The sequence below is a fragment of the Micromonospora sp. HM5-17 genome, assembly GCF_003762835.1.
In the GTDB taxonomy this organism is placed as follows: Bacteria; Actinomycetota; Actinomycetes; order Mycobacteriales; family Micromonosporaceae; genus Plantactinospora.
In genome coordinates, this window is the sequence record NZ_RJWA01000007.1 from 114,895 (window position 1) to 172,565 (window position 57,671).

45 protein-coding genes (2 of these 45 only partly in view) are annotated in these 57,671 nt (G+C 72.6%); 16 read left to right on the top strand and 29 right to left on the bottom strand.

Going from position 1 to position 57,671, the window contains the following annotated elements; genetic code table 11:
• The 3 genes from EF879_RS27745 to EF879_RS20245 all read right to left on the bottom strand — a co-directional run.
• Positions 1–537, bottom strand: partial view of a serine/threonine-protein kinase gene (locus tag EF879_RS27745; protein WP_233604615.1) — the 5' portion only. The gene continues 1,563 nt to the left of window position 1, outside the view; the window shows 537 of its 2,100 coding nt (coding positions 1–537); its start codon is at positions 535–537; the stop codon falls past the left edge of the window.
• Between the two features lie 195 nt (positions 538–732).
• Positions 733–1,515 (bottom strand): hypothetical protein, encoded by a 783-nt coding sequence (locus EF879_RS20240; protein ID WP_148086490.1) that lies wholly within the window; start codon positions 1,513–1,515, stop codon positions 733–735.
• Positions 1,516–1,684: 169 nt separating this feature from the next.
• On the bottom strand, positions 1,685–2,611 hold the full coding sequence (locus EF879_RS20245) for an acetamidase/formamidase family protein (protein WP_123560958.1): 927 nt from the start codon (positions 2,609–2,611) through the stop codon (positions 1,685–1,687).
• A 156-nt stretch (positions 2,612–2,767) separates the two neighbouring features.
• Here EF879_RS20245 and EF879_RS20250 point away from each other — a divergent pair, with 156 nt between their 5' ends.
• Complete coding sequence (locus EF879_RS20250; RefSeq protein WP_123560960.1) at positions 2,768–3,712, top strand: FAD-dependent oxidoreductase; 945 nt, start codon at positions 2,768–2,770, stop codon at positions 3,710–3,712.
• Positions 3,713–3,795: 83 nt separating this feature from the next.
• On the opposite strand, the gene EF879_RS20255 is transcribed toward EF879_RS20250, so the two are convergent.
• Positions 3,796–5,814, bottom strand: a complete 2,019-nt coding sequence (locus EF879_RS20255; protein WP_148086491.1) for a bifunctional diguanylate cyclase/phosphodiesterase — start codon at positions 5,812–5,814, stop codon at positions 3,796–3,798.
• Positions 5,815–6,110: 296 nt separating this feature from the next.
• Entirely contained in the window at positions 6,111–6,542 is a 432-nt protein-coding gene (locus tag EF879_RS20260; RefSeq protein WP_123560964.1) for a hypothetical protein, read from the bottom strand.
• Between the two features lie 920 nt (positions 6,543–7,462).
• On the opposite strand from EF879_RS20260, the gene EF879_RS20265 reads away from it, so the two are divergent.
• Entirely contained in the window at positions 7,463–8,362 is a 900-nt protein-coding gene (locus EF879_RS20265) for a DMT family transporter (RefSeq protein ID WP_123560966.1), read from the top strand.
• 227 nt (positions 8,363–8,589) lie between these two features.
• On the opposite strand, the gene EF879_RS20270 is transcribed toward EF879_RS20265, so the two are convergent.
• Positions 8,590–10,623, bottom strand: coding sequence for an anthranilate synthase family protein (locus EF879_RS20270; protein ID WP_123560968.1), 2,034 nt, complete (start codon positions 10,621–10,623; stop codon positions 8,590–8,592).
• Between the two features lie 403 nt (positions 10,624–11,026).
• On the opposite strand from EF879_RS20270, the gene EF879_RS20275 reads away from it, so the two are divergent.
• From EF879_RS20275 to EF879_RS20285, 3 genes are all read left to right on the top strand, one after another.
• Positions 11,027–12,442, top strand: coding sequence for an FGGY family carbohydrate kinase (locus tag EF879_RS20275; RefSeq protein ID WP_123560970.1), 1,416 nt, complete (start codon positions 11,027–11,029; stop codon positions 12,440–12,442).
• A 217-nt stretch (positions 12,443–12,659) separates the two neighbouring features.
• The gene (locus EF879_RS20280) at positions 12,660–15,098 is read left to right on the top strand and encodes a nitrate- and nitrite sensing domain-containing protein (RefSeq protein WP_233604616.1); all 2,439 of its coding nucleotides are present in this window, start codon (positions 12,660–12,662) and stop codon (positions 15,096–15,098) included.
• A gap of 3 nt (positions 15,099–15,101) precedes the next feature.
• A complete protein-coding gene (locus EF879_RS20285; protein ID WP_123560973.1) occupies positions 15,102–15,524 on the top strand; it encodes a roadblock/LC7 domain-containing protein in 423 nt (140 codons plus the stop codon).
• Between the two features lie 131 nt (positions 15,525–15,655).
• Here the strand turns inward: EF879_RS20285 and EF879_RS20290 are convergent, their stop codons facing one another.
• The gene (locus EF879_RS20290) at positions 15,656–15,940 is read right to left on the bottom strand and encodes a hypothetical protein (protein ID WP_123560975.1); all 285 of its coding nucleotides are present in this window, start codon (positions 15,938–15,940) and stop codon (positions 15,656–15,658) included.
• A 158-nt stretch (positions 15,941–16,098) separates the two neighbouring features.
• Positions 16,099–17,667 carry a GH1 family beta-glucosidase gene (locus EF879_RS20295; protein ID WP_233604617.1) on the bottom strand — a complete coding sequence of 523 codons (1,569 nt, stop codon included), beginning with the start codon at positions 17,665–17,667 and terminating at the stop codon, positions 16,099–16,101.
• Positions 17,668–18,721: 1,054 nt separating this feature from the next.
• On the opposite strand from EF879_RS20295, the gene EF879_RS20300 reads away from it, so the two are divergent.
• On the top strand, positions 18,722–21,634 hold the full coding sequence (locus tag EF879_RS20300) for a glycoside hydrolase family 48 protein (protein ID WP_123560977.1): 2,913 nt from the start codon (positions 18,722–18,724) through the stop codon (positions 21,632–21,634).
• Between the two features lie 366 nt (positions 21,635–22,000).
• Complete coding sequence (locus EF879_RS20305; RefSeq protein WP_123561290.1) at positions 22,001–22,882, top strand: phosphatase PAP2 family protein; 882 nt, start codon at positions 22,001–22,003, stop codon at positions 22,880–22,882.
• Positions 22,883–23,401: 519 nt separating this feature from the next.
• Here EF879_RS20305 and EF879_RS20310 read toward each other — a convergent pair.
• The 6 genes from EF879_RS20310 to EF879_RS20335 all read right to left on the bottom strand — a co-directional run bounded on the left by EF879_RS20310 (position 23,402) and on the right by EF879_RS20335 (position 33,141).
• Complete coding sequence (locus tag EF879_RS20310; protein ID WP_123561292.1) at positions 23,402–25,828, bottom strand: transglutaminase domain-containing protein; 2,427 nt, start codon at positions 25,826–25,828, stop codon at positions 23,402–23,404.
• A 41-nt stretch (positions 25,829–25,869) separates the two neighbouring features.
• A complete protein-coding gene (locus tag EF879_RS20315) occupies positions 25,870–27,021 on the bottom strand; it encodes a DUF58 domain-containing protein (RefSeq protein WP_123560979.1) in 1,152 nt (383 codons plus the stop codon).
• A 13-nt stretch (positions 27,022–27,034) separates the two neighbouring features.
• Positions 27,035–28,030 carry a MoxR family ATPase gene (locus EF879_RS20320; protein ID WP_123560981.1) on the bottom strand — a complete coding sequence of 332 codons (996 nt, stop codon included), beginning with the start codon at positions 28,028–28,030 and terminating at the stop codon, positions 27,035–27,037.
• Between the two features lie 30 nt (positions 28,031–28,060).
• Complete coding sequence (locus EF879_RS20325) at positions 28,061–30,745, bottom strand: fibronectin type III domain-containing protein (RefSeq protein ID WP_233604618.1); 2,685 nt, start codon at positions 30,743–30,745, stop codon at positions 28,061–28,063.
• Between the two features lie 218 nt (positions 30,746–30,963).
• Entirely contained in the window at positions 30,964–32,430 is a 1,467-nt protein-coding gene (locus EF879_RS28260) for a tetratricopeptide repeat protein (protein ID WP_233604619.1), read from the bottom strand.
• Between the two features lie 132 nt (positions 32,431–32,562).
• Positions 32,563–33,141 carry a hypothetical protein gene (locus EF879_RS20335; protein ID WP_123560984.1) on the bottom strand — a complete coding sequence of 193 codons (579 nt, stop codon included), beginning with the start codon at positions 33,139–33,141 and terminating at the stop codon, positions 32,563–32,565.
• 319 nt (positions 33,142–33,460) lie between these two features.
• Here EF879_RS20335 and EF879_RS28650 point away from each other — a divergent pair, with 319 nt between their 5' ends.
• Positions 33,461–36,178, top strand: coding sequence for a hypothetical protein (locus tag EF879_RS28650; RefSeq protein WP_158624214.1), 2,718 nt, complete (start codon positions 33,461–33,463; stop codon positions 36,176–36,178).
• Positions 36,179–36,897: 719 nt separating this feature from the next.
• Here EF879_RS28650 and EF879_RS20350 read toward each other — a convergent pair.
• The 8 genes from EF879_RS20350 to EF879_RS20385 form a co-directional block, all read right to left on the bottom strand.
• Positions 36,898–37,482 carry a hypothetical protein gene (locus EF879_RS20350; protein ID WP_233604620.1) on the bottom strand — a complete coding sequence of 195 codons (585 nt, stop codon included), beginning with the start codon at positions 37,480–37,482 and terminating at the stop codon, positions 36,898–36,900.
• A 66-nt stretch (positions 37,483–37,548) separates the two neighbouring features.
• The gene (locus EF879_RS20360; protein WP_148086493.1) at positions 37,549–37,848 is read right to left on the bottom strand and encodes a hypothetical protein; all 300 of its coding nucleotides are present in this window, start codon (positions 37,846–37,848) and stop codon (positions 37,549–37,551) included.
• Between the two features lie 29 nt (positions 37,849–37,877).
• A complete protein-coding gene (locus EF879_RS20365; RefSeq protein ID WP_123560993.1) occupies positions 37,878–38,306 on the bottom strand; it encodes a hypothetical protein in 429 nt (142 codons plus the stop codon).
• On the bottom strand, positions 38,290–38,943 hold the full coding sequence (locus EF879_RS27025; protein ID WP_148086494.1) for a hypothetical protein: 654 nt from the start codon (positions 38,941–38,943) through the stop codon (positions 38,290–38,292). Before EF879_RS27025 ends, EF879_RS20365 begins: the two co-directional genes overlap by 17 nt.
• A complete protein-coding gene (locus EF879_RS20370; RefSeq protein WP_148086495.1) occupies positions 38,940–39,200 on the bottom strand; it encodes a hypothetical protein in 261 nt (86 codons plus the stop codon). The genes EF879_RS27025 and EF879_RS20370 overlap by 4 nt, the downstream gene beginning before the upstream one ends.
• Before the next feature lie 515 nt (positions 39,201–39,715).
• Complete coding sequence (locus tag EF879_RS20375) at positions 39,716–39,934, bottom strand: winged helix-turn-helix domain-containing protein (protein ID WP_123560997.1); 219 nt, start codon at positions 39,932–39,934, stop codon at positions 39,716–39,718.
• 344 nt (positions 39,935–40,278) lie between these two features.
• A complete protein-coding gene (locus EF879_RS20380; protein ID WP_370375537.1) occupies positions 40,279–40,566 on the bottom strand; it encodes a GntR family transcriptional regulator in 288 nt (95 codons plus the stop codon).
• 247 nt (positions 40,567–40,813) lie between these two features.
• Complete coding sequence (locus tag EF879_RS20385; protein ID WP_123560999.1) at positions 40,814–40,990, bottom strand: AlpA family transcriptional regulator; 177 nt, start codon at positions 40,988–40,990, stop codon at positions 40,814–40,816.
• 785 nt (positions 40,991–41,775) lie between these two features.
• Between EF879_RS20385 and EF879_RS28280 the strand changes: the two genes are divergently transcribed.
• Genes EF879_RS28280 through EF879_RS20400 form a run of 3 tightly spaced genes read left to right on the top strand, consistent with a single transcriptional unit; the run spans position 41,776 to position 44,443 of the window.
• The gene (locus EF879_RS28280) at positions 41,776–42,009 is read left to right on the top strand and encodes a DivIVA domain-containing protein (RefSeq protein WP_255420930.1); all 234 of its coding nucleotides are present in this window, start codon (positions 41,776–41,778) and stop codon (positions 42,007–42,009) included.
• Positions 42,006–42,278, top strand: a complete 273-nt coding sequence (locus EF879_RS20395) for a hypothetical protein (protein ID WP_199736534.1) — start codon at positions 42,006–42,008, stop codon at positions 42,276–42,278. The genes EF879_RS28280 and EF879_RS20395 overlap by 4 nt, the downstream gene beginning before the upstream one ends.
• Positions 42,275–44,443, top strand: a complete 2,169-nt coding sequence (locus tag EF879_RS20400; RefSeq protein ID WP_123561003.1) for a hypothetical protein — start codon at positions 42,275–42,277, stop codon at positions 44,441–44,443. Before EF879_RS20395 ends, EF879_RS20400 begins: the two co-directional genes overlap by 4 nt.
• 338 nt (positions 44,444–44,781) lie before the next feature.
• Here the strand turns inward: EF879_RS20400 and EF879_RS20405 are convergent, their stop codons facing one another.
• From EF879_RS20405 to EF879_RS20415, 3 genes are read right to left on the bottom strand one after another with little or no spacing between them, the layout of a single operon-like run.
• On the bottom strand, positions 44,782–44,985 hold the full coding sequence (locus tag EF879_RS20405) for a hypothetical protein (protein ID WP_123561005.1): 204 nt from the start codon (positions 44,983–44,985) through the stop codon (positions 44,782–44,784).
• Positions 44,966–46,006 (bottom strand): hypothetical protein, encoded by a 1,041-nt coding sequence (locus tag EF879_RS20410; protein WP_123561007.1) that lies wholly within the window; start codon positions 46,004–46,006, stop codon positions 44,966–44,968. The genes EF879_RS20405 and EF879_RS20410 overlap by 20 nt, the downstream gene beginning before the upstream one ends.
• The gene (locus EF879_RS20415) at positions 46,003–46,305 is read right to left on the bottom strand and encodes a hypothetical protein (protein ID WP_123561009.1); all 303 of its coding nucleotides are present in this window, start codon (positions 46,303–46,305) and stop codon (positions 46,003–46,005) included. The genes EF879_RS20410 and EF879_RS20415 overlap by 4 nt, the downstream gene beginning before the upstream one ends.
• 326 nt (positions 46,306–46,631) lie before the next feature.
• On the opposite strand from EF879_RS20415, the gene EF879_RS20420 reads away from it, so the two are divergent.
• Entirely contained in the window at positions 46,632–49,517 is a 2,886-nt protein-coding gene (locus EF879_RS20420; protein WP_233604621.1) for a BTAD domain-containing putative transcriptional regulator, read from the top strand.
• Between the two features lie 41 nt (positions 49,518–49,558).
• Positions 49,559–50,209 carry a hypothetical protein gene (locus EF879_RS20425; RefSeq protein WP_199736536.1) on the top strand — a complete coding sequence of 217 codons (651 nt, stop codon included), beginning with the start codon at positions 49,559–49,561 and terminating at the stop codon, positions 50,207–50,209.
• A gap of 93 nt (positions 50,210–50,302) precedes the next feature.
• Here EF879_RS20425 and EF879_RS20430 read toward each other — a convergent pair whose 3' ends face one another.
• From EF879_RS20430 to EF879_RS20445, 4 genes are all read right to left on the bottom strand, one after another.
• A complete protein-coding gene (locus EF879_RS20430; RefSeq protein WP_233604622.1) occupies positions 50,303–50,977 on the bottom strand; it encodes a flavodoxin family protein in 675 nt (224 codons plus the stop codon).
• 65 nt (positions 50,978–51,042) lie between these two features.
• On the bottom strand, positions 51,043–51,975 hold the full coding sequence (locus EF879_RS20435; RefSeq protein ID WP_123561015.1) for a sigma-70 family RNA polymerase sigma factor: 933 nt from the start codon (positions 51,973–51,975) through the stop codon (positions 51,043–51,045).
• Positions 51,976–52,322: 347 nt separating this feature from the next.
• Positions 52,323–54,173 carry a sulfatase gene (locus EF879_RS20440; protein ID WP_123561017.1) on the bottom strand — a complete coding sequence of 617 codons (1,851 nt, stop codon included), beginning with the start codon at positions 54,171–54,173 and terminating at the stop codon, positions 52,323–52,325.
• Positions 54,170–55,069: a CDP-alcohol phosphatidyltransferase family protein gene (locus tag EF879_RS20445; protein WP_123561019.1), complete on the bottom strand. Its 900-nt coding sequence runs from the start codon at positions 55,067–55,069 to the stop codon at positions 54,170–54,172. The genes EF879_RS20440 and EF879_RS20445 overlap by 4 nt, the downstream gene beginning before the upstream one ends.
• A 149-nt stretch (positions 55,070–55,218) precedes the next feature.
• Here EF879_RS20445 and EF879_RS20450 point away from each other — a divergent pair, with 149 nt between their 5' ends.
• The 3 genes in view from EF879_RS20450 to EF879_RS20460 are tightly spaced (at most 11 nt apart) and all read left to right on the top strand, a layout consistent with a single transcriptional unit that may run on beyond the window.
• Positions 55,219–56,199 (top strand): zinc-binding alcohol dehydrogenase, encoded by a 981-nt coding sequence (locus EF879_RS20450; RefSeq protein ID WP_123561021.1) that lies wholly within the window; start codon positions 55,219–55,221, stop codon positions 56,197–56,199.
• Positions 56,200–56,202: 3 nt separating this feature from the next.
• Entirely contained in the window at positions 56,203–56,601 is a 399-nt protein-coding gene (locus EF879_RS20455) for a 6-carboxytetrahydropterin synthase (RefSeq protein ID WP_123561023.1), read from the top strand.
• 11 nt (positions 56,602–56,612) lie between these two features.
• Positions 56,613–57,671: the 5' portion of a glycosyltransferase family 4 protein gene (locus EF879_RS20460; protein WP_123561025.1), read on the top strand. The gene runs 27 nt beyond the window's last position; 1,059 of the gene's 1,086 nt are visible here — the first part of the coding sequence; its start codon is at positions 56,613–56,615; its stop codon lies off the right edge, out of view.

Sequence of the window (57,671 nt, forward strand, 5' to 3'; positions counted from 1 at the left end):
CTGGGGCGAGCCGAGCACGACGCCGTCCCGGGTGAGGGCGCCGTCCCCGCCGTCCACGGTGGCGAGTCCGAAGTCGGTGAGGACCACCCGGCCGTCGTCGGCGATCAGAACGTTGTGCGGCTTCACGTCGCGGTGCAGCACCCCGGAGGCGTGCGCGGCGCGCAGCGCGGCGAGGATCGCGAGGCCGACCTCGGCGGTCCGGCGCGGGGTCAGCGGACCGTCGGTGTCGAGCACCTGCTGCATCGAGCGGGACGGGACGTACTCCATGACGATCCACGGGGAGTCGGCGGAGTACAGCACGTCGTAGACGCGGACCACGTTGGGGTGGTTCAGCCGGGCGGCCGTCCGCGCCTCCCGTAGGGTCCGGGCGCGTAACTCGGCCCGCTCCTCCGGGGTCATCCACCCCGGCGGGATCACCTGCTTCATCGCGACCGGGCGGTGCAGCATCTCGTCGCGGGCGAGCCAGACCCGGCCCATCCCCCCGCTGCCGATGGTGTGCAGCAGCAGGTAGCGATCCGCGATCCGTACCTCCGGCACCGGCGGTTTCCCCTCTGTTACCCGCCGTAACACGATAGCGAGTGGACCATGCCTGACGCATCCTTCGGAAGGCGTCGGTACAGCTCCGCCCACTGATCGCCACCGCACCGCCGGGGTGCAAGGAAGGGCCCCCTACTATCGCTTTCTGTCGTACAAGGGGCCCTTCCTAACACGTACGGCGAGCCGCAGGGTCTGCTAGCGGTGCCGTACCAGCAGGACGCCGGCCGCGAAGATCGCCGCCGGCACCCCGACCAGCGCCACGAACAGTGCCGGCACCCTGAAGAGTGGGTGCTCCAGTTGCTGGGGGGAGAACGCCCAGTCGCCGAGGGCGGCGTCGGCCAGGACGACCAGCGCCGCGACCGGTACGAAGAGGACGGCGAGCCGTCGGCGTAGCGGTGCCGCAAGGGTGGCGACCGTGACCACCAGGGTCAGTACGGCCACCACGACTCCGGCGGCGTAGAGCGCGACCACCAGCTCCGACGAGGCGGAGAGGCCGAACGAGCCGTCGCCGCGCTGCGCGTTCAGGCTGGGGGCGTGAACGTACAGGGTCGGCTCGCCGAGCTTATTGAGCAGAAAGATGCCGTCGATCAGGACGAGAGCCGCAACGACGGGGAGCAGGCGCCATACCCGGAGCACTGCCACCGCCCGGCGGGACGGTGCCGGGACCGTCAACGCGGCGGCGGCGATGAGGGTGGGGGCCACCCGCCACAGGGAGCCGATCGCCATGACCGGGTCGGCGCCGAAGCGCGACACGAGCAGCACCACCTCGGCGACCGCCGCGGTCCAGGCGAGTACGGCGGCCGACCGGCGCAGCCCGACCAGTATGGCGGCGCAGACCACGGCCCAGCCTGCGAAGCGGAGCCGGTCGCCGAGGTCGCTCGGCCCGGCGTGCCAGATCGAGATCTCCGCGCCAGCGGCCGTGATGATCGTGTGACCGGCGAAGGTGAGGAGGACGAGGGCGGCCAGCAGACCGCTCACCGCGGCAGTGTCGGCCCAGGCCGGCTCGGTGAACCCCCGCATCGTCACGGCGAGCCGGGCCCGTAGGCCGGCGCCAACCAGGTTGACGGCCTCACCCGCGCAGAGTCGGCCGCGCAGACGCGGGTACGCAGATCCGGGTACGCAGATCCGAGCGCGCAGACTCGGGCGCTCAGGCCACGGCGCCGTCGCGGAGCACGGCGTGCGCGCCGACGATCTGGTTGACGATCTGCGTCACCCGGACGTCGACCGCGACGCTGGCCAGGGCCACCGCATCGGGGCGGCTGACCCCGTACAGCCGCTGGAGCAGCGTCAGCATCGACGACAGCGCGGCGTAGGTCGCGTCGTCCAGCGTCGCCCCGACGCCCATGGTCAGCCAGGCGTCGGCGGTCCGGGCGACCGGACCGGTGACCGGAAAGTCGTCACGGACGGTGAAGGTCAGGGTCACCTCGTCCATCGGGCACTCGATGGCGGTGCCGCCGATCTCTCCGTCCCCCTGCGCGGCGTGGCCGTCGCCGACCGAGAAGAGGCCGCCGTCGACCGGGATCGGCAGCAGCAGGGTGCTGCCGGCGGTCAGCTCCTTGCAGTCCAGGTTGCCGCCACAGGGCCGGGGCGGGACCGTGGAGTGCCGTCCGGGCTCGGCCGGCGGCATCCCGAGCACCCCCATGAAGGGACGCAGCGCGACGGTGTGGCCGTGCTGGTTGCGGCCGGTCATCGTCGCGACGTCGAGTTCCCAGGCGTGCACCACGCCCTCCTGCTCGACGCCGTACCGCTCGTTGAACCCGCTCGGCCACCCGCCGGCCACGGTGGTGCCCCAGGCGCCCGGGATGACCGCGTCGATGCGTACCTCGAGGGTCTGGCCGGCGCGGGCCCCGCGGACCGCGACCGGACCGACGAGGGCGTGGCCGTGGTCCGGCCGGTACTGCGGAACCCGGGGCCGATCCCGGTTGCGCCCGCCCGGGTACGGGCCAGCCGACCACCAGCAGTCCAGGGTGCGGTAGGTGACGGTGTCACCGGGGTCGATGGTGAGCACCGGCGCGAAGTCGGGGGAGAAGTGACCGTGCAGGGTGTCGTCGCCCGGGATGAGGGAGTGTCGCATCTGCGCAGGCTAGTTGCTGTGCACCGCCTGGGGTAGCGGCGCGACGGCCCCGGGTCACCGGCCAACCGGCCGGCCCGCGTCGTCCCGGGGATGCGTGAGGTCCACGACCCGGAGACCGAACTGGATCGTCGGGCCCGGAGACCGCACCCTGGAGGCATGGACGACGTGCTCGTGGTCGGCGCCGGCGTGGTCGGGCTGACCTGCGCGGTGCGGCTCGCCGAGGCCGGGGCCCGGGTACGGGTGATCACGGCGGACGAGCCGGCGGAGACGGTGTCCCGGATCGCCGCCGCGGTCTGGTATCCGACCCGGACCGACCCCGATCCCCGGGTGCTCGACTGGGCGGGGCAGACCTTCGACGAACTCGCCGCGCAGGCAGCGCGGGGGGTGCCCGGCGTGGTGATGCGGCCGACCCGGATGCTGCTGCGCGCGGAGGTTTCCGACCATCCGTGGTGGTCGGCCGCCGTACCGGACTTCCAGATCGTCCCGCCCGCACCCGGCTACGCCGGCGAGTGGCGGTTCACGGTGCCGAGCGTGGAGATGGCGCCGTACCTGGAGTGGCTGCGGGAACGGCTCGCCGGGCTCGGCGTCCCGGTACGCCGGCAGCGCATCCGAACCCTGCGCGAGGTGGCCGGGCTCGCGCCGGTCGTGGTGAACGCGACCGGGCTGGCGGCGGGGCGGCTCGCCGACGACCCCGCCGTGTATCCGGTGCGGGGACGGATCGTCGTGGTCGCCAATCCGGGCCTTTCCACCTCGCTGCGCGACGAGGGACATCCGGCCGGCCCGACGTACGTCCACCCGCGCAGCCGGGACGTGGTGCTCGGCGGCACCTTCGAGCCGTACGAGACGGACACGGCACCGGACGAGGAGGTGGCCCGGGCCATCGTGGCCCGATGCGTCGCGCTCGTCCCGGAACTGGCCGGGGCGCCGGTGCTCGGCCAGCTCACCGGGCTGCGGCCGGCGCGGCACGGTGGCCCCCGGGTGGCCCTGGACCCGTCCGGCCCGGACGGGATCCGCCTGATCCACAACTACGGGCACGGTGGTGCCGGGGTGACCCTGGCCTGGGGCTGCGCGGCCGAGGTGGTGGCGCTGGCCAGCCGCTGACGGTGTCGGACGACGGCCGCCTGTCGGGGGTTCCGACGACGGCCGTTGGTCGAGGGTTCGGACGACGGTGGTGTGCCGGCGGTTCAGGAGACGGTCGCGGAGACGCCGTCCGGGCTGCCGACCCGCTCCATCAGCGTCCGCAGCGGCTCCGGCCGCCCCAGGTGGTAGCCCTGCCCCCGGTCGACGCCGAGCCGGCGCAGCACCGGCACCAGTTCGGGCCGGTCGATGTGCTCGGCCACGGTCCGCATCCCGAGCCCGTGTGCGGCCCGGACCACGGCGTCGATCAGGATCGGATCCGAGCCGCCGTGGTCGGCGTGCCGGACGAACTCGCCGGCGATCTTCACGGTGCTGAACGGCAGGTGCTTCAGATAGACGAACGAGCCGTACCCGGCGCCGAAATCGTCGAGACTGAACCGGCATCCGGCCGAGGTCAGCGTCGAGGCGAGCCGGCGGGCCGCGTCCAGGTTCTCGATCGCCGTCGTCTCGGTGATCTCCAAACCGAGCTGGGTGGCGGGTACGCCGGCGGCGGTCAGGGTGCCGACCACCCAGTCCCCGAAGCTCGGATCCTCCAGCGAGCGGCTGGAGATGTTGACGTCGAAGCGCAGGTCCATCCCGGCAGCCCGGGCCGAGGCGAGGGCGCGGGTGGCGGTCTCCACGACCCACCGGTCCAGCTCGTAGATCATGTCGCCGCGTTCGAGTGCGGGCAGGAACTCGCCGGGACCGATCTGGCGGCGCTGGTCGTCCCGGACCCGCAGCAGCAGTTCGTAGCTGCGGATCCGCTCGTCGGTGAGGTCGATGATCGGCTGGGCGTCGAGTTGGAGCTGCCCGGTCTCCAGGGCTCGGCGGACCCGCGACACCACGTGCACGCGTTCGGCGGCGAGCCGCTGCTGTTCCGGGGCGAAGAGGCGGGCGCGGTTGCGGCCCTCGCCCTTGGCCTGGTAGAGCGCCAGGTCGGCGTGGGCGAGCAGCAGCGTGTCGTCGTCGGTACTGTCGAGCGGGGCCGCCCCGATGCTCAGCGTCACCCGCAGCGGCTCGTCGTGTACGGCGAGCGGGGTGCGGGCCACCAGGTCGCAGAGCCCGGCGCCGACGGCGAGCGCCTGATCCGCGTCACAGGACGGAAGCAGGACGGCGAACTCGTCTCCGCCCAGCCGGCCCAGCACCGCCTCGGCGGGAAGGTGCTCGGTCAGCAGCCGGGCCAGCAGGCGGAGCACCTCGTCGCCGACGGTGTGCCCGCGTAGGTCGTTGATGTCCTTGAAGTTGTCGATGTCGAGCAGCAGCAGCGCGGCCGTCGTCCCGCCGGCGGCGGTCAGTTCACTCATCCGGGCGGTGAGGGCCCGTCGGTTCGGCAATCCGGTGAGCGGATCGTGCGTCGCCAGGTACGCCAACTCGTCCTGGGCCTGGCGGATCTCGGTGATGTCGTGCGCCGTCCCCAGCATCCGCAGTGGCTGGCCGGACTCGTCGGTGAAGACCTCGCCGTAGCATTGCAGCACCCGCATCTGCCGGCCGTCGGCCCGGTACATCCGGTGCACGTAGGTGAACGACGAGCCGTCCCGGATCGCCTGGTCGAGGGCGGCCTCGACCAGACCGAGGTCGTCGGGGTGGATCATCTCCCGGTAGGTCGGGTAGTCCAGGTCGGTCTCCGGAGCCAGCCCGATCATGGCCTTGAGGGTGGGGGACCAGACCACCTGGTCGGTCGGGAGATGCCACTCCCAGGTGCCGACCCGGGCCAGTTGCTCGATGCGGTTGAGCCGCCAGGCGTAGTCGTCCGCGCGGTGCTGTGCGGCCCGCTCGTCGGTGACGTCGGTGAACTCGTACAGCAGCGGCACGGGATCGCCGTCCTCGGCCGGGACTCCGGGTGCGCGCCGACAGGTCACCCGGAAATGCCGGGTGCTGCCGTCGGCCGCCGGACACCGCAGCTCGACCGGAGGCCCGTCCGGGACCGCGGTCGCGAACGGCAGTACGTCGAGACTGTCGCCGATGAGCTGCTCCAGCCGCCGTGCGGCGTCGTTGCGCCAGAAGACCACGCCCTGCTCGGAGGTGATCAGCAGCGGTGTGGAGACGGCGTCGAGCAGCGCGGCGGGCGCACTCGGCTGTGCGGGCACTGAGCCTCCCGTGGAGATCGGCCGGATCCAGGCGGGGACACCGGGCGCGCACGACCGGCCGTGAGGCCACCGAGTGTACGGAGACGAATCGCCGTCGCCAACCACTGATCCGGACCCCGGAGCAGCGAGGTTGGCGTCGACCAGCGGCGCGGAGCCGGGACCGGGAATCGACGGCGGTCGTCAGGGCTGGCCGGGTGGGGCCCGCGGACGATCGCCATCGCGCAGCGGCGGAACTCCTCGGCCGGATACCGCTGGCGGCCTCGGGGCTGGCCGGCCCGGGTCTCGTCGACCAGCCGTCAGACTGTCGGCGGCAACGCGCTCACCTGGACCAGATAGGACATTGACTCGGCCGGTTCCTCCCGGTAGGAGACGCGCTGGATCTGCCGGTCGTCCACGTAGAGGGTGACGTCGGCGAGCACCCCGAGGTGCGCCAGCCCGATGGCGGCCGCCCGCTTCTTGTCCTGGAGCACCGCGCCGATCCCGCCGATCAGCGCCGCCACGTCGGCCGTACGTCCTCCGGGTGGGCACCGTAGGACGATGTCGAGGGCGACGGGTCCGGTCAGCGCCATCCACCCGCTGCGTTGCGCGGCGTCACAGGCGGCCCGGAGCAGGGCCCGGACGCGGCTCGCCTGACGGTGTCCGGCCGCGAAGAGGGACAGTGCCTCGGTCCTGACCGGGGGCGGGCCGCTGACCTCGAACGACAGCGTGAGCACCCGGGTGTCCTGCACGACGGCACCTCCTTCGACATCGATCCTGCCGAACGGATCGCGGGGGCGAAGCGGTTCACCCGATCGGGGCGGGACCCGCTGATCGGGCGCGGCGGCCCGGGGCGTCCCGGCGCGGGCCGGGTGCCCGACAGAGCCGGCGTCGTTCGGCGTGGTGCGCGTCCGGGGCGGGTCGGCGTCGACGGCGACCGTCGCGGGCCGGAGGTAACGACCACGGTAGCGGAGGCGCGGGCGAGCCGGAATACCACAGTGGAGACCTCGCCGCCGTCCGGTAGCCCGCGCCCGGCCACCAGCCCCGGGCGGAGAGCGAGACGAACCGAGAGCGAGGAAGAGGCGATCGGAGAGGCAGGACGAGACGACCTGAGGGGGAGGGAGGGGCGATCTCGAGAGGGAGAGCGAGGCGACCCGAGCGGGATGGTGAGGCGACCGGGGCGGAGAGCGGGGCGACCCGAGCGGGATGGTGAGGCGACCGGGGCGGAGAGCGGGGCGATCGGAGAGGAAGAAGGAGGAGAGCGGAGCGACCGGTGAGGAAAAGGATGCGTTCTCCGAGAACGACGAGGCGGGCGGGGCGGAGGGCGAGCTGCCCCGGGCGGAGAGCGCGGTGATCCGGGCAAACCGCCCGGACGGTGTCTCGGGGCGCAGGGAGCGGCCTCTTCTTCCTCACCGGTCGCTCCGCTCTCCTCGACGGCGCCTCAGGGCGCAGGGAGCGGTCCCGAGGCGTCGCAGCCGACGAGGACCTTGGGAGGGACGTACCGGGGCCGGAGTGACCGGGTGTCGACGGGCTCGCCGGCGTCGGCGGGATCCGGGAGCGGACGGCCGACCGGCCGGCCCTCGCGGAACCATCCGTGCCCGCCGGTCCGGCCACGTAGCGTGACCGTTGTGGGTAGGGGACCGGCGGCGGCCCGGGGCGGCGGGAGCTGAGCGTGGTCGTGGCGGCGATACTGCTGGCGCTCGCCGCCGCCGGCTGTTGCGCGCTCGGGGCGGCGTTGCAGCAGCGGGCCGCCCGGATGGAGCCGCCGCACGCGACGTTCGACCCCCGGCTGTTCGTCCGGCTGCTGCGTCGACGGCGGTGGCTGCTCGCCAAGGTTCCCGATCTCGTCGGCACCGGCCTCCAGGCCCTCGCCCTCCGGTTCGGGCCGATCACCCTGGTCCAGCCCCTGATGATCACCGGCATGTTCCTGGCGATCCCCCTGGAAGCCGCGCTGGACCATCGCCGGCCCCATCCCCGGGACGTCGCCGCGGTCACCTGCTGCGTACTCGGGCTGGCGGCCTTCCTCGTCGCCGCGCGACCCCAGGCGGGCGTACCGGAGCCCTCGGTGATGGGCTGGCTCGGGGTGGGACTGGTCGGGGGCGCCCTGTTCGGGCTCTGCCTCGCCCTCGCCTGCAGGGCCACCGACGACGCCCTCCGGGGCACCCTGCTCGGGATCGCCAGCGGGCTGCTGTACGCCGGCACGGCGTCGCTGCTCAAGACGTTCGCCGGGCGGGCCTTCGCCGACCCGATCGCCGCGCTCGCCGACTGGCACCTCTACGCCCTCGCCGTCACCGGGATCTCGGCGGTGGCGCTCAACCAGAACGCCTTCCAGAACGGCCCGCTCGCCGCGCCGCTGACCGCGATCACCCTGGTGGACCCGGTCGCCAGCATCGTGGTCGGGGTGACCGCCTTCCACGAGAGGCTCGCCTTCGGCGGCCTGCGGCTGTTGGTCGAGGTCCCCGCCGTGCTGGCGATGGTGTTCGGGATCTGGCTGGCCGGCACCCGGCCCACCGGGCGCGAGGGCTTCGAGGGCGGCGCCGCGACCAGCGGGACCGAGGCCACCGGCCGGTGACCCCGGGGTACCCGGTGGGCGCGGACGACGCCGGGCCGCGGGTCTCCCCGCCGGGACCGGCGGCACCTTGGGCGCGAGCGGACCGGCGGCACCTTGACGTGACCGGAGCTAGCGACGCCTCGGGCGCGGCCGGCGGCCGGGGCCGGTCACCGGACCGGTGGCCCGGACGAGGGCTTTCGACCCGCCCGGACCACCGGCGCCCGACCGACTACCCGGAACGCCGCGGACTATGCCTCCGCGACCCGGTCCGGCACCGCCGCGTACGCCGTCCCGGGCGCCCCGGGCGCGGCCGGAGCGGGGAGCAGCCAGCCAAGGAGGTCGGCCAGGACGGCGAGGCCGTCCCGGCTCAGCACCGACTCGGGGTGGAACTGGACGCCCGCGTACGTCGTCCCGCGCAGCGCGTGCACCGCGCCGTCGGCGGCCTCCCGGGCCAGCCGTACCGGCCCGTACGGGCCGGTGACCTCCGCGGCCTCGGCCACCGCCGTGTAGCTGGAGTAGAACCCGACCCGTCGGACCGTCCCGAACAGGTCGATGTCGCGGTGCAGTCCCTGGTACGGCATGACCCGGCGGCGCAGCGTCAGCCCGAGCCGACCGGCCAGGACCTGGTGCCCGAGACAGACCCCGAGCGTCGGGTGGCCGGCCCGGAGCAGCCGTTCGACCGTGGCGTCCAGTGCGGCCATCTTCGGGTCGGTCAGGTCGCTCGGGTCGCCGGGGCCCGGGCCCACCACGGTCACGTCGGCGGCGGTCGGATCCAGGCCGGCCCCCAGCTCGGTCCAGGCGTGGACGTCGACGGACGCCCCGAGCGCCCGTAGTTGGTGGGCGAGCATGCCGGTGAAGGTGTCCTCGGCGTCGATGACGAGGACCCGGCGACCGGCGAGCCAGGGCAGCACCGTGGCCTCCGGCCTCCGCTGTTCGAGCCAGAACGGCGCCAGAATGTCGTTGCGCGCCGCCAGCGCCGCGCGTACCGCCGGATCCTCGGCGAGCCGGACCTCCGCCGCCACCGTGGTCTCGGCGGGTTCGCGGCGCGTCTCGGTGGCTGCCCGGCCCGGTACGGCGGGTTCGCGGCGTATCCCGGTCGCTGCCCGGCCCGGCGCGGCCGGACCCAGCCCCAACGCGGCCAGCACCCCGGCGGCCTTGGCGTGGGTCTCGGCGACCTCGCCGGCCGGGGTGGAGTGCCGTACCAGGGTCGCCCCGACCGACACCCGCAGTGCGCCGGCCGGGGAGAGCTCCGCGGTCCGGATCAGGATCGGCGCGTCCAGGGTCTGCCGGCCGGTGTCGTCGACGCCCAGCAGCGCGAGTACGCCCGCGTAGTAGCCCCGACCGCGCCGCTCGTGCCGGGCGATCACCCGGCAGGCGTTCTCCATCGGGCTGCCGGTGACGGTGGGGGCGAACATGGTCCGGCGCAGAACCTCCCGGACGTCCAGCGAACCCCGCCCGGCGAGCAGGTACTCGGTGTGCACGAGGTGCGCCATCTCTTTCAGGTACGGCCCGAGCACCTGGCCGCCGTGCTCGGCGACGGTCGCCATCATCTTCAGTTCCTCGTCGAGCACCATGTAGAGTTCGTCGATCTCCTTCGGGTCCGCGAGGAACTCCAGCAGCGCCGCCCGATCCGCCGCCGCGCCCGGGTGTCGGAAGGTCCCGCTGATCGGGTTCATCATGACCAGGCCGTCCTCGACGCTCACGTGGCGCTCCGGCGACGCGCCGACCAGGGTCCGGTCGCCGGTGTGCACCAGGAACGTCCAGTAGGCCCCCCGCTCGTCGGTCAGCAGCCGGCGTAGCGCGGCCGTCGCGGCCGGCAGGGGCGGACCGGCCAGCGTGCCCCGGTACGAGCGGTGGATCACGAAGTTGGCTCCCTCGCCCCGGCCGATCTCGTCGCGGAGCACCCGGTCGACGGTCGCGGCGTACTCGGCGTCGGAGATGTCGAACCCGCCGTCGCGGACCGGCACCGTGGTGTCGGGCAGCGCGGCCAGCGCCTCCGCCAGCGGGACCCGCTCGTGCCCGGCGAGCACGAGGCAGGCCAGCGGGGCACCGTCGTCGGCACAGGCGAACCCGCGCTCGGCGATCTGCCGGTACGGCACCAGGGCCAGCGTGCGGGGGCCGGCCGGGCCGGGCTCCAGGGGGATGTCGGCGAGCCGGTCGACGGTGCGCAGGGTGCCGGTGAAGACCTCGAGGCCGGCGGCGCCCTCCCGCCGTATCAGGGCGAACGGTCCCGGGTCGGCGCCGGTGGCGACCGTGTCGAGCAGGTGTCGGAGCAGTGTCATCGGGTCGTTCCCCTCGCTCGGGGCCGTCCGGCGGGGCCGGAAGCGGGGAGGAACGCCGGCGGCCGCCGCGTGGGCGGCCGCGTGGAAGACTACGCGCGGAGGTCGGCCGCCACAGTGGCGGCCCACCAGGACTGACGTCGCGCGAGCACGGGCCGAGTCTAGGTCAACCACCGCCCCGGAGCCGCCCGCTCCCACCAGATGGGCGGCCCGTGGCCCCGTGAGCCGGCAGGACCAGGGCGACGGGCGCCCGGCGCCGCCGGACGTCCCACCGCCCGCGTCACGAGCGCCCGGCGACCGCCGGCCCGCGTCGCGACCGCCCGGTCGGCCGGCGGTGTCGCCCCGCCGGCTCAGGCCTGCGCGACCGCGACATCAGCGGCACCCGGAGCGGGTACGGTTTCCGTCGATGAGGATTCTCGCTCTCGACCTGGGTACGTCGTCGGTACGCGGCCTGGTGCTGGATGCCGGCGCCCGGCCGCTGCCGGACGCGCTGGCCCGGCGCAGGATTCCGCTCGAGATCCGGGACGGGGGCGTGGCCACGATCGACGGGCCGGCGTACCTCGCCGCGCTCGTCGCGTGCCTCGACGACCTCTCCGACGCCGGTCACCTGGACGGCGTCGAACTGGTCGCCACCGCGGCACAGTGGCACTCGGTGGTCCCGCTCGACCCGGGCGGCGACCCACGCGGCCCGGTGCTGACGTGGCTGGACACCCGACCCGTCGCCCCGGCCGGCGTTCCGGGGCCGGCGGACCCGGACGCCTTCCACCAGCGGACCGGGACGTGGTGGCACCGGGTCTACTGGTCGATACGCCTGCCGTGGTTGCGGGAACAGCTGGGCGGCGGCCCGATCCGCTTCGCCGGCCTGGTCGAGTACGTCCTCGGCCGGCTGCTCACCGAGTCGGTCATGTCGGTCTCCCAGGCCTCCGGCACCGGCCTGCTCGACCTCAGCGCCCTCGACTGGGACCCGGAGGCGTGCGAGCTGGCCGGGGTCCGGCCGGGCGAGCTGCCGACGCTGGCCCCGCCGCGGTGGAGTGGACGGTTGCGGCCGGACTACGCCACCCGCTGGCCGGCGCTGCGGGCGGCCCGGTGGGCGCCGCCGCTGGGCGACGGGGCCGCCTCCAACATCGGCTGCGGCTGCTACGACACCCGCCGGGTCGCGGTCACGGTCGGCACCTCGGCGGCGGTGCGGCTGGTCCAGTTCGCCCCGGCCGGCGGAGAGCTGCCGCCCCTGCCCGACCAGCTCTGGCGCTACCGGATGGACCACGATCACGTGGTCACCGGTGGTGCCTTCTCCGACGGCGGCAGTCTGTACGCCTGGGCACGCCGCGAACTGCGCCTGCCCGAGGGACCGGAGCTGGACCGGGCGTTGGCCAGGGTGCCGCCGAGCGGCGGACCCGTCCGGGCGGATCCCCGGCTCGGCGGCGACCGGCCCCCGGGGCAGGCTCCGGGTGGCTCCGGGGTGCTGGCCGGGATCGGTCTGAACACGACGGCCGTGGAGATCCTGGCCGGCCTGATGGCCGCGCTCTGCGCCCAGACCGACGACGTCGTCTCCACGATCGAGTCCACTCTGGACCATCGGGTCGAGGCGGTGCTCGGTGGCGGTGCGGTGGCCGCCTCGGCCTGGTGGCGGCAGGCGTTCGCGGTCGCGCTGGCGCCCCGCGAGGTCTGGCACGCCCGCAATCCGGAGATCGGTGCGGTGGGCGCGGCGCTGGTGGCGATCGGGCGGCTGGACGGGGCATCGGGTGTGGACCGGATCGTCCGGACGGACGAGGGTATGTCGGGAACAGCGACACGGGGTGATCTCCGGCAGTATTCTTCGTGACCTGTTTCCGTTGCCAGATCATTGACAGCGGGACCACGCCTGATTTGAAATGACTCGCGCTCATTGGCGCACTGGTGCTTCGACGACGGTAGGAGGCATGGTGGCGGTTGCCCCGGACCCGTCGCACGGGGCCGTCTCGCGACACCGTCGGCGCCGTCTTGACGTCCGGATCGTTCCCCATCGGCGCCGTTCTCTGTTCCGGCTGCGCGACTGGCGGATGCGGAGCAAGCTTGCGGCGGTGCTGGTCGTCCCCTCGGTGGCGTTCCTGGTGGTCGCCGGGGTCCAGACGGCGACGCTGGTCAGCCAGGCGGACCTGTTGGACGAGTTCGCCGACCAGGTTCGGGTCGGCCGGGAGATCACCGGGCTCATCCACGAACTTCAGCGGGAGCGGGACCAGACCGCCGGAGAGCTGGCGGCGCTCTCCGTGTCGCCCGGTCGGATCGAGCCGGGGCAGCCGCTGCCCGCGCTGGAGCCGGTCTATCCGGTCTCGGACCAGGCGATCGTCCGGTTCCGGGAGGCGGCGGCCCCGCTGGCCCAGGGGGAGGTCTCCTGGCGGATCTCGTACGACCGGGCCGACGAGGCGCTCAAGCGGCTGCCCGAGATCCGGGCCGCGGTGCCGGCCGCCGGGCTGACCCCGGACCCGATCCTGGCCGAGTACGACCGGACGATCGAGGCGCTGCTGGTGTTGCTGGCCGAGCCGTCGCCCGGAACCAGCCGTCCGGAGCTGGCCGACACCGTGCAGCGGTACGTCGAGTTCGCCTGGGTCAAGGAGATCAACTCACGGATCCGGGCTGAGCTGTACGCCGCCGCCCGGGCCGGTCACTACGACTCGGTCGACCTGGTCAAGCTGGCCGACCTGCGGGCCCAGCAGCTCAGTGGGATCGCCGGCTTCCGCCTCTCGGCGACGGATCAGCAGATCCAGCGGTACGCGGCCGTCGCCGCCGACCCCAACTTCGTGGCGGCGGTGAAGCTGGAGGAGAGCACGATCGCCGCCGGCGAGCGCGGTGCCGCTCTGCTGAAACCGGGCGAGTGGTGGACGGCGAGCGTACACCGGCAGGAGCTGCTGCGGCAGGTGGAGGTCGGTGTGCTCGACGACGCGATCCGGGAGGCCGACCGGCGCAGCGCCGCGCAACTGCGGCGGACGATGCTGACCGCCGGCGGTGTCCTGGCGGTCCTGGTGGCCGCGCTGCTGACCTCGGTCGTCATCGGCCGTTCCATCGCCCGCTCGCTGCGGATGCTGCGCAACCAGGCGTTGCGGGTGGCCCAGATCGAGCTGCCGGAGACGCTGGAGCGGCTGCGTACCGCCGACCCGACGACGACCACGATCGAGGTGCCACCGGCCGACGTCCGGTCGATGGACGAGATCGGCGAGGTGGCGGAGGCCTTCGTGGCGGTGCACCGCAGCGCGGTGTCGCTGGCGCTGGAGCAGGCCACCATGCGTCGCCACGTCAACGCCATGTTCGTCAACCTCGCCCGGCGCAGCCAGGTGCTGGTCGAGCGCCAGCTCGAGCTGCTGGACGAACTGGAGCGGGACGAGAGCGACCCGGACCAGCTGGCGAACCTCTTCAAGCTCGACCACCTCGCCGCCCGGATGCGGCGTAACGACGACAGCCTGCTGGTGCTGGCCGGTACCGAGGCGACCCGCCGGTGGAACCGGCCGGTGCCGCTCTCCACGGTCATCCTCGCCGCGGTCGCCGAGATCGAGCAGTACCAGCGGGTCCGGCACGACGCCGACGACGCGCTGCACGTCGTCGGGCACGCGGTCGCCGACCTCGTCCACCTTCTCGCCGAGCTGCTGGAGAACGCGACCTCGTTCTCCCGGCCGGAGACGCTGGTGCAGGTCGGGGCGACGGCGCGGCCGGACGGCGGAGTCCTGCTGGAGATCGTCGACGAGGGTCTCGGGATGAGCCCGAAGGCACTGGAGGAGGCGAACGAGGTCCTCGCGGAGCCGCCGGCCGCCGACGTCGCCGCGTCGGAGCGGATGGGCCTGTTCGTCGTCAGCCACCTGGCGGCCCGCCAGGGCGTCCAGGTGCGGCTCGCGCCGACCGGGCGCGGCGGCCTGGTCGCCAGCGTGCTGGTGCCGCCGAGCCTGCTGGCGCCCGCTCCGGCGGCCCCGGAACGCGGTCCCGAGCGACGGATGCTCACCACCGTGGCGGGCGCGGTCGCCGGCCCGCAGAGCGCCGGTCGTCCGCCGGCCGCACCCGCGGGCGCGCCGGGCGACGGTTCCGCCGGTGCGGACAGTGCGGCGGGCCGGACCGTCCGCCGGGAGAATCCCACCCGGGCCGAGGACGTGCTCGGCGCGGCGAGCAGCGAGCGGGAGCGGCCCAGCACCTGGTGGTCCCGGCAGGGTGGGCGGTCCGCCTCGGGTACGGCGGCCGGTCCGGCCGCGACGTCGCACTCCGACGCCCCTCCGGCGGTTCCGGTGACCGGCGGCGTCAACTCCCGGGGGTTGCCGATCCGGGTGCCGATGGCCCAGTTGCCGACCACTACCGGACCGGCCCAACCCAAGGTGCCCGTACGACGCGAGGAACCGGACCCGGAGCAGGTAGGCGGGATGTTGTCGCGGTACTACCGTGGCATCCGGCGTGCCGAGAGTGAGGACACGATGGTGATACCGGTGGCGCCAGCCGGCGCGGGCAGCGAAGAGGAGAAGTAGGTATTGAGCACGCTCAGTCAAGCGGCGAAGGATCTGAACTGGCTGGTCAGCGGCTTTACCGAGCGGGTGCCGGGGGTGGCGCACGCCATCGTCGTCTCCGCTGATGGTCTGCTGGTGGCGGTCTCGGACCACCTGCCCCGGGACCACGCGGACAAGCTGTCCGCGGTCACCTCGGGGTTGTGCAGCATCACCGCCGGCGCCGCCGAGATGTTCGACGGGGACGTCGTCAAGCAGACGGTGGTCGAGATGGGCCGAGGCTACTTCCTGGTGATGCAGATCCGGGACGGCTCGATTCTGGCCGTGCTCGCCGCCAAGGACGCCGACATCGGTGTGGTGGGCTACGAGATGGCGAAGCTGGCCAAGGCGGCGGGCGAGATGCTCACCCCGGCCCTGCGCGCCGAGCTGCAGCAGGCCCTGCCACGCTGACCGGGCCGTCGGTCACGGCCGCCACGGTGCCCCGGCGGGGAGCCGCCCGAGCGGACGGTCGGCTCCCCCGCGCCGTCGGCGCACCCCGCTCGACCGGGTCGGTGCACTCCGGTCGACCGGGTCGGGTCCGGTCACGGTGTGCAGGCAGGCGGTGTGGGCGGCGATCTCGGCCCGGTGCACCTCGGGCATGGTGGGGCCGTACGGCGGCGAGCTGCGCCGGCGTACCGCACCTCCGGCACGGGCACCCCGACCCGGGCGGCCCGGCGGTAGACGTCGACCTCGGTCCGCATCAGGTCGACCTCGTGGCTGGGCAACGTCAGCTCCGGCGGGGGCGCGACCTTGAGGACGAGGTCGGTCCCGTCGGCCAGCCGGACGCCGTACGCCGCGGTGAAGGTTCCCCGGTCAATCCGGTCCACGCGTCGAGTTCGGCGCGGTCACCGAACGCGCGGCGGATCAGGGACCGGAGTTCGGCCTCGGTGACGTGGCGTCTGGTCAGGCTCGGGACTTCCATACGCTTCTCGGTGGGGTACGCGCCGACCACCCCGCCTCCTGGCGTGGCCGTACGCCGGACGGGTCAGATCGCGTTCTCGGCGATCACCCGGCGGTACCAGTGGGCGCTGCGCTTCAGCACCCGGCGCTGGGTCGGGTAGTCGATGTAGATCAGTCCCCAGCGCTGGTCGTACCCTTCGTTCCACTCGAAGTTGTCCATCAGGGACCAGACGTGGTAGCTCTCCAGCGGCACGCCGTCGGCGATGGCCCGGTGCGCGGCGGCGAGGTGGTCGCGGAGGAACGCGATCCGGCCCGGGTCGTCCACGCTGCCGTCGGCGGCGAGGACGTCGGGGGTGGGCAGGCCGTTCTCGGTGATGGTGAGCGGGATGTCGCCGTAGTCGCGGGTCACCCGGGTCAGGATGTCGTACATCCCGTCCGGGAAGATCTGCTGCCAGCTCGCCAGCGAGGTCGGCCACTTCCGTACGGTGCCGCCGGCGGCGGTGACGTAGATCGGGGTGTAGTACTGCACGGCGAGCAGGTCCACCGGCGCCGAGATGACCTGTAGGTCGCCGTCGCGGATCCCGCGCACCATCCGGCTGTCGGGGCCGAGGTCGGCGAGGACGTCGGCCGGGTACGCCCCCTTGAAGATCGAGTCGAGGTAGAGGCGGTTCTCGTAGCCGTCGTAGAGCCGCGTCGCCTCCTCGACGCCCGGGCTGTCGTCCGCCGGGTAGCAGGGGTGCAGGTTCAGCGCCGGTCCGATCCGGCCGTCGTTGCCGGTGGCGCGATACGCCTGCACCGCGAGCCCGTGCGCGAGTTGCAGGTGGTGGGCGACGAGGTACGCGGCCGAGGGGTCGCGCAGGCCGGGTGCGTGGTGCCCGCCCAGGTAGCCGTTCTGGACCACCGTCTTCGGCTCGTTGATGGTCAGCCAGACCGGGACCGCGGCGCCGAGCGCGGTGAAGACCGCCTCGGCGTAGTCGGCGAAGCGGTAGGCGACCTCCCGGGACTCCCAGCCGCCACGGTCCTGGAGGGACTGCGGCAGGTCCCAGTGGAAGAGGGTGGCCATCGGGGCGATCCCGCGCTGGTGCAGGCCGTCCACCAGGCGCCGGTAGAAGTCGAGGCCGCGCTGGTTCGGCGTACCGGTGCCGTCGGCCTGGATCCGGGGCCAGGAGATCGAGAAGCGGTAGGTGCGCAGCCCCAGTTCCCGCATCAGGTCGAGGTCGCCGAGGTAGCGATGGTAGTGGTCGGCGGCGATGTCGCCGGTGTCGCCGCCGCGGACCCGGCCCGGGGTGTGGCTGAAGGTGTCCCAGATCGACTCGCCACGCCCGTCGTCCTTGGCCGCGCCCTCGATCTGGTACGCCGAGGTGGCCGCTCCCCAGCCGAAGCCCTCCGGAAAGCGGAGGCCGAGCCGGGCCTCCGGCGACGTGTGCCGTTCCGGGTCGGACTCGGAGTCGGTGCCGCAGCCGGTGAGGGCGGCGCCGGTGCCGGCGGTGACGGCCGAGCCGGCCGACATGCGGGCGGCCGAGCCGGCCGACATGCGGGCGGCCGAGCCGGCCGACATGCGGGCGGCCGAGCCGACCGAGAGGCGGACGGCCGGGGCGGCACTGGCGGATAACGCGGCGCGGCGCAGCAGATGCCGCCGGGTCAGTACGGACATGCTGTCTCCTCGTGTGTGGGGCCCTCCGCAGACGCTTCGGGAGCGCTCCCACGGGAGAGCGTAAGCGATCACCGAGGCGTTTGCGTATGGGATGTTCGGGTGGCAGTGGCGGGTCTGGGCCTCGTCCACTGCCCGTCCCCCCCACGTGCGCCATGAGCAAGGCGACCGGGCGTCGCGGTGCGACGGGCCGGTCGCCGGAGAGTGATGACGCTTCGGTCGGTCGGTGCCGCCCCGGGTGGCGATACCGATGACCGAAATACCCCCTGGTTGCCCGGGGGTAGTGTGGGGACGGGGAGGGCAACCCCCGTCCCCACCGTGAGTTACCAACACACACGAACGGAATTGGCGTCCGGGTCGTGCGTGCCGCGCGGGAGCCGGGCCACGCGAGTGGCTCTGGTTCCACCTCCTCTCGACGGTGGTGAGGATGGCTGGCGGCGGAGTCCGGGCTGGCCCGCCGTCAGCCCCGTGGCTGAGCGGTCGGCGGCTACCCCACGGTGCGGGTAGCCCGCCAACGGAGGGAGAACGGCCCGGTGGGCGCCGAGCCTCTCCGGTCTCCGTCTCGTGCGGATGCACGCTAGTTACAGGCTCATCAATGGAAGCGCTCCCATCGACGTTGGTTGGACTGTAGCCCGCGTCACGGGTTTGTGAAAGACCCAAAATGAGATCGAAACATCTGGCGAATGCGGCGGAAGCCCGCTCGCGCTCGCGCGATCCACTGTCGCCCAGCTCAGCGGGCTTTTCGACCCTCTGAAGTGGAGCATCGGGGGTCGCACTTGCCGCCGGGAGCGCTCCCATGCAACACTGTCGAACTATCGCGGCTGGGAGCCACACCGACGCGATCAGGGGCCGCCGAGGGCATCCGACATCGGTACGGCGCCCCCCTTGCACCGACCGGAGCCGCCGCGTCCGGCGTCTCCTCCGGCGTCCACCGACCCCGGTCCGGGACGGGTCTGACCACCACCATTCCGACGTCTTCCGTCATGCGCGCCGTTGTCCGCGCGGGGAGGCGTCCCCGCCGCGGTACGCCGCGGCTGGTCCGCGAGGAGAAGCACGAATGAAGTTGAGGTTAGGAAGACGCCGGGTGGCGATGGCCGCCGCCGGCGTACTGGCGGTGGGGGGTGTGGCTGTCGCTCCCGGTACCGCCCAGGCCGCCCCCGCCTGCGACGTCACCTACACCACCAATAGCTGGGACACCGGATTCACCGCCAACCTGACGATCCGGAATCTCGGCGACCCGATGACCAGCTGGCGCCTCGAATTCACGTTCCCGGGCAACCAGCGCATCACCCAGGGCTGGTCGGCCGAGTGGAGCCAGTCCGGCGCGAACGTCACCGCGACCAACATGCCGTGGAACGGCAACCTCGGCACCGGGGCGTCGACCACCATCGGCTTCAACGGGTCGTACTCCGGCACCAACGACAGCCCCAACTCCTTCAGGGTGAACGGCGTGACCTGTAACGGCGCGCAGAACACCGCCCCGACCGTCCAGATCACCAGCCCGGCCAACAACGCGACCTTCACCGCACCGGCCGACGTCACCATCGAGGCCACGGCGAGCGACGCCGAGGGCCCGGTCGAGCGGGTCGAGTTCTACCGCAACGGCCTGCTGGTCGGCACCGACACCAGCGCGCCGTACAGCTACACCAACAGCGCGCTGCCTGCCGGGTCGTACACCGCCCAGGTCCGCGCGTACGACAGCGAAGGGCTCACCGGCACCGACGAGGTGGTCTTCACCGTCACCGGCAGCAGCCAGGCGAGCGTCGTGACCCCCGCGACCCTCCAGCTCGCCGAGGGCGGCAGCGGCGACCTGAACGTCCGGCTCAGCGCCGCACCGACCAGCGACGTGACGGTCTCGCTGAGCAAGACCGGTGACGACGACGTGACCCTCGAGCAGTCCAGCGTGACCATCACCCCGCAGAACTGGAACACCGGGGTCAACGTCACGGTCAACGCCGCCCAGGACGAGGACAGCACCAACGACACCGCGACCATCACCGCCAGCGCGCCGGGACGCACCCCGTCGGTCACCGCCGTGACCGTCATCGACGACGAGGGCGACGGCGGCCCGGGCGGCGAGTACGGCGAGGAGTTCCTGGAGCTCTACAACAAGATCAAGAATCCGGCGAACGGGTACTTCAGCCCCGAGGGCGTGCCGTACCACTCCGTGGAGACGCTGCTGGTCGAGGCCCCGGACCACGGGCACGAGACCACCTCCGAGGCGTTCAGCTACTGGCTCTTCCTCGAGGCGATGTACGGCCGGGTGACCGGCAACTGGGGTCCGTTCAACCAGGCCTGGCAGGTCATGGACCGGTACATCATCCCGTCCGAGACCCAGTCGAACTACAACCCGAGCGACCCGGCGGACTACGCGCCGGAGGCGTCCCGCCCCGACCTCTACCCGCAGCAGGGCGGCAAGCTCGACCCCAACGTCCGGGTCGGTCAGGACCCGCTGGCCCAGGAGCTGCAGTCCACCTACAACAGCGGCCGGATCTACGGCATGCACTGGCTGCTCGACGTGGACAACGTCTACGGGTACGGCAGGTGCGGTGACGGCACCACCAAGCCCGCGTACATCAACACCTACCAGCGGGGCCCGCAGGAGTCGGTCTGGGAGACCGTCGCCCACCCCTCCTGCGAGACCTTCGCGTTCGGTGGGCCGAACGGCTACCTGCCGATCTTCATCGGTGACCAGTCGTACGCCCAGCAGTGGCGCTACACCAACGCCCCCGACGCCGACGCCCGCGCCGTGCAGGCCGCGTACTGGGCGCTGAAGTGGGCCAAGGAGCAGGGCAACGAGGGACAGATCAGCGCCACCATCGCCAACGCCGCGAAGATGGGCGACTACCTGCGCTACGCGATGTACGACAAGTACTTCAAGCAGCCCGGGTGTGACTCGCCGTCCTGCCCCGCCGGCACCGGCAAGAACAGCGCCGCGTACCTGCTGAGCTGGTACTACGCCTGGGGCGGCTCGCAGGGTGGCAGCAGCAGCTGGGCGTGGCGGATCGGCTCCAGCCACAACCACGGCGGCTACCAGAACCCGTTCGCGGCGTGGGCGCTCTCCACGGTGCCCGAGCTGATCCCGCGGTCGCCGACCGCGCAGGCGGACTGGGAGACCAGCCTCGACCGGCAGCTCGACTTCTACACCTGGCTCCAGTCGGCCGAGGGTGCGATCGCCGGTGGCGCCACCAACAGCTGGAACGGCGACTACAGCCCGCGTCCGGCCGGGGTGCCGACCTTCTACGGCATGACGTACGACGAGAAGCCGGTCTACCACGACCCGCCGTCGAACCAGTGGTTCGGCTTCCAGGCCTGGAGCATGGAGCGGGTCGCGGAGTACTACCACGAGACCGGTGACGCCCGGGCCAAGGCGCTGCTGGACAAGTGGGTCGACTGGGCGATCTCGCACACCACGGTCGACGGGGCGAGCTACCAGATCCCGTCGACGCTGCGGTGGAGCGGTCAGCCGGGTGGCAACTGGACCGCCAGCACCACCTCGGTCGACAACAGCAACCTGCACGTCGAGGTCGTGGACTACACCCAGGACGTGGGGGTCGCCGGCGCGTACGCCCGGACGCTGGTCTACTACGGCGCCAAGTCCGGTGACGCCCAGGCGAAGGCCACCGCGAAGGCGCTGCTCGACGCCGTTCTCCAGCACAAGGACGAGAAGGGCGTCGCGGTCCCGGAGACCAGGGAGGACTACAACCGCTTCGACGACCGGTACGACAGCAGCACCGGGCAGGGTCTCTACATCCCGCCGGACTTCACCGGGACCATGCCGAACGGTGACCCGATCAACTCCAACTCGACCTTCCTCAGCATCCGGTCGTTCCTCGAGCGCGACCCGGACTGGCCCAAGGTGCAGGCGTACCTGAACGGCGGGCCGGCTCCGACGTTCACCTACCACCGGTTCTGGGCTCAGGTCGACGTCGCGATGGCACTGCACGACTACGACCGGCTGATCGGCTGACGCCGGTCTGACAGACGGGCCTGATTCCCACGGTCAGGCCACCCGTGGCGGGTCCGGCCGAGTTGGCCAACGCAGCGGTTCGGCCGGACCCGCCACTCCCGTCCCCCGCCTGCCGGGACGGGGCAGCAGCACCGCCCGCCGGGCGGGCGGCACCCCGGGTGCCGCCCGCCCGGTCGTGTCTCCGGGCACCGGTCGCGATCCGGCCGCCTTCTCGCGTGGTCCGGCCGCTCCCCCAGCCCGGTCGCTTCCCCGTCCGGTCGTCCCCATGTCTTCCGTCATTGATCCGGTCACTTCCTGGGTCGGTCGCCGCCGACCGTTTGCCGGATCGTGGTACCGGGCATCCGGAGCCGTGGCTACGGTGTCGCCATGCATGGGGGTAGCCGGCGGTCGACCGCCGGGTGGCTAGCGCTGTCGACCGTCGCGCAGATCATCGTTCTGGCCGCCGTCTGGTGGTTCGCCGTCCGCACCGCGCGCGGTCAGCTGCTGGACACCATCGCGTTCCACGGCACCTTCATCGGCTGGCATTGGATCGCCGGGGTGCTCGACGTTGTGCTCAACGCGGTCTCCCTGCTCTCGCTCCTGGCCGCCACCGCCATCATCGGTTCCATCGCGCTGCTCCGTGGCCGGAGCGCGCTGGCGGTGGCGGCGATCCTGCTCATCGTCGGCGCGAACGTCAGCACCCAGGTCCTCAAACACACCATCGAGCGTCCCGATCTCGGAGTCGACCCGAGTCCGGCGGCACCGGGCAACAGCCTGCCCAGTGGACACACCACCGTGGCCGCCTCGGTGGCGGTGGCGCTGGTGATGGTCCTGCCACCCCGGCTGCGCGGCTGGGCCGCGCTGTTCGGCGCCGGGTACGCGGGGCTCACCGGTGTGGCCACGCTTTCGGCGGGCTGGCACCGGCCGAGTGACGCGGTGGCCGCCCTGCTGGTGGTCGGTGCCTGGGCGACGGCGGCCAGTCTCGTCCTGCTGCTCGGCGGGAACGAATCCGCGGAGGCGACGCCCGCCGATCGGCATCCGGTGGCGAGGGCCGTGCTCATCGCCGGTGGGCTGGCGCTGCTGCTGGTGGCTGCGGCGGCGTTCGTCTGGGCCGACGGTATGCAGGCGGTCTCGCCCGCGGAGTTGAGCCAGCGTCAGCTCTTGCTCGCGTACGCCGGCAGCGCCGCCGGTATCGCCGGGACCGCGGCGCTGGTCACCGGGCTGGTGCTGGGTAGTGCACACCGGGTGGTACCCCGCCGAGCCGGCTGACCGCTGCCCGACCGGCGCGCGCACCGCCTGCGTACCCTGGTCGGTGGTTGGCGCAACGCATTTCAGCGCCGGTTACGGCGGGCGGACTGGGACGTCGACGCCGTTCGTGACGCGTGCGGGACTATGTGGTCGAGCATGGGGAACCAGCCCCAGCGACGGCATGATGATCGGCTACACCGTACCGGAGATCCGACGACTCCTCACCGCACTGACAGTGCGACAAACCCACCCACCACAACACGTGTGGGCCTGGTCAAGATGGCACCGCCGACGCCAACACCAAGCCCGACTCCGCCACTACCGGCGACACGGCTACCCATGACAGTGCCGTTGCGGTACTAGCCCCGCCGCATCCGCCTTGTCAACCAGGTGGCCGGCAGCCGGCCCTACGCCGGCGTGGCCTTCTCCCCGCGTGCCAACCACTCTCGCAGAACAGGTTTGCGTTCGGCTGGCCAATCAGGGTCTGTTTCAGGGAAGACGAGGGTCGTCGAGGCTGTCCGGAACCGCGTCCCGGGTCGGTCAGTCGCGCCAGCGCAGTGGCCCGGGGTGCAGGGACCAGAGCACCCGCCGCCACCAGGGCCGGCTGGCCCGTAGCTCGTCGGCGTACGCGACGGCCAGCTCGGCGGCCCGGCGGGCCTGCTCCTCCGTGGCGTGACCCGGCGCGAACGCGGCCAGGTTGACCAGCTCCGCCAGGTCGTCCACGGGTGGGGTCGCGCTCCGCAGCGGCGGCCGCCCGGCGTTGCCGCCCCGGGTGTGGCGACGGCGCCGGGCCGGCGTGGCGGATCCGGCATCCGGGCCGCCGGAATCGGCTTCCGGGCCGTCGGCATCGGACGTCCCGGCCAGGCTCGACCGGGCGTGGGCCGCGACCTCGGTGGCGGCCAGGTGGTCGGGAACGGGCCGCCCGGCGAGTCGCAGCGCGTCGGTCACCTCCCGCCAGGCGCCGGCGATCCGCTGGGCCGGTGTCCCCTCGGCGAGGCGGCGGCGTCGCTGTGCCCGGCGCAGCGCGACGACCGTCAGCGCCAGCCCGACCAGTACCAGCAGCAGACCTCCGGTGCCGCCACCGACCAGGACCGGCACCCCCGGACCGCGGGAGCCGCCTGGCGCCGCCGCCGGCTCCGGAGTCGACTCCGGGGTCGCCTGCGGGGGCTGGCTCGGCTCCTCTGGTGGCGGGGTCGGATCCTCCGGCTCCGGCTTGAAGTCCTGCTCGACGGGCCGGGGTTGGGTGTTCGGCAGCGGGAGTGGGTTGAACGGCACCCACCCGAGCTCGTCGAAGAGCACCTCCGGCCAGGCCAGCGCGTCCGCGCCCCGGACCGGGCCGGTGCCGGGCGGCGCCTGGAAGCCGACGACCACCCGGGTCGGCAGCCCCATCATCCGGCCGAGTACGGCGAACGCGGCGGCGAACTGCTCGGAGGTGCCGCGCTGCCCGCCGCCGTTCGGCGGTCCGAAGAGGAAGAACCCGAGATTGGGATAGGCGTGCCCGCTCGGCGCGTCGGCCACCAGCCGGTAGTGCTCGGCGAGGAACGTCTCGATCGCCACCGCCCGGGCGTACGGCGCACCGTTCTCCTCCGCCAACTGTTCGGCGAGGCGTTGCATCTGCTCCGGCGCGCCCGGCTCGACCCGGAGGAACCGGGCCACCTCGTCACCGAAGGGCACGGTCGCCCCCGGCAGGAGGTTGTAGTCGGGCCGCTCGCGTTCGGAGACGACCGTGTAGCGCAGCCCCTCGGTCAGCCCCTCGGGCCGGATCAGCGTGCCGCTGGCCTGGTCGTACGCCACCCGGGAGCCGCTGACCTCGCGCGGGGTCGGTACCGCGGGGAGTAGCCGTCCGGTGAGGTCGCGGACGGTGATGTCCTGCTCGATCCGCTCCACCTCGGCGTTCGGAACCCGGTCGGCGGCGGGCAGCACCCGGCCGGCGTTGCGGTAGGTGGCGCCGACCTTCCAGGTCACCCCGTCGTAGTCGTTGAGGACGGCGAGCCGGATCCGCAGCCCCGACGCCGATCCGGCCGGCCCCGCCTCGTCGCCCGGCTCTCCGGTGCCGGTTCCGTCGTCCGCCGGATCCTCGCTGTCGGAGCCGGTTCCGTCGTCGGAGTCGTCTCCGCCGTCGGGTGCGGCGGACGGGGTCGCCTGGCCGGCGGGGTCGCCGGACCCCCGGGTGGTGACCTCGAGCAGCACCTGGTCCGGATTCAACGCCCAGCCGGAGATCCGGATCAGCGGGTTCTCGTCCAGGCTGTCCACCTGCGGAGGTTGCACGTAGCGCCGCGGGTCGACCGGGGTGGTGCCGACCCGGCGGGCCACCAGCGGCGCCACCGCGGCGGCGAGCCCGACCACCACGACCAGCCCGAGGGCGGTGCTGGCGAACATCCGCAGTCGCAGCGCGGCCCGGACCGCCGGGGTGAGGCCGGCGCCGGCCGCGTCCGCCGGGTCGGCGTGCTCCGGTCGCCCACCGGCCGCCAGCGCCAGCGCCCCGGCGGCGGCGAAGACCACCGTCATCCAGAGCACCGGTGAGGCGTTCGGACCGACCACGTAGAGCGCGCCCGCGTACAGCGCGACCGGGGCGGCCAGCCCGAGCAGCACCCGGGCGGCCCGGATCCCGACCTCGGCACCGGCGAGCCCGGCCAGCCAGGCGGCGACCACCGGCACGATCACGGTGTCCGGGGTCGGCTCGACCGGAATCAGCGCGGTGAGCAGCCGGGGAATGCCGTTGCGGGCGGCGTCCGCCGCCACCGTGGCGAAGTCGCCCGGCAGCTCGGCCCGCCGCGCGGTCAGCCAGAGCGCGAAGCCGGCGTAGCCGATCAGCACCAGCACCGACAGCGGGGCGACCAACCAGGACGGCAGCCGCCGGGCGGCCAGGCTGATCCCGACCGAGCCGACCGCGGCGCCGAGGACGAGCTGGCTGAGCAGCGCGTCGGCGTACACCCGGCCGAGCGCCGCACCGGCGAGCCCGATCATCGCGACCAGCGCCAGCGGCACCGCCAGCGCCCGCAGGAACCTCACCACCGGCGGACCCCGTCCCACTCGGCGGCGAACTCCGCGCCGTCCGCCGCGTCGATCACCACCATGCCCGCCCCGGTGGCCGGCGTCGGCCCGTCGGCGCCGAAGACCCCGACGACCACCGACGGGTACGCCGACCGCAGCGCGTTCAGGTACCCCAGGTCGGCCCGACCCGCCGGCCCGGTGAGGAAGACCAGGGTGTCGCCGAGCCGTTCCTGCCGCAGCCGGAGCGTGGCGGTCCGCAGGGGATCGTCGTCACCGCCCCGGGGGCCGGGCGTCAGCTCGGCGGCGGCGAGCCGGTCCAGGAACTCGCCGCCGGGGTCGGCGGCGACGAACAGCAGCGTCACCGGCAGTTCCTCGCGTCGGGCCGCCACCACCACCGAGGCCGCCGCCTCGCAGGCCGACTCGAACGCCTCGACCACCCCGTCGACCGGCCGCGCGTACGCCGCCGCGCGATTGTCCAGCAGCACCACGAGCCGGGGCAGGCTGGTGTCGAGCTGCTCCTTCACCATCAGCTCGCCGACCCGGGCGCTGGTCCGCCAGTGCACCCGGCGCAGTTCGTCGCCGACGACGTACTCGCGTAGGGAGTCGAAGGTGATCGAGCCCTGGGGCACCCGGTCGACCCGGCCGTCCATGCTCCGGGTGACCCCGGACGGGGTGGCGGTCAACGGGTGGATGCGGGGGTGCACCCAGACCTGGACGGTGCCGCCGTGCGACCGGGCGACGGTGATCAGCCCGAGCGCGTCCCGGCCGGTGATCCGAAGTGGTCCGACGGTGACCACGCCGCGCCGGTGGGTCGGCACCGGGTAGCTGACCGTGGTGTCCCGGCCGGGGCGGAGCCGCAGCAGCGGCACCGGAACCGGCCGGCCGCCGCAGCGGTCCTCGGCAAGGAGGTTCGCCGAACGTAGCCGGGCACGGTTGCGGATGGTCAGGGTCATGGTCGCGGGCTCGCCCCGACCCACCCGGTCGGGGTCGGCGACCCGGGTCACGTCGAGTCGGGGCCGCCAGGTGGCGTTGCCGGCCGCACAGCCGACCGCGATCACCGCGGTGGTGCCGAGCAACGCGAGTTCCGGGTAGCCGAACCGGAACCCGACCAGCAGGAGGAGTACGGCGCCGGCGAACAGGCCGATTCCGCGCGAGGTGATGGTCATCGTGTCGGTCGGATCAGGTCTGTGCCGAGGCGAGCTGCCCCGACGGCAGTGGCACAGGGACCGACGCCACCGCCTCGTACAGCACCTCGGTCGCGGTGATGCCCCGTACCTGGGCGTCGGGGGTGAGCAGGATCCGGTGCGCGAAGACCGGTTCGGCCAGCATCTTGAGATCCTCGGGGAGGATCCAGCCGCGCCCCTCGAGCAGCGCGTACGCGCAGGCGGCCCGGGTCAGTGCGATGACCCCGCGGGGGCTGACCCCGACCCGGACGTGTGGGTGGGCGCGGGTCGCCGCGGCGAGCCGGACGGCGTACGCGTAGAGCGGGTCGGCGATGTGGACCCGCTGCGCCATCCGGATCATCTCCCCGACGGTGGCGGTGTCGGTGACCGGCTCCAACGCCTCGGGGGAGCGGACCGTGGCGCCGCGCAGCACCTCGACCTCGATCGCCTCGTCCGGGTAGCCGACGGAGAGCTTCACCAGGAACCGGTCGAGCTGTGCCTCGGGGAGCCGGTACGTCCCGTCCATCTCGACCGGGTTCTGTGTCGCGACGACCAGGAACGGCCGGGGCACCGGGTGTCGGACGCCGTCGACGGTGACGGTCCGCTCCTCCATCACCTCCAGCAGTGCCGACTGGGTCTTGGGGGAGGCGCGGTTGATCTCGTCGGCGATGACGATGTTGGCGAAGACCGGGCCGGGGTGGAACTCGAAGGCCCGGTTCGCCTGGTTGAAGATGGTCACCCCGGAGACGTCCGACGGGAGCAGGTCCGGGGTGAACTGGATACGCCGCCACTTGCCCCGGACCGTGGCCGCGATGGCCCGGGCCAGGGTGGTCTTGCCCACCCCGGGCACGTCCTCGAGGAGGACGTGCCCCTGGGCGAAGAGGGCGGTCAGTGCCAGTCGGACCACGTGCGGCTTACCCAGCACCACCGAGTTGATGTTGTCGGCGATCCGGGCGGCCAGATTGGCGAAGCCCTGAACATGGTGCTGGGTAAGCGGCTCGCGGCGGTTCACGTCGTGGTGCTCCTGACTGGCGTGATGCGGTCAGCAGGTGGGCAGGACGCTGATGTCGTCCCCGTTCTCGAGGTTGAGCCAGGCGAACGGGATGTAGTTCCGGCCCGAGAACTCGACCTGGACCCACCAGGTGCTGCGCTTGTGGTTGTTGTAGACGTAGGCGTAGATCTCCTGCCCCTGCACCTTGCAGTACGACTTCAGCCTGCTGTTCCGCTGGGCCCGGCCGACCTGCTTGCCGTTCTCCTGCCGGGGCACCGAGAAGACCTCGATGCCGTCGCGGCCCGGCCCGTCCCCGTTGCAGTACGTCCGCTCCTCGCCGACGGTGCCGTTGTTGCAGGTGGCGACCCCGTAGAGGGCGGGCGTGGCCTTGCTCGTCGTCTTCTGGCCCGTGCCGGCCACATTGGTCGCCGCCACCGTGAACTGGTACGACGTACCGGGCGTCAGGCCGGTGACGTTGATGCTGGAGCAGTTGCCGGTCACCTTCGGCCGACCCGACGGGGTGACGGAGCAGGTCGCCGACCCACCGCCCGCGTCGACGGTGAACGTGACCTTGGCCGAGGAGTAGCTGGTGGTGACGCCGGTGATGGTCACCGTCGGCGCGGCCACGGTACGCGCGGTCGCGGTGGCGACGGCACCCGGGCCGGCCTCGTTGACCGCCTGCACCCGGACCGGGACGTTCTGCCCGTCACCGAAGCCGGACACCGTGACCTGGGTCTGGGTCGCCGGGACCTCGCTCTTCTTCCCGCCGGCGTCGACCAGGTACTTGGTGATCGGACGGCCGTTCTCGGCCGGGGCGGCCCAGGTCACCCTGATGGCGCCCTTCGTGTCACCGACCGTGGTGGCCTTGACGCCGACCGGTGCCGCCGGGGCGGTGTACGGCACCACGGTGCCGCTCACCGGCGAGGCGGCCGACCCGGCGCCCTTCTCGTTGATCGAGACGACGCTGAAGGCGTACTGGTTGCCGTAGGTGAGCTCACCGGCGGGGATGATCAGCTCGGTCCCGGTCGCCTCGCCGACCGGGGCGTTCGCTCCGGCCGAGATGGCGGTGACGGCGTACTTGGTGATCTTGTAACCCTGGCCGTTCGCCGCGGGCCAGCTGACCCGTACCGTGCCGTCCGGCCGTGCCTCGGCGGTGACGCTGGCCGGCGGGTCCGGCACCTCGGAGGTCGGGGTCACCGGGTTGCTCTTCCGGGCCGGGCCGGCGCCCTTGGCGTTCACCGCGTGCACCGAGAACTGGTAGGTCTCGCCGTTGGTCAGGCCGGTGATCTCCAGCGAGCGCTGGTCGGCGCCGACCTGGAAGGTCTTGCCGGCGCCCTCCACGACGTACCGGGTGATCGCCGAACCGTTCGCGGGGGCCGGCCGCCAGCTCACCCGGGCGCGGGCGTTGCCGGCGGCAGCCGTCACCGACTTCGGCGCGCCCGGCTTGCTGACCGTCGGCTTCTTCGGCGGCGGAGGCGGCTGAGGAGTCTGCGGCGGGTCGCCACCGAGGATGTCGTTGGCGTACTTGTTGACGTCCTGGACCCGGTGCTGGTCGTCGATCACCTTCGCCCGGTCCGAGTTGGGCGCGTTGACGAAGAGGTGGTTCTCCCGGACCTCCAGCTCCAGCGGCCCGTTGGCGCCCGGCATCTCGATGGTCTCGATGAGCTGTCCGGCCTGGTCGAAGGCGTAGATCTTGCCGGCCTCGTCGTCGGCGCAGTAGAACCGGCCGGCCCAGGCGACCGCCGGGCTGAGCCGCGTCCCCTCGCCGGGGACGGTGAACTGCTTGTCCACGGCGCCCTTCGCCGCGACCACGACGGCCCGGTCGTCGATCACGGTGACCGGGATCTGCTCGCCGCTGGTGCGTGGCGGCATCGCCCCCGGGCCGGTGAGCGGCAGCGTCACCGGCTGCGGCCCCCCGTCCCCACGCAGCGTGGTCAGCGTGTTGGTGGTGCGGTCCAGGACGGCGACGCCGTCGTCCAGCGTCGAGACGGTCAGGTCGTGGCTCGGCTCGGCCACCGCCTCGCTGCGGATCTGCTTCGGGCTGGCCCCGCCGCCGGTGCCGCCGCTGCCGTCGGCCGACTCGGGCAGCTCGGCCGGGGTGATCGCGGAGACGGTGCCCTCACTCGGTACGGCGATCCAGAGCCGGCCGGTGCCGTCGAAGTCGCCGCCGGTGATCCCCGGTGGATAGTTGATCTGCTCGCCGATCGGGGTCAGCGACCGGGGGTCGAGCTGCCGGACCGTCCCCTGCACCGCGTCGACCACGAAGGCGGCGTCCTCATGCAGGGCGATGTTGACGCCGATCCCGGCGGTGGTCCGCGCGGTCGCCATGATCTGGAGCGTGGCGAGGTCGAGCGAGCTGATCTGCCCGGTGTTCAGGTCGCGCAGGATCAGCAGCCGGTCGGTCTGCACCACCTGCATCCGGTGGCCCCGTCCCTCCGGCACCTGCATCCGGGTGTCGACCCGGCCGGTGACCCCGTTGACCCGGGCCAGCTCGCTCTTGGCCGCGCTCCACAGCCACGAACTCGCGTCGTAGCTCGCCACCGCGTTGTCCGCCGCGCCCATGCCGAGCACGGTGAGCCCCATGGCTGCGGCGAGCGCCGCCACGGTGGCGACGGTGACGAGTCCACCTCGGAGTCGGCGGGAACGGCGTCGCGCCGCGAGATCGTCCGGCGCCGCCGCGGGCGGCGGCGTGCCGTTGCCATCACTGTCTGTAAAGCCGGTCCCTGTGGTGGCCACAGTCGGCTGACCTCCCCAGTCGTGGCGGCCTCGGCCGCCGCTGTGAGTGAATCTCCCCGAAACCGGGTGACATCATATGGCCCGGCTTCCACCGGCGTGTACCCGGAACGGACGGCTGTGGACAGCGTTGCCGGGAATTGTGGACAACCGCAGGCGTCAATAACATCGACGCTGCTCAGGGCCGTTACGCCGGGAGCGGAGTCGATGTCGAACCGTCATCATCGGGGGCTTGCGCCGGTGCCCCGGGTCGTGCACACGAGATCCGAGGGCGCAAATTCGTTCGTCGAATAGACGGCAACCACGCTGAAGCAGTAATCGAGCCCGGGGTTCAGCGCGTTCACCTTGAATCGGGGCGGATCGCCGGCGCTGACCCGTCCCATCGGTTGGGCCTCCTGGTTACGCCGTGCACCGGTGATCAGGAACGGCACGGTGCCGCCGCTCGGATCCGTCCAGGTGATGGTGATCGCCGTCCCCTCGTCGAGCAGTTTCACGTCGGTGGGCGGGTCGCCGGCGATGACGACCTCGTTGTCGCCGTCGTCGGCGGCCGGCGGTGGGGTGTCCCGGTCGCTGAGCACGGCGACCACCACCACGATCGCGGCGACCACCGCGGCCGCGGCCGCCACCGCCGCGGCCACCGTCGAGCCCCTGCCCGAGGAGCGTGCCGGCTCCGGGGCCGGGGTGGGGGCCGGCTGCGACGCCGGCATGGTGACCACCGGGTACGTCTCCGCTGCCGCCGCCGGCTGCGCCGAGTACGGCGGGTACGTCGCGGCCCCGGACCCGGGCGACGCGACCGCGGTTGACGGTGCACCCGGCCGGTCCGGTGAGAACGCCGTGCCACCGGACGGGAACCCGCCCCCATCCGCCGGGTGACCGGCCTCACCGGACGGGTGGCTCGGGCCGGTGGTCGGGTGGCTTCCCCCGCCGACCGGGTGGGTCGGGGCGCTGGTCGGCTGGGCTGGGCCGCTGGTCGGCACCGCCGAGGCGGGCGCGGCGGAGACCGGATTCGGCGCGGCCGAAACCGGGGTCGGGTTCGGTGCGGCGGCGGCCGGGGTCGGGCTCGGCACGGCGGAGGCCGGGCTCGGGTTCGTCGTGGCGGGAGCCGGGGCCGGCGGGACGGTCGGGGCCGCGACCGGCGCGGCCGGCGGCGTCACCGGGGTCGGCGCGGGCGGTGGCGCACCGTGGTGTGGGGCCGGGGCGACGGGCTGCGCCGGCGTCGGCGCGGGTGCCGTGAAGTCCGGGGCGCCGAGGCCGCCCGGCGCGTGCTCGCCGAGGTAGTCCCGGGCCGCCCGGACCTGCCAGTGGTCGGCGCCGAGCACCCCGGGGCCGTGGGTCGCGACCCGGGTGAAGTTGCGGCGCGCCTCGTGCCGGTTGCCCAACTCCTCGGCGACGGCGCCGAGCTCGTACGACAGGGCGAGAATCAGCGGATCGGCGTCGCCCCACCGGTGCTGACCGTCGAGCAGCGCCTCCTCCAGGACGCGCCGCGCCGCCGTCGGGTCGTCGGCCTGTCGGTGCCACTGGGCCAGCAACAACGCGGTGGAGAGGACGTCGGGATGGTCGTTCCCGTACGCGGGTCGGGCGGCGTCGAGGGCCCGGTCGAGGAGGCGGCGGGCGCCCGCGACGTCACCGGCGTCGTACTGCGCCCGGGCACGCTGCTGTACGGCGGCAAGCTGTGGAGGCTGGGACACGCCCGTCATGCTGCCTTCCCTCCGGGGTGACGCGCCAGCCGGCCCCCCACCGATCGTCGGAGCGGCCGAAACGGGGCGAGCGGGGTGCGGGGTGCTCCGCCCGCCGGGGGAGCGGAGCACCCGGCACGGTCGTCAGCGGGCCTGGAGCGCGTCCAGGGCGACCGCCATCGCGATGACCAGTCGGCGGTCGAGCTGCGGCAGGTGGATGGTGACGACGTACCGGTCCCGTAGCCCCCACTTCTTGACGACCGAGAACGCCGGCTGCCCGTTCATCGTGAAGTCGAAGTGGTAGGGCAGCCAGGAGAGCGAATCGACGAAACGGCGCAGCAGCGCGACCCACAGGCTGCGCTCCTGGCCGGTCATCTGCCCGAGCCCCGGCTGCTCCAGGTGCCAGGTGGAGCGGAGCAGGGAGGCCTTGAAGTCCTTGCGGAAAAGGCCGATCGGGTTGCCGGCGGCGTCCGTCACGTCGTACGTCGCGCCGAGGTCGATCACCTGACGCGCCTTGAAGCCGAGCACCGGCTGCTGCTTGGTGTCGTCGGTGTAGAGGGTCACCTGCTCCTTGAAGGCCAGTCGCTTCTGCTGGGCGAAGGCCAGCAGCTCGCCCTCGGAGCCGTCCGGGTTGACGGCGTGGACCTCGTACTGGTTGACCATCAGCCGGACCCGCTGCCGGATGTGGAGCTGGCTCTGGGCCTGGAGCACGTCAGGTTGCATATTCGGGGGTTCCTTCTGTCTCGGGGCGGGCGCGCCGCGCGGCGCCGGACCCGCCCTGGGGAATGTTGTCCGTTGACGCAGCTAGTGGAGTCTGGCACAGGACCACGACATCCGGGGTCCCGTCGACTCCGCGGAGCCGGCGGTGCCGGCGGGGTCTTGACAGGGCGCGAGGACGGTCGATAGCTTCGGCACCAGCGGCGATCTTGAAACGATTCATAAACGGTCTCCCCATCCATCGGCGGCCCCGCCCGTCGCACCGTCCGACCCGGGCCACCACCGAGGGCCCCGCCCTGGCCCGCACCTCTGGGAGGAAGCACCGATGCGCCATGTCCCACGCCCCGGCCCGCACCGCCGGGGCAGACCGTCCACCCGCACCATCGCACTCCTCGCCGCCGTACCCCTGGCGATCGCGGGGTTGCCGGTCCCGTCCGCCCCCGCCGCCGGGGCCCCGTCCGGCACCACGCACCGGCCGGTGCGGCGTCAGCTCGAACACCTCGACCGGGGTCTGGTCGCGGTGAAGGTCCCCGAGGGCGTCTACCTGAGCTGGCGCTTCCTCGGCGACGAACCGGACGACGTCCGGTACCGGATCTACCGGAACGGCAGGCTGCTCACCACCGTCTCCGACAGCAGCAACTACACCGACCCCACCGGCACCGCCACCTCGACGTACCGGGTCGCGGCGATCGTCGACGGGGTGACCCGGCCGCTGTCGGACCCGGTCACGCCGCTGGCCCAGCAGTACCGGGACATCCCGCTGAAGCGGCCGGCGCCCGCGCCGTACCCGCTGGTCGAGACGTACCCGACGACCACCACCGGCAAGCAGTTCGAGCCGGTCGACATGAACCTGCTGCGGCGGATCCGGGAGGCGTACGCCAACCGGCACGGTCTCACCAGGGCCGAGTTCGCCGCGCTGATCGCCCCGTTCCGGACGTACTTCAACGACCCCGACTGGGCCCCGCGCGCCCCCTTCGCGACGAAGGCCACCCACGTCGGCGGCGGCCGCTACCGGATCAGCGACCGGCTCTTCTCCGAGCTGAACCAGGCCTTCAGCCGGTACGTCGCCGAGCTCGACCGCGGCCCCCGACTGCCCTGGGCCCGCAACGCGGACGGCTCGATCCGGACCGTGATGGCCCAGTACACCCCCGGCGACGCCACCGTCGGCGACCTCGACGGTGACGGCGGGTACGAGCTGATCCTCAAGTGGGACCCGGAGGGGGCGAAGGACTCCTCGCAGTCGGGCTTCACCGCCCCGGCGATCATCGACGCGTACGAGCTCGACGGCACGCTGCTGTGGCGGATCAACGTCGGCTACAACATCCGGGCCGGCGCGCACGACACCCAGCTCACGGTCGCGGACTTCGACGGCGACGGCGGGGCCGAACTGATCATGAAGACGGCGGACGGCACCACCAGCGGCACCGTCGCCGCCGACGGGACGTACCGGCCCCGGGACGTGATCGGACGGAAGCAGGCCACCGCCGAGAGGTTCGCCCGCTACTTCGCGACCGGGGACGAGGCCGCGCTCGACCGGTACTACGACGCGATGAACGGCTACAACGTGAGCTGGATCCTCCCCGGTGGCAACACCCCGCCGGAGGAGAACGTCCGGCAGTGGGGCAAGGTCTACACGTACGGGCCGATCGGCACCAGCAACGAGTACCTGACCGCCTTCGACGGCGCCACCGGCCGGGTCATCGACACCGTCGACTACCCCTTCCCGTACGGCCCGCCGGCCTGGGGCGCCGCGCCCGTCGACCACCGGGGCGCCAGCTTCGAGGGGGCGGTCCGGGACGGCCCCGGCCCCGGCGAGCAGGTGCCGGTCGACCCGAGCGAGGTGCCCGACCCGTACTGGACCGACCCGAAGACCCGCTGGGGCTACTACCCGTGGGGCGACCACCAGGGCAACCGGGCCAACCGGTTCCTGACCTCGGTGGCGTACCTGGACGGCAGGCGGCCCAGCGCCATCATGGCGCGCGGCTACTACGCCCGGACCACACTGGCCGCGTACACCCTGGAGAACGGGAGGCTGGTGCTCGGCCCGACCTTCGACTCGGCGCGGCTGCCCGATCCGCACCTGGCCGAGGACCGGGGCATGCACTCGCTGATGACCTCCGACATCGACAACGACGGCCGGGACGAGATCGTCTACGGGGCGATGATCCTGGACGAGAGGCTGCGGCTGTCGACGGTGGCCGGGACCTGGTTCCCGTACCCGGTGCCGCCGGTCAACGTCGACCTGACCCCGCAGATCAAGTCACCGGACGCCGACGACCGTTACATCCACCTGGCGCACGGCGACGCGTACCACGTCGGCGACCTCGACCCGGAGCGGCCCGGCACCGAGGTCTTCCTGGTGCAGGAGCAGGCCGCCGGGCTCGACTCGGTCGGCCGGGACGGCCGGACCGGGCTCGGCTACCGGCCGGGTGCGGCCGTGTACGACCCGGAGACCGGCGAGGTGACGGCCGCGATGTACGCCGGTGGCGACAACGAGCGGGGCGCCGCCGGCAACATCGACCCGAACAATCCCGGGGCGGAATACTGGACCGGCGGCAACGTCTACAGCGCGGTCACCGGCGAGAAGCTCTACGCCTCCGGCAACCTGCCGGCCAACTTCCTCGTCTACTGGGACGGCGACCTGACCCGGGAGCTGCTCACCGACAACGTCATCTCCAAGGCCCGGACCGACTACTCCACCCGGCCGGCGAGGGTCGACAAGATTGACCTGCTGGTCGCGCCCGGCGCCTCGGCGGTCCGGGACGGCGGCAAGGGCAGCCCGATCATCTCCGCCGACCTCTACGGCGACTGGCGCGAGGAGGTCGTCTGGCGGATCGGCACCGACACCCTGCGGATCTACACCACCGTCATCCCGACCGAGTACAAGATCCGTACGTTGATGCACGACCCGCAGTACCGCAACCAGGTCGCGTCGGAGAACGTGGTCTACAACCAGCCGCCGCACCCGAGTTTCTTCCTCGACCCGGCGTACCCGCTGCCGGCGCAGCGGACCGACATCGACGTCTCGGACCGGCGGCGATAGCGACACATCCGGTCCCTGACCCGAATCCCGGCCCGGTCGCCACATGGCGGCCGGGCCGGACCGTTCGGTGCGGTCGTCATCCGGCTGACTCTCCGGCACACCTCTGAGGGCCTGGTGCTGGTCGAACTGTGGCGACGTGTCAGCGGGTGGTGACGCTTCCGCCACGCACGCTGCGAACGGTTCGGATGTCCGCTGCCGGGGTTAGCGGGAGTAATCCGGACATGATGCTGCGATCCCTCCAGGGGTGATGAGCGACCCGAGTCTTAAGTCGCAGGTCAGGGCTGCTTTTGGCGTCTGGGTTCGGGCTAGTTTTGCAGCGGTCCGGCGGTTGTGCGTCTGTGCTGGTCAGAGCACCCGATCGGGGTGGGGATCGTCTGGGGCTGGATGCCGCCCCGCTCGGGCCGCAGGGCAGCGGTGCCAGCCCTACCCACAGCCCAACTCGCAAGCTCAAGCGCGTGGGTGTCGCGCTGCTGTGTGCCGCCGCGTTGAAAAAGCCGCTCGGTCGTCAGGGAGACCAGGCGGGCGGCCTGTTGCTGTGTCGACACGCGGACGCGTCGCGACCGATTGGCGTAGCCGAGGTGCTGCGCCGGATCTGGGAGAGGCTTCGGCCAGCCACAACCTGCGGTCACGCGTAGGGGCGTGCGAATGGTCGATGAGGTGGGCGTGATTTGCTCGACGGCGACCGGGGGTCCTGGTGGAGCGGGCGTTGTGTGGGCTCGTCACAGGTGAGCGACGATGTCTCCGGCGGCGTTGCGTCCGATGACGGCGGTGATGTCGGAGAGTTTCATGCCGTCGCGGTCGGGGCCGCTGCGGGGAAGCCAGACCGCGTACGCGCCGACCTGGCGACCGCGGGTCGCGGGCAGCGGGTGAACCGATCCTGTGGCGGTCTGGCCGAACATGGTCACGGAGACACTGGTGATGTCGCCGCGGGTCGATCCGACCAGGATGATTTCGTCCGACCCCGGGTCCCAGGGTACGAGGTAGGGCAGTGGTTTGGCCGGCAGCAGCGGTGGACCGATTTCGTCCAGAGCGGAGGGCGCCGGATCGCAGAAGATGCTCTCGTTCTTCTTGCCGTCCACCCACCTGTCGCCAGCGCGGGCCGCGCGTACGCAGAACATGTCCTCTGCCAGCCAGGCGGAGGTTTCCCAGCCGGGAACGCGCGTGTCCAGTACGACCGGCTGGCCGAGAGTCGGTGGGTGGGGCCAGGACGCCGACGGCTTGGGGGCGGACGAACCAAAATTGATCGTGCAGCCTGAGACGACGAGCAGGCCAGCAGCGAGGATGGCGAACATGCGTTTACGCATGTTCGCCATCCTCGACGACGAAGCCGCCTGAGCCCGCACCATTGGTTCAGAGGTTTCGAAGGTTGGTTAGCGGAGAGCCCTGACCTCGCTCAGCATACGCGCGCGATGCGCGGCGATGTTGGATTCATCGAGGTCGGTACGGCTGCGCCGTACGTCCCGCCGGTTCTTCGCCATCAGGCCTGCCTGGCCGTTAGCTGCTTCCTGTTCAGGGAGGTCGATACTGGCGGCCACCTGTTCAGCCGTCTCCGGATCCAGACCCAGCAACCACCGCTCGACCTTCCCCGTCAGGTTCACGCTCCATGGCATTTCCCGATCGGTGTACGGATCCCCTGAAGGTGGAGGCGCCTTCCGGTGGCTGATCACCATGCCGCCGAGCGGCTACCCGTAGCACATACTCAAGGGCGGTCTGCCAACTCCGCTGCTTCGGCGAGGAGGGCGTCAAGCTGTTCGTCGGTGACTGACGCGTCAGTCAAGACCTTGTAGATGACGGCGGCCTGAATCTTGCCGATCATGTTTGGCTCGATATCGTAGTCGAAGTCTGGATCGAGATTCGCCTTGATCAGAGCCTCTGCGTCCTCGGCGCTGATGTCAGGGCCGCCGTTCGCGAGATCGGCGCGCAAATCTGCCACGAATTTAATCACTTCCGCAGGTGAGGCGTTCTCCCCGAAACGTCGATCAACGGCCAGGAAGAACAACGATGCGAGGAATCGAGGGAAGCCGTCCCACCCTTCGGCGTCGAGCTGCGCTTGAATTCTGTCGTGCGCCTCGTTGTCTCCGCGTACCAGGGTCCGAATGTATTCGGTGAGCTCAGGATTGATCGTCATCTTCTCTCTTTCGCTCTCGTTGCTTCCTGATGTGGTTCCATGCAGCCTTGGCTGCTACGGCGACCGCGCCGGTTGCCATGATGGCGGCCGTAATCGGATTGTCGACCTGGGGACGATCCTGAGGTGGAGGCGGTTTTGGCGGGCTGGTTCCGGCGGAGGTTGTACCTGGGTTCTGCTGCTGCCTGAAGTAGCTGAAGACGGCCTTCCCGCCATCCTCCACCTGCTTCAGGGTGGACTCGGTGTCCTCGGCCTTCTTCACCTGCTTACGCCAGATGATGTCTGCTTTACGTCCTCGTCGCTCGGCTTCGCTAAGGAGGCGTTCGCCGGACGGCATCTCCGCGTCGGAGACGTCTGAGTCATTCGCGGAGCCCGGGGCAATTTTGTTGAGATATTTTGTAAGGTGGGATCGCGCTTCGTTGAGTAGTCGAGCCGCCCTGGCTGCCTTGTCGCTTGCCGTACGGATATCGGTGATGGCTTCTCGGATTTGTGGATGTTCGGTACCCGACCCGGCCTCAGAGTAGCGTCCATGGGCATGTTCGGCGTCTGCTTGAGCACGCATGGTGGTGACTGCGGCGGCAGCGAGGCGTTCACGCACCTGGAGAAGTTGGGCGACGATGTCGGCGACGGAAGCGGTCATCCGATCGTGCCAAGGTAGGTGTTTGCGTGTTCAATGGCGGCGTCGATTCGGCGGTTCGTCAACTCGATCTCGCGACTGAACCCTTCAAGGATCTTGATTCCGGCCTGTGCATCTTCATCCTGGCTGTCGTGGATGGTGACTTGGGCGAGCTCTTTAACGGCGGCAATCTCGGCGTCTACCTGCTCCAAGATCGTTTTTGCTGATCTTGCGTTCTGGTTGCCGTCCTGGATGGTGCGCTTGACCTCGTTGAGGCTCACCGTGTTGCCTCTCGACTGAACCACGACGCTGACAGACCTGCCCATTGCGGCGGCGCCGTCTCGACCGGTGGTGCTGGTTGCTGCTAGGTCGTGCTCGCCCTGTTCGGCGTCTTGTAGGGCGTCGGTGACCTAGGGCTGGCCGTTGCGGCGGGCGAACTTTTGGAGGCTGGTGCGAGGCTGCTGGGTAGTGGAGTGGACCTGGTGCGGCTTGTCGCGCTTGCGCTTCGCCGGAGCGCCGTCCTGGCCTTCTCGATGCTGGCCAACCCATCCTCCAACTGGCGGTCGCGGGAAGACGCATGATCGTGCGGATCCACGTCCCGGGCGTGGTTCCGGAGCTGCGGTCGACTGAACCCTATCCAAGTTGGGCAAGCGGTGCCGCCCTGGTTGCCCGCGCAAGGCATCGGGTCGGTCGGCAGCCAGAAGAGGCCCAACCCGTGCAAGATCCGAGGTCTTGGGCTGGGTGGCTGCGACCATGACGATTTTCCGTTCAAGATCTCGGATCTTGTGGCTGGCAGCTACTTGGGCTCGGCCACGAAGACGCCCTTGCCCTGATGGCCGTAGACGAGCCCTTCAGCCTTGAGGATGACGATCGCCATGTGGACGGCGTTGTTGCCAACCCCGTACTTGGCCTGAAGTTGAGTAATGGAGGGCAGCTTGTCGCCCGGACCGAGCACGCCAGACTTGATCTGGTTGCGCAGGTCGTCAGCGACACGCTGGTAGTTCGGCGTGACCATGTGTTTCGTCTCCCTGGGTAGCACGCCGATTCGATCACGCAAAGTCGCAAGCTTCAACTACTTGTACTCATCGCGGGTACCGCGATATGTTCTGCCCCGGGTGATCCCTGGGTAGCACTTTGTGATCATCCTCCATCTGGGCCGGTTGGCTTATCCAAGCTGTCCGTCCCAACCCCTGTTACGTCCTGCTGTCGTACTCGTCGATGCGGCCTGTGTCTTCTGGTGCTGGGCCGCCAGTCCAATGCCCTGACGGGGAAGGTCACTGAGCTGTGTGCGGATGCTGTCTCGATGGGTGTCAGACCCGATCGCCGCCTGGGTGGCAGTATCGGCTGATCTGGCTGTGGCTACCGGTCGGCCCGGCGCACGTACGTGCCGCGTTGGGGCACGACGTACAGCACGCCTTGCTCGACCAGGAGGGCGATCGCCCGACGGACTGTCGCGCGAGCGATCCCGTACTGCTGGACGAGTCGCTGTTCGCTCGGGATGGCGCGGTCGGGCTGCCAGTCGCCGCGCGTGATCCGGGAGGAGAGGATCGCCGCGAGCTGCTTGAACGGCGCGAGCGGCGCGCCGTGGTCGATCTCGTCGTCCGGACCGAGTCCATGTCGGCGACGGTACGGGTCTCCAGCCCTCAGGTCCAGCTAAGCCTGCTCCTGCTCCTGATCGTCGTCCTCGGGGATGGCCCGCTGTGGTCTGCGGTGCTCGGTGATCCACCGTTCGACGTCCGACTTGAGCCAGACCGATAGGGCGGCTGGGCGGTGTTGGCGGGTGGGAGATCCGGAACGACCGGATCAGCGGTGCTTCGGTTGCGCACGGTCCGGCGCCACCGGCGCCACGGGGCTGGCCGGAGGAGGGGAGGCGCCAGACGAACTCGGCCCGGCGCTATTCGTCCAGTTCGGGGCGGTGTTCCGCGATCCAGCGTTCGACGTCCTCGGCCAGCCATACCCGTCCTTGCCGCAACTCGGCGACCGGCTCCGGGAACGAGCGACGCTGGGTCAGCTCATAGACGCGCTGCTTCGAAATCCCGCCCAGGCGTACACGAATCTCGTGCGTGCCCATGAGTCGGAGTTTCGCCACGCTTCTGAACGTAGGCTCCTTAGTCCTTGACCATTGGCAAGTTGATCGCTGGCAACCTGACTAGGGGACTTGACCTAAGGCAGGTGCTTCGGCAAGCTGAGGCGCGGGTTGCCCTGGCCCGGGCGCCCCTCATCCGGGCCAGGGCACCCATCTCCAGGTCTTGCACGGTGTCGACGCCAGAACGACTGCCGGCGCTGTGGGTGTGGTGGCCGGGAGTGGAGACAGGCCCGGGGCGGGTGCCGGGCTCCGCCCGTCGGCTATCCGGGTAGCCGGCGGGCGTCCCCGCCCGCCTCGGTGCCGCCGTACCAGGAACAAGAAGAGGAAGGGACGAGATGGCGAGGAAGAGAAGGTGGTCGTCTGATGAGTGGCCGGTGCCTCGGCGAGCGTCGGCGTCGGAGTTGCGGTTCGCGGCGCGTGCGGTGGTGGCGCATTTGCCGGAGTCGCGGGCTGCGGGTGCGCGGTGTGTGTTCGACGGTCGGGTGCATCCGTGTAAGTGGTTTCGGTGGGGGTTTCGGGTGTTGACGGCGCATGGGGTGCCGGCGGGGCGGATCAGGGATCTGCTCGGGTTGCGGGGTCCGGTGGGGTCGCGGGGTCGGCGGCGGTCTGCCGCCGGTTGACGTGCAGGTGATCGAGGAAAGGGGTGGTTGGTGGTGCGTTCTTTCGTGGGTTGGTTGGTGCGGCGGGGTGTGCCGCCGGGTCGGCGGTTGGGGTCGGTGGTGCACCGGCCGCCGTCGGTGCCGGGTCGGTTGCCGGTGTCGGGTGGTCGGGTGTTGTGGCCGTCGCAGGTGCGGTCGCAGCGGTTCCGCCTGGTGGGGTTTGGTCGGCGTGGGGTTGACCCTGAGGAGGTGGCGGCGTTTCTGGACCGGGTGGCGGGTGATCTGGCGTGGGCGTATGGGGAGGTGGCGAGTCTGCGGGAGCAGAACGCGCGGATCAAGGACGCGTTGCGAAGCTGGCAGTCCCGGCACGCGCCGACCGCCCGCGACCTGGCGGGGTACCGGTGACCGGCCGGTACGTCGTCCACGTGCCCTTCACCGCCCCGGACGAGCCCGCCGCCCGGCAGTTCGCCCGGATCGCCGCCCGGATGGTCGGCATGCTGCCCGGCGCCAACGACATGGCCGCGACCGTGTCGGAGCTGGACGACCAGCGGCTTCAGTTCCGGCTCTTCTGCGGGCGGTTCGTCGGCGGTGGCCGACGCTGCGAGCGGCCGATCGCCCATCCGCCGCCGTGCACGACGATCGAGCCGGCGCCCCCGCGGGAGGCCGTCCGATGACCGGGGAAGCCTCGGACGGGCCGCCGGTGGTGCTCTGCCCGTCGTGTGACGGGCTCGGCTTCGCCCTCGTCGCCTGCCGGTGCACCAGCGGCGGAAACCGGCTGCTAATCACCGACGACGTGGACCGGCCGGCGGGAGAGCCGTACCAGGACTGCGAGCTGTGCGACGGGGTCGGCACGGTCGGCGCACCCTGCCACAGCTGCCGGCAGTCCGGGCGGCGCCGAGCCCAGCTCGTGCTGACCGTGGCGAACGTCGACACCGGGGCGGTGGCCTCGGCGAACGTCGTACCCGGAGTGGTGGAACCGGCGCCCTGGCCCGGCGACGGGGGCGCCAGCTGGCACCTGCCGCTCGCTCCGCTGCTCCGCGAACTGGCCGCCGCGGTCGGCGCGAACTCCTGGACCGACGCCCGCCAGCCCGGTTCGCCGGACGGACCGATCGTCCTGCTGCCGCGCGACTGGCGCCCGGAACTGCCCGAGGTAGCCCGGCGGATGGCCGAGGCGACGGCACTCGCCGGGGAGTCGTTGGACGCCTGGCGCCTCTACCTGGGGCGTACCGGGGCCGCGTCGCCCCGCGACCCCGCCGCCGTGCTGGCCCGGCGGTGCCGGCTCGCCGACCTGCTCTGCCTCGACCTGGTGGTCGAGGCCCGGCGCACCGCGCTCGGCCTGACCTGGCATCTCCGCTACGAGGTCCCGGGCGGGCCGGTCCCGACCGACGCCGGGCGTGGCGCCGACAACCTCGCCAGCGCGATCGTCGACACCTCCGACCTGGACGCCTGCTACGGCCTGGCCGAACGCGGTCTGGTCGCCCCCGCCCACCACCTGGCCGCCGGCTACCAGCCCCGCCCCGACCCCCCGGCGATCGACCTCGACCTGCTCGAACGCCGGATCGTCGCCGACTGCCTCGACCTCGACACCGGCGCCCCGACCGCGGGCGCGCAGGCGATCTGGCGGGACGGCCGCTGGTGGCACACCAGCCTCCGCGCCGCCGGCACCACCGAACGGCTCAGCGAGTGGTCGACCGGCCAGATCGTCAGCCGGCGCACCCCACTCCTGCGGCGCGGCTGGGCGCCGCCGGCCCCGTCGTGGCAGGGCACCGCCGTCCCGTACGCCGCCTGCCCCGACTGCGACCCGCACAGCCGGCTCCGCCGTTGCGGCTGTCGGCCGCGGTACACCCCGGCCGACCCCCACTGCCCGAAGTGCGCCGGCACCGGCCGCGCCCCGTCGTCACTGCGCTGCGACACCTGCCACGACAGTCGCCGGCTCTACCGCGACGTGACCATCACGATCACCGACCTGACCAGCCGGGTCATCCACCTCACCTGGCGGGTCGACGCGACCGGCTGGCGGACCGGCGAGATCAGCTGGTACGTCGCCGACGCCGGCACCGTCCACGCGGGGGACCAGACCTGGCGGGCCGGCGAGCGGATCGCCGCACCGCACGTCGCCACCCACCCCGGCGGCAAGCCCCTCCACCAGCTCCCCACCCCGTTCCGGCTCGGCGAGTGGGCCCGCGCCTTCGGCGTACGTCCCGAGGACCTGACCGACCTCGACGGCGGCGGCGACATCGGCACCGGCCTGCGCACCGGCACGATCACCCTGCACCGCCCCGGGGACGATCCGCTGACCGGGTACCTGACGGAAGCCGCCCGGGGCCGCCCGGGCGCCCGGGTGTTCGTGCTCGCCCGCCGACCCGACGTGCCACCCCTGGCCGACCTGGTCCGGCTCGTCCTCGGGCTGCGCCTGGCCGTCACCGTCACCCTCGTGGACCACGTCCGCAACACCGGAGACCTGCGACTGGTCCAGGGCGAGAGCTGGGACGTCACGATCCGGCCACCCGGCGCGCCGGTCGTGCCGGCCGACCCGCCCACCCGATCCACCCCGGAGGCCGCCGTCGCGTTCTGCCTCGACTACCTTGAACTCGCCATCGCCGGCAGCGTCCCCGACGACCCGGACGCGCCGATCCCGGTGCCACAGACCCCGACCCCGGCCATCGTCGACGACCCGGTACCCCTGCTCCGTCGACTCGCCCGCCACCACGCCGGGCACCCCGTCGCCGTCCACTACGCCGGCACGACCTGCCAGGTGTGGTTGCGCGACCGCGACGGCGTACGCCACCTCGCCACCGCGCCAAGCCTCCCCGCCGCCCTCGACGCCCTCACGCTCTGACCGCGCGGTGTCGTCGGCCGTCGGGCCCGGACCCGACCGCCCGTGGCGTACCGGCGCCCCGACCGGTCCACGCTCAGCGCGGACGGTCGGGGCGCGGGTGGCGACGTCACGAGGCGGACGGAGATGGAGAGACCGGGCGCGGTGCGGACGGCGCGACCGGTGACGCGGACGGTGCTGGGGACGGGGCGGCGGGCGTCGGCCCGGTGGACGGCCGGGGGCACGCCGGCCGTACCGGGACCACCGACGCCGAGGTGTGGTGTCGGATATGCGTCGGTGCGGCGCGGTGCCCGTCCCATTGGGGGCGGACCCGCGCCGCACCGACGCCCCTGACGTTGTGGTCAGTGATCCCACTCGTCCGGCGCGGGCGCGTCCAACCCGGCCATCAGGATCTGCGAGATCAGCTCCATCCGTTCGCTGTCCGGAGCGTCGTCGTCGGCGTAGAGGCGGTCGAGCATGGGACGGACGTGGCGCAGCGGATCGTCCTCCTCGCCGACGTTCTCACCGGCGCCGCGGATGACGCCGTCATACTGCGGCTGGGTCATAACCCTGGATCCCCAAATAACGCAGCGGTGACTTGCCTACGCCCGCCGCTGCCCCGAATATCGTTGCCACCGTGGCGCGGGCGCTGACCATGGTCCAGCCCAGGTACCCGATGTACTTGATGATCTTGAGGGACTCGAAGGCGGCGGCCGCCTCACCGAGCAGTGGCGTCCCCTTCCGCCTGGCGAGCAGCACGAGCGCGGTGTCGATGGTGATCTTGATGATGTCGACGATCACCGAGGCGGTGAGCATCGCGAACCGCGCGAAGTCCTTGTAGACCCGTTCGATCGTCGAGAACCGCGGCAGCATGTCCTTGAAGACGTTGGCGAGCACCTGGAACGTCTCGTACGCCGCCTCGCTGGCCCCGCCGTCCCAGGCGTGGTCGAGCGAGGCGAGGCCCCGGTCGATGTTCTTGCCGATCCGCTCCAGCGCCTCACCGATGTTGCGCCACGCCCCGGCGGCCTTGCTGTACGCCTGCCAGTTGCCCGAGAAGAACTCGGCGAACTTCTCTAACGGGTTGACGCCGGTCAGCTCCTGGATGTAGTTGACCACGGCCCCGCTGACGCTGATCGTGTCACCGATCTTGTCGAGAATCTTGGTCGGGTCGTTGTACTCCGTGTAGCTCGGGGTGCCCTTGAGCACGTCGAGCGGGTTCATGTAGTCGGCGAAGCCGGTGTGGCTCGCCTCCCAGCTCTCCCGCGTCCATACCTTGTTGTAGTGCTCCATCTCGAGCCGAGCCATGGCCCGCTGGTCACTGCTGTCGTACGCCTTGGCGACCTTCTCCAACTCGGCGGCGGAGCCGCGCAGCGCCCGGCCCAACTGGGTGATCAGGTGCTCGGCGTCGGCGAAGATCCGGTCGTGGAAGTTCAGCGCCTTGGCCAGCAGCCCTTCCGCGTTGACCGCCTGCATCTCCGTGCCGCACCACTGCCGCATGTACGCCAGCACCGCGTCGTTGTGCTCGGCGTTGCGCTTCAGCAGTGCGGCGTATCCGCGCAGGTCGGCGGTCCTGACCTTGACCGTCACAGGCCCTCCTCCCTCCGCGCATGTGCGATGGCCTCCCGCCCCTCGGCGGAGAGCCGCTCGCGTTCGTCGTCGGACAGGCGGTGCCACCACGCCGCCAACGACTCCGCCCGCTGGGCGAACACCTCGCCGTACACGCTGGACGAGGCCGCCTCGTAGAGCGTGATGTTGCCGGCCAGCACGTCCCGGGCCATGTCCCGGGCCAGCGGATCGCTCGGATCGTTGGCCTGCTCCTCCAGGGCCCTGCGCAGCTGCCGCTCCTGAAAAGGGTCGCGCAGGCTTCTCAGCAGTGGCCTATCCACGGCCCACCACGTCGGGCATTGTCGATTTCCCCCTCACGGGTACGACGGCACCGTCGGCCGGGGCCGGCACGTCGATGACCCGGTGGCCGCCGGATGCCGCACGATCGCAAACCAGCAGGGTGACATGGTGGGGACAAGGTCGCCCATATTCCGCGCAGATCGCGCCCAGGCCTCGTGGTGGCGACGGTGGCGTACCTCATAGCTCGACAGCGATCATGAGCCCCGTCCGTCTTATGTATACGGCCGGCACCGGCGATGCATATCCGACGGGGATGCAGGCGTCGATGGGGACGGGGGACCGGGTGGAGTTTCGGATACTGGGACCGTTGGAGGTACGGCACGCGGGAGCGACCGTGCCGTTGGGCGGCCCGCGCCCACGCGCCCTCCTGGCGGCGCTGCTGCTGCGGGCGAACGAGGTGGTGACCACTCCGTACCTGATCGAGGCGATCTGGGAAACCCCGCCCGCCTGCCCGGAGTCGAACCTGCGGACGTACGTCGCCGGGCTGCGCCAGCGCCTGCACCGGGCCGGCAGGCACGACGCGCGCCTGACCACCGAGGCGGGCGGGTACCTGTTCCGGGTGGCGCCCGGCGAACTCGACATCGAGATCTTCTCCGGGCTGGTCGAGCGTGCACGGCAGGCCCGGGCGGCGGCGGACCTCGCCGGTGCGGCGCGGCACTACCGGGACGCGCTACGGCTCTGGCGCGGCAAACCCCTGGACGGGCTGCCACTCGGTCCACGACTCTGGGCCGCCCTCGCCCACCTCGAGGAACGCCGACTCAGCGCCGTCGAGCAGCACGCCGAGGTGAGATCGGCGCTGGGCGAGCACGACGCCGTCATCGACGAGCTACGCTGCCTGGTGGTGGAGTACCCGCTCCGGGAGAAGCTCTGGGCCCGGCTGATGGGTGCGCTCGTCGAGACCGGCCGGGCGGCGGAGGCCCTCACGGTCTTCCAGGACGCCCGCCGGGTGCTGCGCGAGGAACTCGGCACCGAACCGGGCGACGCGCTCCAGATCCTCCACCGGCGGATCCTGCGGCGCAGCGTCTCGAATCGTCCGCCCGCCGAGCCAGCCACCCAGGCGACCCCGCGCGCCGAACCGACCACCGTTCCCCGACAGCTTCCGCCGGACGTCCGCGGATTCGCCGGCCGGGCGGGGGAGCTGCGCCAGCTCGACGCCGTCCTGACCGCCGACCCGGGGGAGGGGGCGGCGGCGGCCGCCGTCTGCGCCGTCTCCGGCACCGCCGGAGTCGGCAAGACCACCCTCGCCCTGCACTGGGCCCACCGGGTGGCCGACAGGTTCCCCGACGGACAGCTCTACGTCAACCTGCGCGGCTTCGACCCGACCGAGTCCCCGATGGACCCGGCCCAGGCGGTACGCAGCTTCCTGGAGGCGCTGGGCGTACCGCCGCAACGGGTGCCGACCCAGCCCGACGGGCAGGTGTCGCTGTACCGCAGCCTGCTGGCCGGCCGGCGCGTCCTGGTCGTCCTGGACAACGCACGCGACGCGGCCCAGGTCCGACCGCTCCTGCCCGGCGCGCCCGGCTGCGCCGCCGTCGTGACCAGCCGGACCGACCTCTCCGCCCTGGTCGCCACCGAGGGCGCGCACCTGCTCACCCTCGACGTGCTCGCCGCCGACGAGGCCCGGACGGTGCTGTCCCGGCGGATCGGCCCGGGCCGCGTCGACGCCGAGCCGGACGCGGTCGACGAGATCGTCGCCCGGTGCGCCGGGCTTCCCCTCGCGCTGGCCGTGGTCGCCGCCCGGGCCACCGTCGACCCCCGCAAGCCGCTGGCGGCGCTCGCCGCCGAGCTGCGCGAGGCCGCCGGCAGCCTCGACATGTTCGAGGGGCCGGACGAGGCCACCGACATCCGCGCCGTGCTCTCCTGGTCGTACCGGACGCTGAGCGACCCGGCGGCCCGGCTGTTCCGGCTCCTCGGCCTGCACACCGGGCCGGACCTCACCGCGTCGGCGGCGGCGAGCCTGGCCGGCGTCCCGGTGCCGGCGGCCCGCCGCCTGGTGACCGAGCTGAGCCGGGCCCACCTGGTCACCGAACACCTCCCCGGGCGGTACGCGATGCACGACCTGCTCCGTGCCCACGCCACCGAGCTGGTCGCCACGACCGACACCGCGGCCGAGCGGGACGCCGCGCTGCGCCGACTCCTCGACCACTACCTCCACACCGCGCACGCCGCCGACCGACTGCTGGAGCCGCACCGGGACCCGCTCCCCCTGGAGGATCCGCCGCCGGACGTCGTCGTCACCGCGCACGCCGATCCGCGGCAGGCGATGCGCTGGTTCAGGGCCGAGCGGCGCTCCCTGCTGGCCGCGGTCGACCAGGCCGCCGCCCTCGGACTGCACCGGTACGCGTACCGGCTGCCGTGGACGCTGGTCACCTTCCTCGACCGTCAGGGGCACTGGCCCGAGTACCTCGCCACCCAACAGGTGGCGCTGCGGGCCGCGCGCCGCCTGGGAGACCGGGAGGGCCAGGCCCGCGCCCACCGGTTCATCGCCAACGCGCTCGGCCGACTCGGCCAGGAGGACGCCGCGGAGCGGCACTCCTACCGGGCCCTCAGGCTCTACGCCGAGCTCGGCGACCTGGTCGGTCAGGCGCGCACCCGCCGGACCCTCTCCTGGTCCGCCGGTCAGCGGGGCCGGCACGACGAGGCGCTGCACCACTCGACGCGGGCGCTGGAGCTGTTTCGGGCCGCCGGTCACCGCAGCGGGGAGGCCCGGGCGCTCAACGCGGTCGGCTGGTACCACGCCCTGCGGCACGACCACGAGGCCGCGCTCGCGCACTGTGCGCGGGCCCTCGACCTCCACCGCGAGCTCGGCAGCCGCGACGGGGAGGCGAGCACCCTCGACAGCATCGGCTACATCCACCACCGGCTCGGCGACCACCGGCGGGCAACCGAGTGTTACCGGCAGGCGTTGGTCATCTACCGGGAACTCGGCGACCGCAACGGCGAGGCGGAGACGCTGGCCCGCCTCGGCGACACGTACCACGACGCGGCCGAGCTCCCGGCCGCCCGGGACGCCTGGCACCAGGCGCTACGGATCTTCGAGGAGATCCACCACGCCGACGCCGACACGGTCCGGGCCCGGCTGCGCGCCCTGGACGTCGACGCGGGCCGGCGCACCGGCGGGCCGGCCGCCGGCACCCGACGGGGCGACGCCGACCGGTCACCCCTGGTGCGCCCGGTCGGATTGAACGGGTGAGCAGTGGGTACGCCCGGAACTCGGACGACGGAGGGTGACCCATGGCGGAACGACACACCATGCTGCGCTCGATGCATGACCTCGGCCTGGCCGCCTGGTTCGGCGGCTCGCTGATGGGCGCGGTCGGGGTCAACGGCGCGGCGGAGAAGGTCGGCGACGCGAAGCAGCGGCTCGGCGTCGCCTCGGAGGGCTGGGCGCGGTGGGCCCCGGTCAACGCGGCGGCGATCGGCGCCCACGTGGTCGGTGCCGCCGGTGAGCTGATCACCGAGAGCCCGCGGGTGGTCGGCCAGTCCGGGGTCGGCCGGATGAGCGCCATCAAGACCGGGCTCACCGTGGCGGCCCTGGCGGTCACCGGGTACAGCCGGCTGCTCGGCATGCACCTGCAGAAGACCGCCGAGGCACCGGTGGTGGCCGGCACCGCGCCGCAGAACGGCACGCCGCCGGACGTCGCCGCCCGGCAACGACAGTTGCGGGTGTTGCAGTGGGTGATTCCCGCCCTGACCGGAGGGCTGATCATCATCACGGCGTTCGCCGGGGAGCAGCAGAAACCCGGACAGGTCATGCGCGGGGTGCTGAACCGGATGACCGGCGTGACCGGGGCGATGAAGGGCGCCCGCGCGCTCGTCGGCGGCCGGAGCGCGGTGGCCGGGGTGCGGATGGGGCGACAGGCGCTGGCGAAGCTGCGGCGGTGACCGCGGGGACCGCGCGGGAGGACGCGGCGGCCGGCCGGCATCCCGGCCGGCCACCGTGGTGTGGCGACACCCCGGGCGGACGACCCGGGCGGGTCAGCCCAGCGCCGGTTCCAGTACGCGTCGGCCGTACCGGAACTGCCGGGCCGTCTCCGCCACCCGGCGGCCGAGGTGTTCCGCCGTCCGCAGGTCGGCCGAGGGCGGCGCGACGTCGGGCCCCGCGTCCACGTTCGACTGGGCACCCGCGCCGAGCCAGAAGCCGAGCCGGTTCAGGTCGCTCTCCGAACCCGTGCTGGAGTTGTTCGCCGGCGGCAGGTCGAGGTTGACCCAGTGCATGCCGTGCTGGGCGGCGAAGATCGCGAGCTGGATCAGCGTCGCCAGCTTGTCACCCGCCCGGGCGCCCGAGTTGGTGAAGCCGGCCGCCAGCTTGTTCCGCCACCGGTAGCCCTGGGCCAGCACCGCGGTCGAGCTCGCCTCCTGGAACGCCTTGAACGGTGCCGACACGTTCCCGAAGTACGTCGGCGTCCCGAAGATGATCGCGTCGGCCGCCTCGAGGTCGTCCCAGCGGGACGACGCCTCCGCGACCTCCAGCAGCAGCGGCTCGGCGCCGTCCACCTGCGCCACCCCGTCCCGTACCGCCTCGGCCTGGCGCCGGGTGTGGCCGTACCCGCTGTGGTAGACGATCGCGACCCGGATGGGCGACGCGGCGTCCCACTCCGCCGTCAGGTCCGCGGTCCGGTTCGCCGCCATGCCGGGCGTCCCCGCACTCACCGTGGTGTCCTCCTCTGCTTCCGCCGCCGCTGGCAGCGGCGATCGTCGTGTCACCACCTCTGACGTCAGCCGACCAGCAGAGGTGACCGGTCGGGCGCGGGGAGGTCGCACGTGGGGAGGTCGAGCACGGCCAGGTCGAGGGCGCGGAGCCGGGCCGGATCGGCGACGACGTCGAACGCGGTGACCCGATCCCCGTCGGTGGTGATCCGAAGGACGAGGCGTAGCCGGCCGCGCGGCGCGACGACGGCCCCGACGACGCCGTCCACCAGCGCGGGACGGGCGAAGCGGGCCCGCGTGACGTTGGCGACCGTCTCGGCCGCCACCCGGTCGGCGCCCCGCAGCACGGCCGGCTCGCCCGGGCGTCCCGCCATCCGGTCCGTCCGGCGGACGACGTCGGGGTCCAGCACCGCGAGCAGCGCGGCCAGGTCGCCGGCGCGGGCCGCGGCGAGGAACGCCTCGACCACCCGGCGCTGCCGGGCGAGGTCGGCGACGGGGACGGTGGGCGCGCCGTGCACCCGGTGCCGGGCCCGGCTCGCCAGCTTCTTCGCCGCGACCGGGGTACGCCCGACGATCGCGGCGATCTCGTCGAACGGCACCGCGAAGAGGTCGTGCAGCACGAACGCGACCCGTTCGGCCGGCCCGAGCCGGTCGAGCACCACCAGCAGGGCGAGCCCGACCGAGTCGGCCAGCACCGCCTCGTCGGCGGGGTCGACCGCGCCGTCGTGGGGGGTCGTCGGTTCGAAATCGGCCAGGTCGGTCGACTCCTCGCGGCGGCGCTCCCGGGCCCGGAGCATGTCGAGGCAGACCCGGCTGACGACGGTGGTCAGCCATCCGGTGAGGTTGGCGATCGCGCCCGCGTCCGCCCGGCTGACCCGCAGCCAGGTCTCCTGGACGGCGTCGTCCGCCTCGTCGACCGAGCCGAGCATGCGGTACGCGACAGCCCGCAGATGGCCGCGGGACCGGTCGAATCGGTCCGCCAACGCTGCCTGGTCGTCCATCGGTCACCTCTCGTCGTCGTCCGTCGTCATACCGGTGGGGAGGTTGGCGGCGGTTGACACGGGAGGGGACGCCCATGGTATCGCGGGCTTGAATCCGGTAGCCGCGGCCCGGTCCGCGCGCGGTGGGCGTGGACCGCCGCAGCCTGCTGGTCCGCTCCGGGTTGTGGGGCCCCCGACGGGCCACATCCCGGCCTGCCCGGCTGTCGGGCGGGGTCACCGTGCCCGGGACCCGGCGACCCCGGGGCGGCCGGCGCGGAACCTGCTGCTGTCCGGGGCGGCGCCCCGGACAGCAGCGACGCCGCTCGAGCGGCGGCGTGACCTGACGTCCACCGCCGGGAAGCGGCCGGCTACGGGCCGAAGGCCGACAGGAACCGGTCGCGGAACTCGTCCATCCGCCACACCGGTGACTCCCGGACCGGACGCAGCCCGTCCGACCAGCGCCAACCGGAGATCCGCTCCAGCACCGCCGGGTCCCGGGCGACGATCGAGATCGGGACGTCCCGACTGGCGTTCTCGCCCGTCACGATCGGCGCCGGCTGGTGGTCGCCGAGGAAGACCAGCACCAGGTCCTCGTCGCCGTACGTCTCCACATAGGAGATCAGTGCGCTCAGCGAGTACTCGATGGAGAGCCGGTACTGGGTGCGGACCCGGGCGGGGTCGCGGTACACGTCGTCCTTGGCCGGGCCGGCCTTCGCCATGGGGCGGAAGATCGACCCGTCGCCGACCTCGTCCCAGCCGACCATCCGGGGCAGCGGCGTCCACGGCGAGTGGCTGGAGACGAGCGGGATCTCCGCCATCACCGGGGCGTGGTCCGGGTCGGCCCGCTCCAGCCGGTGGAACGCCGCCAGGGTGTACTGGTCGGGCATCGGCGCGAAGCCGAACTTCGGCCCCCGGTAGCCGAGGTCCTTGGCCCCGTACATCCGGTCGTTGTCGAAGAACCCGGCCTCCGGCCACGGCTCGGTGAGGGCCGGCATCACCGTGACGCTGCGCCAGCCGGCGCGCCGGAACGCGCCGTTGAGGGTCAGCCGGTCGCCCGCGAGCAGGGTCTGGTATCGCTGCTGGTTGTCGGTCCAGGCTCCGGAGAGCAGGGTGGCGTGGGCCAGCCAGCTGCCGCCGCCGGCGGTCGGCGAGGTGAGGAACGCGCTCCGGGTGCCGTACCCGGCCGAGGCCAGGCGCCGGGTACCGGCGTCGAGGACGGCCGCCACCTGCGGGGCGAACTCCGGATCCTCGACCGCGTCCCGCCCGTAGCTCTCGACGAACGCGATGATCACGTCCTTGCCGCGCAGCGCGGTCAGCAGCTGGCTGCCCGGGACGTCCTGGTACGTGTCGACGGCGGTCTCGGCGGCGAACTCCTCGCGGTCCCGCATTCCGGCGTGGACCTGGAGTACCCGGTGGTAGGCGAGCCCGCCCGCGCTCTTGGACGCCACCGGCAGGCCCGGCACGATCTGCACGCCGAGCAGCGCGAGCCCGACCCAGGCGGCGGCGAGGACCGCGGTGCCGCGGGCCGCGTTGGCCCGGTGCCGGGCGACGATCCCGGCCAGCCGCCGCACGGCGAGCGCCATCAGCACCGGGATACCGACGGCGAGCAGCACCGCCGCGACCGCGGCGCCGATCGCGGCGGGGCGGCCGACCGCGTCGGTGAGGAACGCGACCGCGTCGTCGAGCAGCACCCAGTCGATCGCCGGGTCGAACTGGCGGTCGAAGGCGACGTAGAAGCCCATGTCCAGCAGCTTCAGCAGGGTCAGCAGACCCAGCCCGACCCCGATCAGTGCCGCCGCGAGCCGGCGGACCCGCCCCGGCACGAGCAGCAGGACGGCGAGACCGAGCACCGCCTCGAGCGGGAGGCGCAGGAACTGACCCGGGGCGAACCGGGCGAGCTGGTTCGGCGCCACGAGGGCGACGAAGACCAGCAGTCCGGCCAGGACGGTGAGGATGCCCGTCGCGGCCCGCCGTACGACCCCGCGCCGCCGAGGCGCCTCCGCCGTCGCCGGGCCGTCCGGGTCGGCGTCCGGCCCGGTCGGGGTACGCGCTCCGGCGTCCGGCCCCGTCGGGGTGCGTGATTCGGTCGGGGTGTCCGGGTCGGCGGTCGGCTCCGGGCCGGCCGGGTGGGGTCCGTCGTCGCCCGCGTGCGGGGTACGCGACCCGGTGTGCGGCTGCGCCGGGGTGGCGGCGTCCTCGGTGGCCAGGCCCGGCGTCATCGGGCGAACCCCGTGGCCGGCGAGTGCGTGATCCGGAGCTGGTCGAGCCGGGCCGGGTCGACGCCGACGCCGTCGACCCGGGCGCCACCGATCCTGGCGCCGGTGATCTGGGCGCTGGTGATCCGGGTGTTGCCGATCCCGACGTCGCCGAGCCAGCGTGGCGCCGTCCGGTGTGGTGCCGGCCGGACGGGCCGGGCCGCCGCGTCGTCGTGGCGGTGCCGCCACCGCCAGCGGATGTCCCGGCCGAACGACTCGACGAGCAGCGCCAGCGCCGCCACCAGCACCCCGACCATCACCGACCGGGGCAGCACGTCGGCCGCCGCGACCACCAGGACCACGCCCTGGGTCGCCGCCACCACCTTGCGCCAGTAGCGCGGCGGCAACGGCCCGGACAGCCAGCGGAACGGCCCCATCGCCGCGACGAAGGCGTACCGCATGCCGCCGATCGCGAGCACCCAGAGCCCGAGGGACGGCGCGGCGTAGCTGCTGAGCACCAGCAGCAGGACCGCGTCGACCTCCATGTCGAAGCGCGCCCCGAGCGGACTCGCCGTCCCGGTCCGCCGCGCCACCTGGCCGTCGACCGCGTCGAGCGCCAGCGCCACCGCGGCCAGCCCGACCAGCAGCGCCACCGGCACCGGCCGGGAGAACGACTCGGCGGTCAGGGCCGCCACCCCGCCGACGAGGATGCCCCGGCCCATGGTGACCCAGTCCGCCGGCCCCGGCCCGGACGACCCCGCCCGAACCAGGCCCCGGACCAGGAGGGCACAGCTGGCCACCCCGTATCCGAGACCCACCAGCCAACCGGCGGGTCCGAGGCCGACCGTCGCGGCGAGACCGGCCAACAGGAGGATCTGGACGACCAGTCCGGCGAGCGGACCGGTTTGAACCTTCGACATCGTTCCTCCGTGACTATCGTTGCGCCCCCGGCGACCGGTACGGAAAATCCGGCCGATCGGTTCGATCGGGTTTCCGAGACTTGACAGACTTCGGGGCATAGGCCGGATCAGCCCGGTGATCCCGGGGTCCGGCGAACGAGGAGGAGCGGATGACGTACGACGCCCACGCCTTCTGGCTGCGCGCGCCGGGGGAGGGCGAGATCCGTCCGCTGACCCTGCCCGAACCCGGCCCGGCCGAGGTGCTGGTCCGCACCCGCTACTCCGGAATCAGCCGGGGCACCGAGACCCTGGTCTTCACCGGCCGGGTTCCCGAGAGCCAGTACGCCGCCATGCGCGCCCCGTTCCAGGAGGGCGACTTCCCCGCGCCGGTGAAGTACGGCTACCTCAACGTCGGCGTCGTCGAGGTGGGACCGGCCGAGCTAGTCGGGCGTACCGTCTTCTGCCTCTACCCGCACCAGACCGCGTACGTCGTCCCGGCCACCGCCGTGGTCCGCGTACCGGACGGGGTGCCGCCGGCCCGGGCGGTGCTGGCCGGCACCGTCGAGACCGCCGTGAACGCGCTCTGGGACGCCCCACCGCTGGTCGGCGACCGGATCACGGTGCTCGGCGCCGGCATGGTCGGCTGCGCGGTCGCGGCCCTGCTCGCCCGGTTTCCCGGGGTCCGGGTCCAACTGGTCGACACCGACCCCGGTCGGGCCCCGGTCGCCGCCGCGCTCGGCGTCGACTTCGCGCTCCCGGCCGACGCGGAACCCGGCCGGGATCTCGTGGTGCACGCCAGCGCCAGCGACGCCGGCCTGCAACGGGCGCTCGACCTGCTCGCCCCGGAGGGGACCGTCCTCGAACTGAGCTGGTACGGCGACCGTGAGGTCCGCCTCGCGCTGGGCGGGGCGTTCCACTCCCGACGGCTGAGCATCCGGAGCAGCCAGGTCGGCACGGTGGCACCGGCCCGCCGGGCGAGCCGGAGTTTCGCCGACCGGCTCGCCCTCGCCCTGGACCTGCTCCGCGACCCCGTGTTCGACGTGCTGCTCACCGGCCGCTCCCGGTTCACGGAGCTGCCGGAGGTGCTGTCCCGACTCAGCACGGGCGAGCTGCCCGCGCTCTGCCATGTCATCGAGTACGCCGGAGAGTGATTCGTGTTCAGCGTGACCGTCCGGGACCACATGATGATCGCCCACAGCTTCCGGGGTGAGGTCTTCGGACCCGCCCAGCGGCTGCACGGGGCGACCTTCGTCGTCGACGCGACGTTCCGCCGGCCCGACCTGGACGCCGACGGGATCGTGGTCGACATCGGACTGGCCGCGGCCGAGCTGAAGGACGTACTCGGCGAGCTGAACTACCGCAACCTCGACGACGAGCCGGCGTTCGCCGGGGTCAACACCACCACCGAGGTGCTGGCCCGGACCATCGCCGACCGCCTCGCCGACCGGGTGCACGCCGGGCGGCTCGGTGCCGGGGCACGCGGACTGACCGGGATCACCGTCACCCTGCACGAGTCGCACGTCGCCTGGGCGAGCTACGAGCGGACCCTCTGAGGGAGACCGCCGTGCGGACCGTCCACGTCGTCCTGCCGAACGACATCGACGACCCGGGCAGCCCCAGCGGCGGCAACCACTACGACCGCCGACTCTGCCAGGCCCTGACCGCCGCCGGGTGGGCGGTGCACGAGCACGCGGTCTCCGGCGGCTGGCCCCGACCCCGCGCCGCCGAGCGGACCAACCTGGCGAACGTGCTCGCCGCGCTCCCCGACGACGCGGTGGTGCTCCTCGACGGGCTGGTCGCCTCCGCCGTACCGGAGGTGCTGGCGCCGCAGGCCCGCCGGCTCCGCCTGGCCGTCCTGCTGCACATGCCGCTGGACGCCGAGGACCCGGCGCTGGGCCGGGCCGAGCGGACGGCGCTGGCCCACGTGGCGGCGGTCATCGTCACCAGCGGCTGGACCCGGAGACACCTGCTCGACCGGTACGCGCTGCCGCCCGCCCGGGTCCACGTCGCGGTGCCCGGGGTGGATCCGGCACCGCTGGCGCCCGGCACCAGGGCCGGCACCGAACTGCTCTGCGTCGCCGCCGTCAGCCGACAGAAGGGGCACGACGTGCTGGCGGCGGCCCTGGCCACGGTCGCCGGCCTGCCCTGGCGCTGCCGCTGCGTCGGCTCGCTGCGGCGGGACCCGGAGTTCGTCGACCAGCTGCGCCGACGGCTCGCGGCCGACCGGCTGGCCGACCGGGTACGGCTGCTCGGCCCCCGGACCGGGGCGGCACTCGCCACCGCGTACGCCGAGGCCGACCTGCTGCTGTTGCCGTCGCGCGGCGAGACGTACGGCATGGTGGTCACCGAGGCCCTGGCACGCGGGATCCCGGTGCTGGCGACCGCCGTGGGCGGCGTGCCCGAGGCCCTCGGACACGCCCCGGACGGCAGCCGCCCGGGTCTGCTGGTGCCGCCGGGCGACCCCACCGCGCTGGCCGCCGCGCTGCGGCGCTGGCTCGGCGACGCCGACCTGCGGGCCCGGCTGCGCCTCGCGGCCCAGGGTCGGCGGCGCACCCTCACCGACTGGACGGTCACCGCCGCCCGGGTCGCGGACGTGCTGACCGCCCTTCCGACGACTCGTGCC

Bases quoted from the DNA above. Each gene is read 5' to 3' on its own strand.
- EF879_RS20270 (WP_123560968.1), bottom strand. From the start codon at position 10,623: ATGACACTGCTCCGACACCTGCTCGACACGGTCGCCACCGGCGCCGAC.
- EF879_RS20425 (WP_199736536.1), top strand. From the start codon at position 49,559: ATGGCGGAACGACACACCATGCTGCGCTCGATGCATGACCTCGGCCTG.
- EF879_RS20245 (WP_123560958.1), bottom strand. From the start codon at position 2,611: ATGCGACACTCCCTCATCCCGGGCGACGACACCCTGCACGGTCACTTC.
- EF879_RS20405 (WP_123561005.1), bottom strand. From the start codon at position 44,985: ATGACCCAGCCGCAGTATGACGGCGTCATCCGCGGCGCCGGTGAGAAC.
- EF879_RS20365 (WP_123560993.1), bottom strand. From the start codon at position 38,306: ATGACGATCAATCCTGAGCTCACCGAATACATTCGGACCCTGGTACGC.
- EF879_RS20335 (WP_123560984.1), bottom strand. From the start codon at position 33,141: ATGCAACCTGACGTGCTCCAGGCCCAGAGCCAGCTCCACATCCGGCAG.
- EF879_RS20375 (WP_123560997.1), bottom strand. From the start codon at position 39,934: ATGGTCACGCCGAACTACCAGCGTGTCGCTGACGACCTGCGCAACCAG.
- EF879_RS27025 (WP_148086494.1), bottom strand. From the start codon at position 38,943: ATGACCGCTTCCGTCGCCGACATCGTCGCCCAACTTCTCCAGGTGCGT.
- EF879_RS20385 (WP_123560999.1), bottom strand. From the start codon at position 40,990: ATGGGCACGCACGAGATTCGTGTACGCCTGGGCGGGATTTCGAAGCAG.
- EF879_RS20300 (WP_123560977.1), top strand. From the start codon at position 18,722: ATGAAGTTGAGGTTAGGAAGACGCCGGGTGGCGATGGCCGCCGCCGGC.
- EF879_RS20315 (WP_123560979.1), bottom strand. From the start codon at position 27,021: ATGACCATCACCTCGCGCGGAATCGGCCTGTTCGCCGGCGCCGTACTC.
- EF879_RS20445 (WP_123561019.1), bottom strand. From the start codon at position 55,069: ATGTCGAAGGTTCAAACCGGTCCGCTCGCCGGACTGGTCGTCCAGATC.
- EF879_RS20400 (WP_123561003.1), top strand. From the start codon at position 42,275: ATGACCGGGGAAGCCTCGGACGGGCCGCCGGTGGTGCTCTGCCCGTCG.
- EF879_RS20305 (WP_123561290.1), top strand. From the start codon at position 22,001: ATGCATGGGGGTAGCCGGCGGTCGACCGCCGGGTGGCTAGCGCTGTCG.
- EF879_RS20450 (WP_123561021.1), top strand. From the start codon at position 55,219: ATGACGTACGACGCCCACGCCTTCTGGCTGCGCGCGCCGGGGGAGGGC.
- EF879_RS20440 (WP_123561017.1), bottom strand. From the start codon at position 54,173: ATGACGCCGGGCCTGGCCACCGAGGACGCCGCCACCCCGGCGCAGCCG.
- EF879_RS20350 (WP_233604620.1), bottom strand. From the start codon at position 37,482: ATGCGTAAACGCATGTTCGCCATCCTCGCTGCTGGCCTGCTCGTCGTC.
- EF879_RS20275 (WP_123560970.1), top strand. From the start codon at position 11,027: ATGAGGATTCTCGCTCTCGACCTGGGTACGTCGTCGGTACGCGGCCTG.
- EF879_RS20435 (WP_123561015.1), bottom strand. From the start codon at position 51,975: ATGGACGACCAGGCAGCGTTGGCGGACCGATTCGACCGGTCCCGCGGC.
- EF879_RS20280 (WP_233604616.1), top strand. From the start codon at position 12,660: ATGCGGAGCAAGCTTGCGGCGGTGCTGGTCGTCCCCTCGGTGGCGTTC.
- EF879_RS20310 (WP_123561292.1), bottom strand. From the start codon at position 25,828: ATGATCGGGCTCGCCGGTGCGGCGCTCGGCCGGGTGTACGCCGACGCG.
- EF879_RS28650 (WP_158624214.1), top strand. From the start codon at position 33,461: ATGCGCCATGTCCCACGCCCCGGCCCGCACCGCCGGGGCAGACCGTCC.
- EF879_RS20360 (WP_148086493.1), bottom strand. From the start codon at position 37,848: ATGGTGATCAGCCACCGGAAGGCGCCTCCACCTTCAGGGGATCCGTAC.
- EF879_RS20250 (WP_123560960.1), top strand. From the start codon at position 2,768: ATGGACGACGTGCTCGTGGTCGGCGCCGGCGTGGTCGGGCTGACCTGC.
- EF879_RS20295 (WP_233604617.1), bottom strand. From the start codon at position 17,667: ATGTCCGTACTGACCCGGCGGCATCTGCTGCGCCGCGCCGCGTTATCC.